Raw genomic sequence first — 57,671 nt, 5'->3', positions numbered from 1 at the left:
TCGAAGATTCCCGTCCATCGTCAAGTCGCCGGGCTCAGAAACCGAACGCCGAGCGCACGAGACCGAACACCTTCGTATTGTCGATCGTGCCCTTGAACGCCTTCGCATCCGCGCCGTCGGCGAACAGCATCACGTCGCCGCCGCCGTGCGTCTCCGAGCCCGCGCTGCCCATCCGCACGCCGACTTCCTGCAGATACGCGTCGTTCGTCGCCGTGGCCGAATCGACCGACGCGCGCACGTTCGGCCGGTTCGCGCCGTTGCCGAACACCAGCGTCGTGTAGGTATTGCCGTCGGCGTCCTTGCTCGGCTGGCCGTCGCGGTAATTGCGGCTGATGTCGAGAATCGGGTTGCCGCGCTTCGAATAGCCGTTGATCGTCATCGTGTGGTCGTGGTCGGCCGTCACGACGATCAGCGTGTTCGACAGGTCGACCTTCGACAACGCGACGCGGATCGCTTCATCGAACGCCGCCGTGTCTTCGAGCGCGCGCTTCGCGTTGGTGCCGTGCAGCGCGTGGTCGATCCGGCCGCCTTCGACCATCAGGAAGTAGCCGTTCGAATGCTTCGACAGCACGTCGATCGCCTTCGACGTCATCTCGGCAAGGCTCGGCTGCGACGGCCCTTCACCCTTGCCCGCCACGCGGTCCAGCTCGTACTCGAGATGGCTCGTCGAACTGAACAGGCCGACCAGCTTCCCGTTGCCGGCCTGCGCGAGCTGATCCTTCGACGCCACGACCGTGTAGCCCTTCGCCTTCATCTCGTCGAGCAGGTTGCGCCCGTCCGCGCGGCCGCGCTTGTTGGCTACCGGATCGAACGGTGTCCAGTGGTTGCGGCCGCCGCCCATCAGCACGTCGACGCCGTCGCCGAGCGCCGCGTTGTAGCCTGCACCGCCCGGCGCCGCCTGCGCGGCGATGTCGTACTGCGCATCGCGATGGCAGATGTGCGAATAGGTCGCGGCCGGCGTCGCGTGCGTGAGCTCGGTCGTCGTGATCGCGCCGACCGCCTTGCCGCGCGCCTTCGCGAGCTCCAGCAGCGTCGCGACCGGCTGGCCGTTGCCCGGCGTGCAGTTGTTGACGGTCTTGTTGCCGTTCGCATCGTTGCCCGGCGCGACCGCGCGCGTGTCGGACGACATCGACAGCACTTCGTTGTTCATCTTCACGCCGGTCATGTACGCGGCCATCGACGGCGCGCTGTCGGTCGTCTGCGCGTCGTTCGAGAAGGTCTTGACGCGCGCGGTGCGGGCCAGCTTCTCCATCGTCAGTTGTCCCGACTCGCCGACCTTGTAGATCCGGCTCGCCGTCACGGTCGTCGGCCCCATGCCGTCGCCGAGAAAGAAGATCACGTTCTTCGCCTGGCCGGCAGCGTGCGCCGCGCCGCATGCGAAACCCGCGACGGCCAGCGCCGCCGCGATGCACTTGATGGTCGACATCCTGTATTCCCCTGTACCCGTATGGTCGGCGCTCACAGCTGCACCGCGTTGCGCACCAGCTCGAAGACCTTGTTGTTCTCGATCACGCCGTGGAACGCATCCGCGCCGCGGCCGATCGCACCGAGGAACACATCGGTGCCGCCGTGCGTCTCGCTGCCCTTGTCCATGCGCACGACCGCCTCCTGGCGGTAGTCGTCGGCGCCCGTTACCGCGTCGGTGAGCGCGGTGCCCGCGCGGCTGCCCTGCACGCGGTTCTCGCCGTTGCCGAAGCCGATGATCGTGTACGGCGCGCCGTCCGCGTCCTTCGCAACCGCACCCGTCTGGTAGCTGCGCAGCACGCCCAGCACGCCGGGCTTGCCCGCCTCCGTCTTGCCGGTGCGCGCCGCATAGCCGTTCAGCACCAGCGTGTGATCGTGATCGGCCGTGACGACGATCAGCGTGTTCTTCAGGTCGGGATCGGTCTTGCGCACCTTGTCGATCGTCGCCTTGATCGCGTTGTCGAACGCAACCGTGTCCTGCAGTGCGCGCTTCGCATTGGTGTCGTGCAGCGCGTGGTCGATCCGGCCGCCTTCGACCATCAGGAAATAGCCGTTCGGGTTCTTCTGCAGCACGTCGAGCGCGCGCGTCGCCATGTCGGTGAGGCTCGGCTCCTTCGTCGCGCCGCGATCGAGGTCGTAGCTCATGTGGCTCGACGAGAACAGGCCGACCAGCTTGCCGCCCTTCGTCGCGTCGGCTGCCAGCAGGTCGTCGCGGTTCTGCGCGAACGCATAGCCCTTCGCCTTCAGCTCGTTGACGAGGTTGCGCCCGTCGGTGCGCTTGCCGCCGCCGTCCTTCGGCACGAAGAATTGCGTGCCGCCGCCGAGCACGACGTCGACGCCGTCGCCCAGCGCGCCGTTATAGCCCGCGCCGCCCGGCACGAGCTGCGCCGCGATGTCGTTCTCGGCGTCGCGATGGCACACGTGCGCATACGTCGCAGCGGGCGTGGCGTGCGTGACGCGCGTGGTCGTCACGACACCGGTAGCCAGCCCCTGCGCCTTCGCGATCTCGAGCAGTGTCGTCGCCGACTTGCCGTTGTTCGCGCCGCAGTTGCCGGTGAGGCCGGCGGTCGGCTCGATCGCCTTCGTGTCGGGCGACATCGAGATCACTTCGTTGTTGGTCTTGACGCCGGTCATGTACGCCGACATCGACGGCGCACTGTCCGTCACCTGCGCATCGTTGGAATAGGTCTTCACGAACGCGGATTCGGGCAGCGTGTCGATCGTCAGCGCGCCGTCTTCACCGACCGCAAAGATGCGCGCGGCCGTGAGCGTCGTCATCCCCATGCCGTCGCCGAGGAAAAAGATCACGTTGCGCGCGGCCAGCGGCTTCACGGGGCCGGGCGCCGTGCTGGTCGGGCCGTCGTCGCTGCCGCATCCGGCCAGTGCAAAGGCGCCGGCACCCAGCAGCGCCGCCAGTTTGATTCGATTCATGTCGCCGGTTCCCCCCGCCATTGATGCTTTCGAAATGAAAGGCGATGGTAGGAACCTGATGTGACGGCAATGTGAATGGAAATTGGAAGGATTGGAAGGGCTTATGAAAGGAAATGGCGAGGCGCCACCGCCGGGCGCCCCGCATGCGGCGGTGTCATTCCGCGTGTTCGGCGGTGATGCTGCGCACGGTCACGATGCGCGCAGGCGGAATATTTGCCCAGACGATCCGGCTGCCGCAGGCAACAAATGCCGAGTCGCCCAGCGGATGACGGCCGGGCGGCCGCAGGTCGTACGTGAACTGGATCATCACGCCGTCGGCCGACAGCACGCGATGGCACTGGTCGACGATCGCCGTCACGTCCTGCCGCGGCAGCGTGCGCAGCGGCAGGCACGACACGATCGCGTCGACGCGCGCATCGGGCGGCAGCAGCCGCTCCAGCTGCCGCGCGTCGCCCGACACGATCGAGATGCCCGGAAAGCGTCGCCGCAGATGCTGGACGAACGCCGGCGAACGCTCGACCACGACGAGCCGCTGCGGTGCGACGCCGCGTTCGAGCAATGCCGCGGTGATCGCGCCGGTGCCGCCGCCGAGCTCGACGACCAGCCCGCCGCCGTCCGGCACCGCGTCGGCCATCTCGCGCGCCAGTTGCCGCGAACTCGGGCACAACGCGCCCACCGCGGCCGGACGGCCGACCCACTCGCGCACGAACAGTGCCGAGACACGCCACGCGTTCGGCCACATCATGGGCAGCCCTTGAGCAGTTGCGCCGTCAGCGGCGACGTGCCGGCGCGTTCGTGGAACAGGGCTACGGCGACACGGGGCTTCGGCATGCGCATCCTCCTGGACGAATCGGTCCGCCGCAGGAAGAGCGACGATCAAATCGATTCTAGGAAACGCAATCTTAAGGCGACGTGAAGATTGTCCCTGATTCTCCTGATCAATTCGTGCCTGATCGGCTGCCGAAGCCCGATCGGCGGTCGATGCGCAGCTGGAAGTGCGCGGGATAGCGCTCGCCGACGATCCTGATCTGCTGCAGCGCCGCAGGCACGGCCACCGGCTCTCATGCAGCACCGGTGCATCCGCTACCGGTTCGAAAGCGGCGCGCTCTATCGATGGGACCTGATCCGCAAGGGCAAGCGCGTCAGCGTGGATGTCGACGGGCCGATGACGCTCGGCAACCCGGGGCTGATGATCGATGCCGCGCTGGCCGGCAGCGGCATCGCGTGCGTGACGGAATCGCGCGTGGCCGATCTCGTCGCCACCAGGCGGCTCGTGCGCGCATTGCCGGCATGGAGCCAGGATTTCGGTGCGCCGTGCCTCTACTATCCGCCTGCTGCGCTGCGGCTGTTCGTCGAAGCCGTGCGCGAGGGGTTGGCGGCCGGCCGCGACGCGGCGCCGGCCTGAGCGCAAGCACAAGCGCTCCGCAACATCATCGCGACTGATGCCGAGCCGCGCGGCACACGGGTCCTGCCTGCGCTCCGGCTCAGCGCGTGGCGCGCATCAGGATGTTCGCGAACGGCAAGCCCTCGTCGTCCTCGTCGCGCCGCGAAATTTCCTCGAAGCCGAGCCGCGCGTAGAACGCGCAGGCATCGCGATTGTCGGCGTACACCTCGAGATCGAGCACGCCCTTGAGCGCAAGCGCATGCTCGACCAGCGCGCGGCCGATCCCGCGGCCCTGCATCGCCGGCGCGACGAACAATCCGCCGATCGACGCGTCGAGCAGGCCGATGAAGCCGACCGGCTCGCCTGCCCGATACGCGACCCAGGTTTCCGCGTCGGGCAGATAAACCGTTTCGATCAGCGTGCGCTGCTCGCGCAGCCGCGCCTCGCCAAGAAACGGATGCGCGAGCAGCGACGCGTCGAACCAGATGGCCGACAGCGTGTGCAGGTCGGATGCCTCGTAGGCGCGAATCTCGATTGCCATGTTTTCGTGTTGTTCAATTCGCGCTGCGGCGACGAACGCGCCCCGGCGCGTTCGTCGCCGCGGTATGCCGCGCGCTGCCCGAAGCCTCACGCGCGGCGCCGTCTCACCGCAGGTTGGTTCTCGCCAGCTCGACGATCTCGTCGCCGCGCCCGCTGAGGATCGCGCGCAGCATGAACAGGCTGAAGCCCTTCGCATGCGCGAGTTCGATCTTCGGCGGCATCGCGAGTTCGTACTTCGACGTGACGACGTCGACCACGGCCGGCCCGTCATGCGCGAACGCCATGCGCAGCGCTTCTTCGACGTTCTCCGAATGCTCGACGCGCACGCTGAAGATGCCCGCGCCCTTCGCGATCGCCGCGAAGTCGGTCGGGCTCAGGTCGACGTTCGTGTCGAGATAGCCGGCCGCCTTCAGCTCCATCGACACGAAGCCGAGCAGGCTGTTGTTGTACACGACGATCTTGACCGGCAGCTTGAGCTGGCGCGCGGTGAGCAGGTCGCCGAGCAGCATCGACAGCCCGCCGTCGCCGGACAGCGACACCACCTGCCGCCCCGGATGCGCCCCCTGCGCGCCGAGCGCCTGCGGCATCGCATTCGCCATCGACCCGTGATTGAACGAGCCGTGCAGTTGCCGCTTGCCGTTCATCGTCAGGTAGCGCGCGGCCCACAGCGTCGGCGTGCCGACGTCGGCCGTGAAGATCGCGTCTTCCGCCGCGACTTCGTCGACGATCTTCGTCAGGTATTGCGGATGGATCGCGCGGCCCGGCGGCTCGGCCACCGCGAGATCGTCGAGCCCCTTGCGCGCGGCCGCGTAGTGCTTCAGCGCGTTCTCGAGGAAGCGCCGCTGGGTCTTGCGCGTCAAGCGCGGCAGCAGCGCCGCGATCGTTTCCTTCACGGTGCCGACGAGCCCGAGCGCGAGCGGCGCGCGATGGCCGAGCTGCGAGCCCTTCCAGTCGATCTGCACGACCTTCGCGTTCGACGGATAGAACGGCCGGTACGGGAAGTCCGTGCCGAGCATCAGCAGCGTGTCGCACGATTCCATCGCGTGATAGCCCGAACTGAAGCCGATCAGCCCTGTCATCCCGACGTCGAACGGGTTGTCCCATTCGACGAACTGCTTGCCGCGCAGCGCGTGCACGACCGGTGCGCCAAGCGTGTCGGCCAGTGCAACCACCTCGTCGTGCGCGCCCTGCGTGCCGCTGCCGCACAGCAGCGTGACCGCGTCGGACGCGTTGAGCAGCGCCGCGAGCCGGTCGAGATCGGCATCGGCCGGCAGGATCGACGGCGGGGCCGATTCGCTCCACGCCGGCGGCTCTTCCGGGCCGTCGCCGAGCGCGATGTCGCCCGGCAGCACGATCACCGCGACGCCGCGTTCCTCGATCGCCGTGCGCATCGCCCGCGCGAGCACGCGCGGGAACTGCGACGCGTTGGTCACGAGCTCCGCGAAGTGGCTGCATTCGCGGAACAGCTCCTGCGGATGGGTTTCCTGGAAGTAGCCGAGACCGATCTCGGTCGACGGAATGTGCGCGGCGATCGCGAGCACCGGCTGGTGATTGCGGTGGCAGTCGTACAAGCCGTTGATCAGGTGCAGGTTGCCGGGGCCGCAACTGCCCGCGCACACCGCGAGCCGCCCGGTCGACGCGGCGTCCGCGCCGGCCGCGAACGCGGCGCTTTCCTCGTGCCGCGTATGCATCCAGCGGATCGAGCCGATCTGGCTCAGGCTGAACGACAGGCCGTTCAGGCTGTCGCCCGTCACGCCCCAGATGCGCTCGACGCCCGCTGCCGCCAGCGTCTTCGCCAGGTATTCCGCCATCGTCTGTCTTGCCATGGTGCCCTCGCTCGTTGATGGGTCGTCACACGAATGAACCGACTCCGGTGGCCTCCCGTGCCACGGAACGGACGAGCATACGCGATCGTTTCGCGAGGCGTCGTGAACGTGCAACGCACTTGCGCACGTTTCGTTCGATCCCTTTCGGCGGCGTCGGGCGACTGTCGCCGTTTCGTCGGCAAACCGGCGGTTTCGCCCGCCGACGCACGTTCAGCTCCAGTCGGACGCCGACTCGTCCGGATCGACCAGCGTCAGCCCCGCCGCCGGCAGCGGCAGCGCGGTCTTGTAGCGCACCTGCTTCAGCGCGAAGCTCGACCGGATGTTCGACACGCCGGGAATCGTCGTCAGCCGCTCGATGATGAAGCGCTCGAGCGTGCGCATGTCGGGCATCACGACACGCAGCAGGTAATCGGCGTCGCCCGACATCAGGTAGCACTCCATCACCTCGGGCCGCTGCGAGATCGCTTCCTCGAAGCGCTGCAGCGCATCCTCGACCTGCTTCTCGAGGCTGACCTGGATGAACACGTTGATCCGCAGCCCGAGCGGCTCCGGGTCGAGCAGCGTGACCTGCTGCCGGAACAGCCCGAGCTTCTCCAGCGCGCGCACGCGGTTGAAGCAGGGCGTGGCCGACAGGTTCACCGCGCGCGCGAGTTCCGCGTTCGTGATCCGCGCGTTCTGCTGAAGCTGGTTCAGGATGCCGATGTCGATGCGGTCGAGCCGCCGCGGGTTTGCGCTCATGGTCGAAATATTCCGGAAGAGTGGCCATAACCGGAATATTTACACTATCCGCACGAGAAATCCCAATGAAATCAGACGCATATTTTGCGGATCGGCGGGTAGCATGATCCGACCGATTGCCACTGATTGCGCGCCGCTTCGAACCGGTGCGCGGGAGACCTGCGATGACGGACCTGTCGAACGGACTCGATGCCACGCGGCGCGCGAACCTCGCGCACGCCGACGCCGACCCGGAAGAAACCGCCGAATGGCTCGAAGCGCTCGACGCGGTTCTCGCGCACGTCGGCAAGGACCGCGCGCAGTTCCTGCTCGACCGGCTCGCCGCCCATGCGCACGCAAGCGGCCTGGCGGCGGCGCGCGGGCCCGTCACGCCGTACCTGAACACGATCGCCGCACACGACCAGCCGCCCTACCCGGGCGATGCCGAGCTCGAAGAGCGGCTGTCCGCCGCGCTGCGCTGGAATGCGCTCGCGATGGTCGTGCGTGCGAACCGCGCGTACGGCGAGCTCGGCGGCCACATCGCGAGCTACGCGTCGGCATCCGACCTGTTCGAAGTCGGCTTCAACCATTTCTTCCGCGCGGCAGCGGCCGACGGCAGCAGCGAACAGGGTGAACACGGTGAACGCGGCACGGGCGGCGACCTCGTCTACTTCCAGCCGCATTCGTCGCCGGGCGTCTATGCGCGCGCGTATCTCGAAGGCTTCCTCGACGACGCGCACCTGAAGCACTACCGCCGCGAGATCGCCGGGCCCGGCCTGTGCTCGTATCCGCACCCGTGGCTGATGCCCGACTTCTGGCAGTTCCCGACCGGCTCGATGGGCATCGGCCCGATCAACGCGATCTACCAGGCGCGCTTCATGCGCTACCTGCAGCATCGCGGCCTCGCGAACACGGCCGCGCGCACGGTGTGGGGCTTCTTCGGCGACGGCGAGATGGACGAGCCCGAATCGCTCGGCGCGCTGTCGCTCGCCGCGCGCGAGGGGCTCGACAACCTCGTGTTCGTGATCAACTGCAACCTGCAGCGGCTCGACGGCCCGGTGCGCGGCAACGGCCGCGTGATCGACGAGCTCGAGGCGCTGTTCGCCGGTGCCGGCTGGAACGTGATCAAGGTGTTGTGGGGGTCCGACTGGGATCCGCTGTTCGCGCGCGACCATGCGGGCGCGCTCGCCCGCGCGTTCGCCGACACCGTCGACGGCCAGTTCCAGACCTTCTCCGCGAACGACGGCGCGTACAACCGCGCGCGCTTCTTCAGCCGCGACCCGGCGCTCGACGCCCTCGCCGCGCAGCTCACCGACGCGGAAATCGACCGCCTGCGCCGCGGCGGCCACGATGCACGCAAGCTGCACGCCGCGTATGCACGCGCGCTCGCGCATCGCGGCCAGCCGACCGTGATCCTCGCGAAGACGATGAAGGGCTACGGAATGGGCACGGCCGGCCAGGGCCGGATGACGACCCACCAGCAGAAGAAGCTCGACGTCGACGACCTGAAGGCGTTCCGCGACCGCTTCCGGCTGCCGCTGTCGGATCTCGACGTCGAGCAGCTCACGTTCTACAAACCAGCCGAAGACAGCCCCGAGATGCGCTACCTGCACGCTCGCCGGGCTGCCCTGGGCGGCTATCTGCCCAGAAGGCGGATGGTGGCGTCGGAGGGGCTCACCGTCCCGCCGACGCCGGCCTGGGGTGCGTTCGCGCTGGACGCGGCGGGCCGCGAGATGTCGACGACGATGGCGCTCGTGCGCATGCTGGCCGCGCTGCTGAAGGATCCGGCGCTTGGCCCGCGCGTCGTGCCGATCGTCGCGGACGAAGCGCGCACGTTCGGCATGGCGAACCTGTTCCGGCAGGTCGGCATCTACTCGCCGCTCGGGCAGCGCTACGAACCGGAGGATCTCGGCTCGATGCTCTACTACCGCGAGGACACGCGCGGGCAGATCCTCGAGGAAGGCATCTCGGAGGCCGGCGCGGTGTCGTCGTGGATCGCCGCGGCGACCGCGTACAGCGTGCACGACCTGCCGATGCTGCCGTTCTACGTCTACTACTCGATGTTCGGGTTCCAGCGCATCGGCGACCTGATCTGGGCCGCCGCCGACCAGCGCTCGCGCGGCTTCCTCGTCGGCGCGACATCGGGCCGCACGACGCTCGGCGGCGAGGGGCTGCAGCATCAGGACGGCAGCAGCCATCTCGCGGCGTCCACGATCCCGAACTGCCGCGCGTACGATCCGGCGTTCGCGTACGAAGTCGCGACGATCGTCGATGCCGGCATGCGCGAGATGGTCGAGCAACAGCGCGACGTGTTCTATTACGTGACGGTGATGAACGAGAACTACGCGCAGCCGTCGATGCCCGACGACGATCCGGCCACGCGACGCGCAGGCATCCTGAAGGGCATGCACCGGCTGCCGTCCGGTTCGAACGCAACGGCGCGCGTGCAGTTGCTCGGCGCGGGCGCGATCCTCGGCGAAGTGCTCGCCGCGCAGCGGATGCTGAAAGACGACTGGGGTATCGATGCCGCCGTGTGGAGCGTCACGAGTTTCAGCGAACTGCAACGCGACGGGATGGAAGCCGAACGGCTGTCGCGACTCGGCGACACGGCGGCCGAGCCTTATGTCACGCAGCAGCTTGCCGCGACGCAAGGCCCCGTGATTGCGGCGACCGACTACGTGCGCGCGGTGCCCGAACTGATCCGTGCATACGTGCCGCGCCGCTACGTGACGCTCGGCACCGACGGGTTCGGCCGCAGCGACACGCGCGAGGCGTTGCGCGCGTTCTTCGAAGTCGATCGAGCGAGCATCGTGCTCGCCGCGTTGAAGGCGCTGGCGGATGACGGTGAACTCGATGAGGCGATGCTGCACACGGCGCGCGAACGGCTCGGAAAAACGGTGCGGCAGCCTGGCGGAGCGCCGTGGCAACGCTGAGCGCACACGCAATGTTGTCGAGCGCTTTTTCAACCGTATCAAGAATTTTCGTCGAGTCTCCACTCGACATATTTCCCGCGAGATAGTCGCGGAACACGAGCACACAATTTGAGATGGCGAGCGAAGACGAATAGGTAGAATAAGTCGATTCGTCAGGAGAATGGCCCGTGGCAACACCGAGATGTTTGAGCTTTTCGGAAGTGTTTCAAGCCAACATGACCGCGCTGCATATGCCCGTTCCCACAACGCTATTCGCGACCCTGGAAACAGCGGTGGCGAGTGTCAGCACGATGATGGGCGCGCTAAAGACGCCAGGTCCGGATGCGACGGTCGCGGAATTGCTTGGTGCGACCACAAAACTCGAAGTGGCAACCGTCATGGGGCGATCCTCGGCAGCGTCTATCTCGGCGCGGTCATCGGTAGCCTGATGGTCGCGACAGATGCTGCGTCGGCATGCGGCATCGGCAAACACGGAAGCAATCTGTCCCTGGCGGTCGCGCAATGGGGCGCACGCTACCGCCTTGCGATACATCCGTTGATCATGGCGCACATCCTGCGGCATCCCGAAGTTCTCGCGCCCGGCCCGCATAGCTATCTCGGGTTGAAGGCAAACACTGCAATCCGGGGTGCGCGATGAAGTGGATCGTGGATCGCTTGCTTCTCATCGTCACGGCGTTGATTTGCGCCGCCGTGGGATGGACCATCATCGCCGCGACCGGCGAATGGTTTCCCACCCTGATGATGTTGATCGCGTTCGCTACGCTATGGGGCGATAACGCACGACTGCGAAAGCTGCTGGAACAAAACGGCATCGACCCGAGACGGCGCAAGCGGTAGCGAGTCGACTTGTCACGGCGACGAGCGAGGCTATGCCTTTACGACCGTGTTCGAACGCGTGGAGGTTGGCCGTGGCCGTGCGGCGCAACAGGTGTGACTCGGTGTGCCGATCGTGCTCACTTCGTTTTGCCCGCATGCCGCCAACACAGCATGCGCGGTCAGCCGCATCACGATGCGCTACACCGGCAGCGCATGCGTCGAAAGAATCTCCTTGAGCACCATGAACGAGCGCACCTGCCGCACGCCCGGCAGGTACAGCAGTTGTTCGGCGTGCAGCCGGTTGAAGCTGTCGTTGTCGCGCGTGCGCACCAGCATGAAGTAGTCGAATTCGCCGGTCACGACGTGGCACTCGACGCATCCCGACACTTTCTGCGCGGCCTTCTCGAACGCGGCGAACGCTTCGGGCGTCGAGCGATCCAGCACGAAGCCGATCACGACCAGCATCCCGGCACCGAGCGGCTTCGGATCGAGCAACGCGACGATGCCGCGGATCAGCCCCATTTCCTTCAGCCGCTCGACGCGCCGCAGGCACGCCGGCGCGCTCAGCTTCACCTTCGCCGCGAGGCTCACGTTGGAGATCGACGCGTCCTGCTGCAGTTGCCGCAGGATCGCGCGGTCGATGCGATCGAGCGCCGGTGCGGCGTCGGCCAGCGATGCGCTGCCTCGATCTAATTTCATTGCGTCATCCTCCTTCTCAACGAATCAAAATTGTTTATCGCATGCTCTTGTCGTCGATAACGTAGGCCGCCGCAATTTATTTCGCAAGCTCATTTCTCGCGCTTCTGCCTATCATTTTTCTCGTCGAGACACGGCCTGCCGGCCGCGCCCGAACGATTCCGTTTCCCGCCCACCGCTTTCCGGAGCCCGTCGATGAACCTGCAACGTTTTCCCCGTTATCCGCTCACGTTCGGCCCGACGCCGATCCAGCCGCTCAAACGCCTCAGCGAGCACCTCGGCGGCAAGGTCGAGCTGTATGCGAAGCGCGAGGACTGCAACAGCGGCCTCGCGTTCGGCGGCAACAAGACGCGCAAGCTCGAATACCTCGTCCCCGACGCGCTCGCGCAGGGCGCGGATACGCTCGTATCGATCGGCGGCGTGCAGTCGAACCAGACGCGCCAGGTCGCGGCCGTCGCCGCGCATCTCGGGATGAAGTGCGTACTCGTGCAGGAGCACTGGGTCAACTATGAAGATCCGGTATACGACCGCGTCGGCAACATCCAGCTGTCGCGCATGATGGGCGCGGACGTGCGGCTCGTGTCCGACGGCTTCGACATCGGCATTCGCCGCAGCTGGGAAGAAGCGATGGAGAGCGTGCGGCAGGCGGGCGGCAAGCCTTACCCGATTCCGGCCGGCTGCTCCGAGCATCCGCTCGGCGGGCTCGGTTTCGTCGGGTTCGCCGAGGAAGTGCGTGCGCAGGAGGCACAACTCGGCTTCAAGTTCGACTACATCGTCGTGTGTTCGGTCACGGGCAGCACGCAGGCGGGGATGGTCGTCGGCTTCGCGGCCGACGGGCGCGCCGACCGCGTGATCGGGATCGACGCGTCGGCCACGCCCGAACGCACGCACGAGCAGATCACGCGCATCGCGCGCCACACCGCCGAGCTCGTGGACCTGGGCCGGCCGATCACCGCGGCGGACGTGGTGCTCGACACGCGCTACGCCGGCCCCGAATACGGGCTGCCGAACGACGGCACGCTCGAAGCGATTCGCCTGTGCGCGCGTCTCGAGGGCATGCTGACCGATCCCGTCTACGAAGGGAAATCGATGCACGGGATGATCGACAAGGTCCGGCTCGGCGAATTCGAGCCGGGGTCGAAGGTGCTGTATGCGCATCTCGGCGGCGTGCCTGCGTTGAGCGCGTATAGCGAGATTTTCCGGAACGGGTGACCGGATTGACATGAAACGCCGGCGTGCCACGAGTCGCGCGCCGGCGCGTTGATCGCGGCAATCGCCCGGATCACCGTTGCTGCGGCTCCCTCCACGCGCCCGCCGTCCCGCACGCCATTTCTTCGGCTGCCACAATCCCGCCCTTCTTCGCCCGCCGCGCTCCGCTTGTTGCGATCCGTCCACCTCGACGACCCGGCATCGCACGTCTTTCTAAAGTCAAGTCCGACTCCGTCATTCGTTCATTCGGACAGAAATTCTACTGATTCGTACTCGTACTAATCCATTCCCCTGGAATTTAGTAGGCGTTCTATATAAATCAGGCCCCTGCTTCCTGAAAATTGACCCCATCGAGTCGGCCGCAACGTTTCGCAAGCATTCGCCCTTCATGGCGCCAAGCTCGAAAAGATCCGTCGCAACGCGTCAGGCCGACCGGCACCACCGCAGCAGCGTCTCCTTCCCCGATGCATCTCCCATGCAGTGGAAACAGCGGTCGCGCTCCGCTCCGGCCGAGCCTGCGATATCGCGTCGCAATCGGGACAACGGGCGTCCATCTCAATCAGAACGGCAGCAGGAGGGTATATGGATACTTCATTCGAACCACGGCACGCACATGCAGCGCGTGCCGCAGGCGGCCTGATCGCGCGCATTGCCGACGTCGCACTGATTTCGTTCGGCGCGCTGGCCGCCGCGCTCGTGTTGCCTGGCACGGACGTCGACCGTTCGTCCGAACTGGCCGCCGTCGCCTGCGCGGCGACCTTCGCGCTGATGCTGTTTCCCGCACTCCGCCTCTACCACGCACCGGCCCGCCCCGCCAGGCACCGCACCGCACTGCTCATCGCGTTCGCGTGGCTGATCGCGCAGGCCGGCGCGGCGCTCGTGATGCGGGTGCTCGCGCCGACCCTCGCCATTCCGCTGCCCTGGTACCTGCTCTGGACCGCAACGAGCGGCATCGCGCTCGTCGCGTCGCGCGTCGTCGCCGGCACGACGCTCGAACGGATCGGCCGCCCGCAGGAAAGCGATCGCCTCGTCGCGATCGTCGGCTCCGGCGCCCATCGCGACGCCGTGCTCGACCGCATCGCCAGTGTGCCGTCGGCCGGATTCCGCGCGGCGGCGATGTTCGATATCGCCCGCGCCGATACGACGAGCCCGGGCGGCATGCCGCGCTTCCGTGATCTCGATACGTTCGCACAGCATGTCCGCACGCACGCGATTCCCGAAGTCTGGCTCGCGCTGCCGATCGGCGAGGCGCGCATCGTGATGGCCGTGCTCGATGCATTCCGCGACGATCTCGTCAACATCCGCTTCATGCCGGACGTCAGCAAGCTCGCGATGTTCGACGGCGAAATGATCGACCTCGTCGGTGCACCGGCGATCAACCTGGTCGCGTCGCCGCTGTCGTCGCGCGCGCTGCTGCACAAGGCGATCTTCGATCGCGTGTTCGCGGCCATCGTCCTCGTCGGCATGGCGCCGCTGCTGCTCGCGATCGCGGCAGCAGTCCGGCTGTCGTCGCACGGCCCCGTACTGTTCCGCCAGCAACGCAAGGGCGCGGACGGCCAGGCGTTCACGATCTTCAAGTTCCGCACGATGCGGCTGCACGACACGGGCAGTGAAGTGCACCAGGCGACGCGCGACGATCCGCGCATCACACGGGTCGGCGCGTTCCTGCGCCGCACGAGCCTCGACGAGCTGCCGCAGTTCCTCAACGTGCTGCGCGGCGAGATGTCGGTCGTCGGCCCGCGCCCGCACGCGCTCGAGCACGACGACCTCTACCGGAAGATCGTCGACGGCTATATCCACCGCTACCGCGTCAAGCCGGGCATCACCGGGTGGGCGCAGATCAACGGCCTGCGCGGCGAGACCGATCGCGTGGAAAAGATGCAGCGCCGCGTCGAAGCCGATCTCCACTACCTGCGCAACTGGTCGTTCGCCCTCGACATGCGCATCGTCCTGGCCACCGCCCTGCGCGGCTGGTCCAACCGCAACGCGTACTGATACGCACGCGGCACCGCCACCGCGCGTCGCCGCATCACGATAAGGATGACTGATGACTTCCGCCACGATCGAGCGGGCCGGATCCGCACGTCCCTACCGCATGCGCACGCTGCTGGCCGCAGCGGTCAGCGTCGCGCTCTCGGCCTGTGCATTCGCACCCGGCATGCAGATGAGCGCACCGCCCCCCGCCGCCGACGGCCAGCCTGCCGGACACGCGAACACCGGCGGGAGCGTTCCGTTCCGGATCACGACGATCGACGCCAGCCTGATTCGCCAACTCGACGCACAGGCCGCGCAGCAACAGCACCTGCCATCCGACCGGCTGGCGGCCGCGCCCGGCGCTTATCGCCTCGGCCCCGGCGACGTGCTGCAGATCACCGTCTGGGATCACCCCGAACTCGCCGCCGCGCAAGGCGCCGCGCAGCAGAACGCGCCGCGCGCGGCCGACCCGGTCGCGGGCTTCGTCGTCGATTCGCACGGCAACCTGGCGTTCCCGTTCGCCGGCAGCGTGCCGGTCGCGGGTCTCACGGCCGACGCCGCGCAGGCACGCATCGCCGCCGCGCTGTCGCGCGTCTATCGCAATCCGCAAGTCACGCTGCGCGTTGCGTCGTTCCGCTCGCAGCAGGTCTACATCGACGGCGAAGTCCGCACGCCGGGTGCGCAGCCCGTCAACGACGTGCCGATGACGCTCTACGAAGCGCTCGGCCGCGCGGGCGGGCTCGGCACGGCCGCCGACCAGAGCCGCATGACGCTCGTGCGCGACGGCGTGTCCTATCCGCTCGACCTGACGCGCATGCTGCGTGACGGCCGCAATCCCGCCGACGTCGTGCTGGCCGCCGGCGACCTGCTGCACGTGCCGGCACGCAGCGACTACGGCGTGTACGTGATGGGCGAAGTGAACAAGCCGTCGCTCGCAGTGCCGCTGCGCGACGGCCGGCTGACGCTGTCCGACGCGCTGTCGCAGGCCGGCAGCGTGAACGCCAATACCGCCGACGCCGCGCAGATGTTCGTGATCCGCGGCTCGCAGACGAGCGATCCGCAGGTGTTCCACCTCGACGCGCGCTCCCCCGTATCGATGGTGCTCGCCAACGAGTTCGCGCTGCAGCCGAAGGACATCGTCTACGTCGACGGCAACGGCCTGGTGCGCTTCAGCCGCGTGCTGAGCCTGCTGCTGCCCGGCGTCAGCACCAGCGCCGCCGCGGCGCTCGCCGTCAAATGAGCGCTATCGCCACGCTGCTCGTCGTGTGCGTCGGCAACGTCTGCCGCAGCCCGATGGCGCAGGCGCTGCTCGGCGCGTGCCTGCCCGGCGTCGACGTGCAGTCGGCCGGCATCGGCGCGCTCGACGGCCAGCCGGCCGACCCGCACGCCATCGACCTGATGCGCGCGCGCGGCCTCGACCTCGCCACGCACCGCGCGCGCCAGGTGTCGTCACGGCACACCGCACGCGCCGACCTGATCCTGACGATGGACCTCGAGCAGAAGCGCTGGCTCGAGCGCCGCCACCCGTTCCTGTGCGGCCGCGTGTTCCGCCTCGGCGGCACCGGTCAGGGCTTCGACGTGCCCGACCCGTATCTCGGCCCGCGCGCGTCGTTCGAACACAGCCTGCGGCTCATCGAGCGCGGTGTCGACGCGTGGTGCGCGCGCATCGCGCCGGCCGCCTCCCCCTCCACCCCGCTTTCCGGACCGAATCGATGACCTCTCCTGTTTCCCGCGAGCGATCGCACGATCGCGGCGCCGAGCTCGACCTCGCCGGCGTCGTCGACGTGCTCGTGTCCCAACGCTGGCTGATCGCACTGGCAACCGCCGCCTGCGTCGGCGCCGGCACGCTGTACGCGTTTCTCGCCCCGCCGCAATACCAGGCCGACATCCTGCTCCAGGTCGAAGACAGCGGCGACCCAGCCGCCGCGAACAGCATGCTCGGCGACGTGTCGTCGCTGTTCGACATCAAGTCGAGCGCCGCGGCCGAAGCGCAGATTCTCGCGTCGCGGCTCGTCGTCACGCGTGCCGTCGACGAGCTGCGCAGCTACATCGTCGTGCAGCCGAAGCGCTTTCCGCTGGTTGGCGATTTCGTGTCGCGTTTCAACACCGGCCTCGCGCACCCCGGCCTCCTCGGGTTCGGCGGTTATGCGTGGGGCGAGGAAGCGATCGCGGTCGCGCGCTTCGACGTGCCCCGGCCGCTCGAAGGCGAGCGCTTCGAGCTGACGCTGCTCGACGGCCAGCGCTACCGGCTGACCGGGCCCGCGCTGCCGTCGGCCGTCACCGGCCGCATCGGGCACGTGGAAACCTTCCCGACCGCGAGCGGCCCGATCGCGATCGACGTCGCGCGCGTCGATGCGAACCCGGCCACCCGCTTCACGCTCGTGCGCGAATCGCGCGCCGAGACGATCGACACGCTGCGGCGCGGCCTCGACGTCCAGGAAAAGATCAAGCAGTCGGGCGTGATCGTCGCGACGCTGCGCGGCCCCGATCCGCAACGGATCCAGGCGCAGCTTCAGGCAGTCGCGAACCACTACGTGCGCCAGCACATCGAGCGCAAGTCCGCCGACGCGGCGCAATCGCTCGCGTTCCTCAACGCGCAGCTGCCGGTGCTCAAGCGCCAGTTGCAGGACGCCGAGCAGCGCTACACCGACATGCGCAACGCGAACGGCACGATCGACCTGACCGAGGAAGCGAAGCTGATCCTGCAGCAGACGGCCGACGCGACCACGCGCCGCCTCGAGCTGCAGCAAAAGCGCGACGAGATGGCCGCACGCTTCGCGCCGGGCCACCCCGACATGGTCGCGCTCGATGCGCAGATCGCCACGCTCGGCCGCGAGCAGCGCGGCTTCGAGCATCAGGTGCGACGGCTGCCCGACCTGCAGCAGAACGCCGTGCGGCTGATGCTCGACGTGAAGGTCGACACCGATCTCTATACGGCGCTGCTCGCGAACACGCAGCAGCTCGAGCTGGTCAAGGCCGGCAAGACCGGCAGCGTGCGGCTCGTCGATACGGCGATCGTGCCCGAGGATCCCGTACGCCCGAAGCGGCCCGTCGTGATCGCGGCGGCCGCGCTGATCGGGCTCGCACTCGGCATCGCGCTCGCCTTTGCGCGCGATTTCCTGTTCGGCGGCGTCCGTCACGCGGACGAGATCGAGCGTCATCTCGACATCGACGTCTACGCGACGATTCCCGATTCGGCGGCCCAGCGGCAGATGGCGCGGCGCATCGCGCAGCACGCGCCGGGGCCGAACCTGCTGAGCGCGCGGCACCCGCACGATCCGGCCGTGGAAAGCCTGCGGAGCCTGCGCACCGCGCTGCGCTTCGCGATGCAGGGCGCACGCAACAATGTACTGCTGCTGACCGGCCCGGCGCCGGGTGCGGGCAAGTCGTTCGTCGCGGCGAATTTCGCGGCGCTGCTCGCGGCCAACGGCGAGCGCGTGCTGCTCGTCGACGGCGACCTGCGCAAGGGTCATCTGCACGAATCGCTCGGTGTCCCGCGCGAGCGCGGCTTCGCCGATCTGCTGTCGGGCACGGCCGCGCCGGCCGACGTGACCTGCCGCGACGTGGTGCCGCGCCTCGATTTCATCCCGACCGGCGCGGTGCCCGAGTATCCGTCCGAGCTGCTTTCCGGCGAACGCGTCGCCGCGCTGCTCGACGTGCTGTCGGCCTGCTACGACGTCGTCGTGATCGATGCGGCGCCGATTCTCGCGGTGACCGACGCGGTCACGCTCGGCCGCCATGCCGGCACCGTGCTGCTCACGGCGCGTGCCGCCACGACACGCGTCGCCGAACTGGACGAAGCCATGCGGCGCCTCGCGCACAACGGTATCGCCGCGAGCGGCGTGCTGCTCAACGGCGTCGATCCGCACGTCGGCCGGTACGGCTCGCGCTACGGCGCCTATCGCTATACGCAGTACCGTTACGCACCGCCGCGTTGCGGCCTGGCATCGTCGATCGGCCGCACGCTGCGCGCGCTCGTGTCCCGCCGCCGGGGAGAGCCGCGATGAGCGATACCCGTCACCTCGAACGCGTCGCGATACGCGATGCCGCGCCGGCGGACGCTTCCGCCACGACCGAATTGGGCTCCCGGCAAGCCCCGGCCCGCGCGGCGCGCCTGCGGATCGCGCTCGTCGTCGAAGCCGCGGGCGGCGGCGTGGCCGTCCATCTCGCCGACCTGATCGACGGACTCGCCGCAATCGACGGCATCGAACTGCACCTGATCGTGCCGCACGGCCCGCGTTTCGACACAACGATCCTCGATGCGCGCGTGCTGTCACGCTGTGCAAGCGTGCATGCGGTGCCGATGCAGCGCGCGGTCGGCTGGCGCGACGCGCTCGCGGTCGCCCACGTCTATCGCCACCTGCTGCGCATCCGTCCCGACATCGTGCACAGCCACAGCTCGAAAGCCGGCGCGATCGCACGCCTGTGCCCGGGGCCGTGGCGGCAGGTGTACACGCCGCACGCGGTCTATACGCTGAACCCGACGCTGGGTACCCGCCAGCGCCGTTTCTACGGCACCATCGAGCGGCTGCTCGGCCGCCTGTGCACGCACCGGATCGTCGCCGTCTCGCGCGACGAGGCGCAACACCTGAATGAAGCGCTCGGCATTCCGGCCGCGCGCATCGACACGATCGTCAACGGCGTCCAACCGCCCGCCCTGATGCCGCGCGAGGCGGCACGACACGCACTCGGCATCGCGCGCGACGTACACGTCGTCGGTTTCGTCGGGCGCTTCGATCATCAGAAAGGCATCGACCGTCTCGTGCGGATCGCGCGCGGCGTGTATCGCCAATGCGGCCGCACCGTGCAGATCGTCGCGATCGGGTCCGGCGACTTCGTCACGGCGGCCGGCAACGAGGCCGACGATCTTCCGCCGAATCTTCACGTCGTCGGCCGCGTGAACCACGCGAGCCGCTATTTCTCCGCGTTCGACCTGTTCGCGTTGCCGAGCCGCTACGAAGGCTTTCCCTACGTGTGTCTCGAAGCGATGGCCGCGTATGTGCCGATCGTCGCCACGCGGGTATCCGGCGCGACCGAGCTGATCGACACGCATGGCATCGGCGTCGTGGTGCCGAACGAAGACGACACGACGCGCTTCGCCCGCGCGATCGTCGCGCTTGCCAACGATCCGGCCGCACGCGACGCGATGCGAGCGAACTGCGCGGCGGCCCTCGGTCAATTCTCGGCCGAGACGATGGTCGCGCACACGCTCGACCTCTATCACACCCTTTCCAGACGAGGCCCGGCATGACGCCCCCCATTCACGTCGCGCTGCTGCACGCGTACAGCGCCCGCAATTCCGGTGACGGCCTGCTGGTCGACCTGTCCGTCGGCCTGCTCAGGGAGGCCTTCGGCGATGCCGTCCGCGTGTCGATCGTCGCGGCCGATCCGGCTTCGTTTCCGGCGTACGACGACGTATGCGCGGCGCCCGTGCTCGCGGAGCGCGGCACGAACCGGCTGATCGGCGCCGCCACCGCCGCGCTGCCCGTTCGAATCAACGGCAGGTTGAAAGCACTGCGCAGCCTGCTCGACGAAGTCGACCTGATCGTCGGCGTCGGTGGCGGCTATCTGCGCGCGCGCACGGCCATCGAAGCGCTCAAGCTCGAAGCCGGCCACCTGCTGCAAATGCGGGTTGCGCTTGCCTCCGGCAAGCCCGCCGTCTATCTGCCGCAGAGCATCGGCCCGGTGCTGTCCTCACGCGCCGTCGGCATGCATCTGCAGTCGCTGCTCGGCGCGTTCGATTCGGTATTCGTGCGCGACGACCGCTCCGCCGCCTTCCTCGCCGCGAATCCGAATACGCGGCGCGTGCCGGATCTCGCGGTGCTCGACTTCGGGTATCGCAGCGAGACCATCCTTCGGCAAACCCCGCCGAGCAGCGACACCGCGCGCCATGTTGCATTCGTGCTGCGCCGCGCACCCGCGTGGAGCGCGAAACGACGCGCGCACTATGACGCATCGATCGCGCGGCTGATCGAGCAGGTGCGCGCGACGTGCCGGGTCAGCTTTGCCGTGCAAAGCACGGGGCGCGGCAACGACGATCCCGCGTACTACCGCAGCCTCGGCATCCGGGAACCGCTGACGCCGCTCAAGACGCTCCTCGAAACCGACCGGCCGGACGTCACGGTATCGGTTCGCCTGCACGGCGCGCTGGAATCGATCCTGCACGGCGTACCCGCCTTCCACGTCAGCTACGAGCGCAAGGGCTTCGGTGCGTATGCGGACATGAAGCTCGACGACTGGGTCGTCAACGGCGCGGATTTCGATCCGGCACGCGTCTGCCGGACGATCCTCGCACCTGGCGCGGCTGCGGCGTTCCGGAACGCCGCGCAGGGCGGCTTTGCGAGCATCCGTGCCGCACGCGCACGCGTGATCGACGCACTGCGTGCGGCCCGTCGTGCGGATTCCGACATCGAAACAAAAGTCGAAGCCGACGAGGCCATGCCATGCTGACGCGCCTGCTCCTGCGCAGCCTGGCGCTCGGCCTGAAATTCACGCTCGCGATCATCGTCGCGCGTACGCTCGGCTTCGACGCGGTCGCCGCGTACGGGCTCGCGGTCGCCGCCGCCGTGATCGCATCGAAACTGCTCGGCCTCGGCTTCAGTCCCGAACTCAACCGGCGGCTCAGCGAACCCGATCCGCTGCCCGCGTTCGGCGCGATGCGCACCCTCTGCGTCGCGTACGGCAGCCTCTACTTGACGCTCGTCGCGACGCTCGCCGTGGCGACCGCCAACGGCGACGCGGCCCTGCTCGCCCGCTTCGGCCTGTCGACGCGGCTCGCGTGGTGCGTGCTGCTCGTCGCGCTCTCCGAGCATGCGGCATTCGAGGCGAACGGCTGGCTGTTCTCGCTGCATCGACCTCGCGCCGGCTCGCTGCTACTGTTCGTCCGCACCGGCACATGGGCCGGCGTCGCGGGAGCGGGGTTGCTCGTCGGCGCCCTGCATTCGATCGAATCGGTTTTCGCGCTGTGGTTCGCGGCCAATACGTGCGTCGTCGTGCTTTCGTGGCGGCGTATCGGTGCGGTTGCACGCCAGGCGCACGACCGCCCGCAGGCGGCGCGCGCACCGGCCGTGCGCGAGCGCGGTGTCCTGTCGATCTGGCGGCACGGGTTGCCGTTCTACGTGGCCGGCATCGTCCTCGCGTCGTTGCAATACGCGGAGCGGTTCATCGGCGGCGGCCACCTGAGCGCCGATGCGCTCGGCCAGTACGTATTCGCGTGGTCGATCGCCAACGCGATCCAGGCGCTCGCCTTCTCGACCGTCGTCGTGACGGCCGGCCCGCGCTTCGTGCGCGTGCTGTCCGACGCACCGGGCACGTTCCCCCGGCTCGCCGTGCGCGCGACGGTGGCCAGCGTGGCCGTCACCTCGATCGCGGGGGCCGCGGTCCTTGCGCTGCATCGCGACCTGTTCGCGTTTGCGCACGAGCCCGCGGGCACCGGGCAGGTCGCATTGCTCGCCACACTGCTCGTGTCGTTCGTGCTGCGCGGCGCGGCGGACGTGCTGTGGACGGCCGCGATCGCGCTGCGTGCCGGCTGCGCCGCGATGTTGTCGATGATCGCGCTCGCGCTGACGTACCTGCCGCTCGCATGGAGCCTGATCGTTCACGCTGGTGCGATGGGGGCGGCCATCGCCCATCTGGCGGCAAGCGCCGGCATCGTCGCCACGCTGGCGCTGATCGTCGCGCGCACCGGCCGGTCCCGTGCGGCCGCACGCACGGAGGCCGCCCCGCATGCTGCGTAACCTGATTGCCGGTGGCCCGGCACTGAGCCGCGGTGTGACACGCGCCATCGGCGCGATGATCGTATTCGTCTACTGGATCGTCTACGCAAAGGCCGGCACGTTCCTGCCCGAGTTCGTGTTCCGCGACGCGGAGAAGATCCAGAGCCAGATCGGCGGCGGCAGCACCTACGAGGGCACGTCGTTCGATGCGGTCGCGAAGTTCTATGCGCTGCTCGGCCCGGCCGGCACGTCGCTGTTCGTTGCCGCGATCGGCACGGCGTTCATCTGGCGGATCGTCGGCGAAGGCCGCCGCGTCGGGTCGCTGGCCGCGACCGTCGTGCTGCTGGCGCCGTGTGTGTTCTTCAACCTGTTCGTCGCAAGCAAGGACACGCTCGTCGTGCTGATCGCGCTCGTGCTCGCCAGCATCGCGCGGCGTCGCCCGGCCGCCTGGACCTTCGTGGCCGTCGTTGCGCTCTACGCCGGCTACGCGGCCGTCGTGCGCAGCTACTTCGCGCTGATTCTCGTGGTCGCGCTGGCCGCGTTCCTGTTCCGGCACCTGTCATGGCGCGGCAAGACCTTGCTGCTCGGCACGGCCGCGATCGCGCTGTTCCTGCTGCCGCCGGACGTGTACTACCTGCTCCAGCATCCCCGCGACATGGCAGCCGACTATCTCGCCTACGGTTCGCCGTTCGGCGCGCGCACGAGTTTCTACAACCCGGTCGCGCCCGATTCGTTCGTCGCCTTTTGCGCGAACTATGCGTACGCGGTGCTGCGGTTGAATCTGCCGCTGCTGTTCGACGTGGGCCCCAAGGAAATCGCGATGCAGCTGTTCGTGTGGATCGCGCTGGCCGCCGTGTGGCGTCGTGCACGGCATCGCACGCATCCGGCCCGCGACCTGCTCGCCTGCGTCGTCATCGGTCACGTCGCCGTATCGATGCTGTTCGAACCCGATCTCGGCAGCTATACACGCCACCTGTCCAGCGTCGCCTTGCTGTGTGCGCTTCAGTTCGCGGGATTCGAACCGCGTGCCGGTCGACGCCGGCCAAAGCGCGATGCCGCGACGAACGGCACGCCGACTCCCGCCCGCCTGCCGCACAAGGACATCACCCGCTAAACCCGACATGCAAACCTTCCCCGTCCAGACCGGCATCTTCCGGAACCTCCAGTGTGCACGCGCCTTCGCGGCGCTCGCCGTCGTCGGCTATCACATGGGCACGCTTCCGTTCGGGCAAGCCGGCGTCGATATCTTCTTCGTCATCAGCGGGTTCATCATGTCCGTCGTCGCGCCGCGCGAGGGGCACGCCTTCCTGCGCAGGCGCCTGATCCGGATCGTGCCGCTCTACTGGCTGACCACGCTGGGCGTGTTCGCGATCGCCGTCGTGAAGCCCCAATGGCTGAATTCGACGACGGCCGGCCTCGACTATCTCGTCAAGTCGCTGCTTTTCGTGCCATACGTGAAGGAGAACGGCCATTGGGGGCCGCTGAACCTCAACGGCTGGACGCTCGAATACGAGATGCTGTTCTATCTCGTCATCGCCGGATCGATGTGGTTCGTCCGCGCCCGCCATGCAACGACGTTCGCGGCGCTCGCGCTTGCGCTGTTCTGCGCGTACGTGGCCGCCGGCGGCCCGGCAGGCGAAGTCGCCGCCCATCTCGGCCAGCCGTTCGTGCTCGAATTCGGGCTTGGGGTACTCGCCTGCCGCCTGCTGGAAACCGGCATCGCCGGGCGTGTTCCGCGCTTCGCGTGGCTCGCGGCGGCCACAGCGGCGCTCGCTGCGATACCGCTCTCTGCCGCCCTGTTCGGCACGCCGGCCGGCTTTGAACGTGTCGTCTGGTGGGGCGTGCCGGCCTGCATGCTGATCGTCGCCGCGGTCGCGCTCGACCTGCGGGGCTGGACGATCGGGAACGCGATGCTCGCCCGCCTCGGCGATGCGAGCTATTCGATCTATTTGCTGCATCCGTATGTGATCGGTGCAGCGAACAAGATCGTCGGGGTGCGCCTCGACACCGGCACGTGGTCGGGCACAGCGGCCGCGCTCGCGACGCTGGCCGCTGTCTGCGCATGCGGCTGTGCCTGTCATGCGTGGATCGAGCGGCCGATGCTTGCTGTCTTGAAGCACCGGTTGTCGCCGAAGCGCCGTGCAGCGGCGTCTTGAGCACGGATGCGATTGAATCGAAGAATCTGACAAGAATGAATGATGGAAACAAGTCGCTCGTACTTGTTCCATATTCATCCACGGAACCATTTCGTACCATCGTCGGCAATCCAAACGGCCGGAGCGGAAGACCACGCTTCGGCCCAAAGGCGCAACCGTTCGAGGTCGAAAATCCATTTCATCCGTTCTCTCGACGCCGTGCCCGGGACGCCCCCGATGCCGGCGCAAGTACCCGCTCTTCCTCCCGCCACGCCAGCGGCCATGCCCGGTGCCTGGCCGTCCTGCCGCCCCGATCCTACCGTCCGAAAGCGCTCCCGCCCGTTCCGCATCGCGTGCCTGACCGGTCTCGCGCTGTCGCTTCACGGTCTCGCGCATGCACAAGTCCAAGTCCCCAATGCGGGACAGTCGCTACGCGACGTCGAGACGCTCCGCCCGGCGCTGCCCGCTCCGGCCGCGCCCGATCTCGCGATGCCTGCGCCAAGCGAAGCGCCCTCGCCTGCTGCGGCTGGCGGCCCACGCATTCCGGTCAGCGCATTCGCCGTTGAAGGCAATGCGGCCATTCCCGCCGCACAGCTCGACCCGCTGCTCGCCGATTTCGTCGGCCGCGACCTGAGCTTCGGCGATCTGCAGCAGGCCGCCAACCGGATCACGACGTACTACCGCGAACACGGCTACGTCCTCGCCCGCGCGTATCTTCCCCGCCAGGACATCGAACACGGTGTCGTGCGCATCGCTGTCGTCGAAGGCCGCTACGGACAGATCGAATTGCACAACCGCACACGCGTGCTCGACCGCGCGCTGCGGCAGCCGCTTGCGTCGCTTCAGCCCGGTGAGATTGCGCACGGCAACCGCCTCGAGCGCAGCCTCATGCTGCTGAACGAGATGCCTGGCGTCGATGCGAAGGGCACGCTGCGGCCCGGCGCCGAACCCGGCACGACCGATCTGGTGATCGATGCCGAACCCGGCCGCTTCGCCACCGGCTCGATCGAACTCGACAACTTCGGCGATCCGCTGACCGGCCGCTACCGCGCGACCGGCAGCGTCGACGTCAATGCGCCGCTGCGCGTCGGCGATCGCTTCTCGCTGCGTGGACTGACGAGCAATACGAATCAGCGCTATTACCGCACGTCGTATCAACTGCCCGTCGGCCCCGCATCGACGCGCGTCGGCGTCGCGTATTCCGACATGAACTACCGGATCGGCGGCAGCCTCAAGGACCTCCGCTACCACGGCGGCGCCGACGTTCGCTCCGCGTTCGTCACGCAGCCGCTGCTGCGCAGCAGGCGCACGAGCCTCGACGCGCAGGTCATCTACGAAAACAAGCATTTGCGCGACGTGTACGGCGCGTTCGACGTGGTCAACGACAAGACCGTCGACCTGTGGTCGTTCGGCGTAAGCGGCAACCATCAGGACACCCTCGGCGGCGGCGGCCGGACCGGCTTCTCCGCCACGCTCGGCATCGGCCACCTGAGCGGCAACGATCCGCTCGACATGGACTACTACGTCCATACCCAAGGCCAGTTCGCGAAGCTGAATGTCAGCGCGCTGCGGCTGCAGGCGCTCGGCGCGCGATTCCAGCTCTACACCCAATTCAGCGCGCAGCTGTCGTCGCGCAATCTCGACGCATCGGAAAAATTCAGCCTCGGCGGCCCGTACGGCGTGCGTGCATTCGCACTCGGCGCCGGCAGCGGCGATCAGGGCTGGCAGGCCACGGCCGAACTGCGCTATCTCGTCGCGCCCGGCTGGCAACTGAGCGCGTTCGCCGACACGGGCCGCATCCAGCTCAGCAAGCAGCGATGGTCCCGCGAGCGCAACACCGTGCCGCTGTCGTCGCTCGGCATCGGCGCGAGCTGGTTCGGCGCGCGCCATCAAATCAATCTCACCGCCGCGCTGCCGGTCGGTTACGCCGATCCGGTCGCGTCGGCTACACGGTCACCGAGTGTCTGGTTGCAAGCCGCCCAGTATTTCTGAGCGGTACACGACGAGCGGCCCGCCAGGCAGGAGCGAGCCGCAAGTAGCACGGGCGGCCCGTCGCCCGCATCGTCGAAAGCATGCGTCCCGCATGCCTTCGGCCTTTCCCGTTTCGTTAGGTATACGTATCGATACGAAGCGAACACCCTGTACCTTTCCATAGGAACAACAATCTCATGAACAAGACCTACGCACTGGTCTGGAACCAGACCCAGGGATGCTGGAGCGCCGTCGGGGAAACCGCGCGCCGCCGCGCCAAGCCCGGCAGCGCCAAGCGCGCCGCCGCCGTCCTCTCCCTGCTTGGCTTCACTGCCCTGCCCGCCTTCGCACTGCCCACCGGCGAGAACATCACCGCCGGCAAGGCCGACATCATTCGCGAAAACGACGGCAAGTCGATGTCCATCAACCAGCACACCGACAAGCTCATCACCAACTGGAACGACTTCAGCATCGCCGGCAACGAGCGCGTCGCGTTCCATCAACCCGGCAAGCAGTCGATCGCGCTGAACCGCGTGGTCGGCAACAACGGCAGCCAGATTCAGGGCCAGCTCGATGCCAACGGCAAGGTCTTCCTCGTCAACCCCAACGGCGTGCTGTTCGGCTCCGGCGCGCAGATCAACGTCGGCGGCCTCGTCGCGTCCACCCAGAACATCGCCGACGCCGATTTCCTCGCCGGCAACTATCGCTTCTCCGGTCACTCCACCGCGTCGATCGTCAACGACGGCCACATCACTGCCGCCGACGGCGGCAGCGTCGCGCTGCTCGGCGCGCGCGTGTCCAACAACGGCGTGATCCAGGCGAAGATGGGCCGCGTCGCGCTCGGCGCCGGCGACGCGTTCAAGGTCAACTTCGACGGCAACGACCTGCTCAGCCTGCAGGTCGAAGGCGGTGCGGTCGACGCGCAGGCCACCAACGGCGGTTTGCTGAAAGCCGACGGCGGCGAAGTGCTGATGACCGCGCACGCGGCCGGCAACCTGCTGAACGCCGTGGTCAACAACACCGGTACGATCGAAGCGAAGGGCCTCGCCAACCGCGCCGGCAAGATCACGCTCGACGGCGGCACGGTCAAGGTCGCTGGCAAGCTCGATACGAGCGCGGCCGAAGCCGGCGCACCGGTGGGCTCCGTCATCACGCGCGGCGAGCGCGTCGACGTCGCCGCCGATACCCGCATCGACACGCGCGCGGGCAACGCCGCCGGCACCTGGACCATCGAGGCCGCCAACGCCGGCGTAAACGGCGATCGTTCGATCGGCGCCGACACCCTCTCGCGCAATCTCGACACCACCAACGTCGCGCTGACCAACACGCAAGGCGACCTGACGGTCGGCGGCCCGGTCGCGTGGAACAGCGACCGCTCGCTCACGCTGACCTCGCGGAAGGGCAACGTCGATCTGCAGCAGGCGCTGTCCGCCACTGGCGCCAACGCCAGCCTGAACGTCAATGCCGCCGACAAGATCCGTATCAACGAAGCAGTCAAGCTCACCGGCCGCAATGCGCATCTCGAACTCAACGCGAAGAACGGCCATACGCTGAACAACAAGGCGGCCGTGACGCTGTCCGGCGACAATGCGTCGTTCCGCTCGAACGGCGAGGACTATAAGGTGCTGCATACGGTCGCCGACCTGCGCAGCATCGATGCGAACCCGGGCGGCCGCTACGTGATCGGTAACACGATCGACGGCGCGAACGCGAGCTTCCGCAGCATCGCGGCCGACAGCGCGTTCCACGGCGTGTTCGACGGCCTCGGCAATACGGTCAGTCGCCTGAACATTTCCAACCCCGGCAAAATCACCGTCGGCCTGTTCTCGCACAACGCCGGCCGCATCGCCAACCTCAGCCTGCGCGACATCGTGACGGTCGCATCGGGTCTGCCGTATGGCTCGCCGATTTCGGTCGGCACGCTCGCCGGCAGCAACTCGGGCACGATCTCGAACGTGACGGCCGAAAACGTCACGGTCTCGACGACCGGGCCCGCATTCGTCGGCGGTCTCGTCGGCTCGAACTATGGCGGCACGATCGAGCGCGCCAGCGTGTCCGGCCGCATCGACACCGATCGCTACGCGAATACGGTTGGCGGCCTCGTGGGCGAGAACCTGACGCTGCTGAACAAGCCGCCGGTCTCGGCGCTGATTCGCGACAGCCAGGCCGACGTGCGCATCAACGCCGCGCACGACGGCGCCACGGGCGGCCTGGTCGGGTACAACACAGGCATGATCGAGCGCTCGTCGAGTGCCGGCACCATCAACGCGACAGGCGCCAACGCGCAGGTCGGCGGGCTCGTCGGCATCAACGACGGCAACGGCATCGTCAAGCAGTCCTCGTCGTCTGCCAGCGTGACCGCACGCAACAATGCCGTGGCGGGCGGGCTCGTCGGCATCAACATGGCCACCATCACGGCATCGCGCGCCAGCGGCAAGGTCAGCGTCGGCGAACGCAGCGTCGCGGGCGGTCTCGCAGGGGTGAACCTGGGCGACATCGATTCCTCCACGGCCGACGGCGACGTGTTCGCGGCGGCGGCCAGCACGGTCGGCGGCCTCGTCGGCTCGAACAGCGGCCGAATCCGGACGTCACAAGCCAACGGCAACGTGACGGCGGGCAACAAGGCCGTGGCCGCGGGCGGCTTCGCCGGCTACAACGACGGCGACATCGACGCGTCGACCGCGACGGGCAACGTCGTCGCCGGTGCCGACAGCCTCGCCGGCGGCTTCGTCGGGCGCAACGGCAAGGCGGGCCGTATCCATGCATCCGTCGCGCAAGGTCACCTCCGCGCCGCGGGCCAATCGACGCTCGGCGGCTTCGTCGGCGAAAACCTCGGCTTCATCGAGACCTCGCAGGCGACCGGCAACGTGGACGGCGACCACAACAGCACGGTCGGCGGCTTCGTCGGCACGAACGGCGGCCGCATCGAGGCATCCGACGCATCCGGCGAAGTGGTCGCGGGCTACAACAGCACGGCGGGCGGCTTTGCCGGGATCAACGCCGGCACGCTCGATTCCTCCAACGCGTCGGGCAACGTCACCGTGCTGAACAACAGCTCGGCAGGCGGCCTCGTGGGGGTCAACACCGGCATCATCCGCACGTCGAGCGCCAACGGCAAGGTAGTGGCCGGGCAATCGAGCAAGGCGGGCGGCCTCGCAGGCCGTAACCTCGGGACGATCGCCGATTCCCGTGCCACCGGCGCGGTGAAGGCCGGCGACTTCTCGTCGGCCGGCGGCCTCGTCGGCGCCAACGAAAGCGGCGACATCGCACGATCGACCGCATCGGGCGACGTCGAAGCCGGCCGGCAGAGCCAGGTCGGCGGCCTCGTCGGCAGTCTGCTCGGGAAGATCGACCAGTCGCGCGCGACGGGATCCGTCAAGGGCGGCGACGCCAGCTACGTCGGCGGCCTCGTCGGCAGCAATGCCGGTGTCATCACCGCCTCGTCGTCGAGCGGCACGGTTTCCGGCGGCCGGTACGCGCGGTTGGGCGGGCTCGTCGGCGGTAACTTCGGCTTCGTCTACGGCTCGTCGAGCACCAGCCGCGTCGACGTGAAGGCTGGCTACGACCAGTCCTACGGCGCGCTGGTCGGCGTGAACTATGGCCAGGTGAAGCCCTGAGCCTGAACCCGGACGGTTCCGGCTCCGCCGCCTGAACGGCATGCCGGACGCCGTCGCCTGTTGCGAGCGGCCTGTCCGCTCGTAGCCGGCGGCCGCGAGGCCGCCGGTTGCCCCCTCCGGCCGACCGGCCTTCACGGTCGGCCGGGTTCATGAAACTCAATCTGGATAACGAAACGATGAACAAGACCTACGCATTGGTCTGGAACCAGACCCAGGGATGCTGGAGCGCCGTCGGGGAAACCGCGCGCCGCCGCGCCAAGCCCGGCAGCGCCAAGCGCGCCGCCGCCGCCCTCTCGCTGCTCGGCTTCACCGCGATGCCCGCCTTCGCACTGCCCACCGGCGAGAACATCACCGCCGGCAAGGCCGACATCATTCGCGAAAACGACGGCAAGTCGATGTCCATCAACCAGCACACCGACAAGCTCATCACCAACTGGAACGACTTCAGCATCGCCGGCAACGAGCGCGTCGCGTTCCATCAACCCGGCAAGCAGTCGATCGCGCTGAACCGCGTGGTCGGCAACAACGGCAGCCAGATTCAGGGCCAGCTCGATGCCAACGGCAAGGTCTTCCTCGTCAACCCCAACGGCGTGCTGTTCGGCTCCGGCGCGCAGATCAACGTCGGCGGCCTCGTCGCGTCCACCCAGAACATCGCCGACGCCGATTTCCTCGCCGGCAACTATCGCTTCTCCGGTCACTCCACCGCGTCGATCGTCAACGACGGCCACATCACTGCCGCCGACGGCGGCAGCGTCGCGCTGCTCGGCGCGCGCGTGTCCAACAACGGCGTGATCCAGGCGAAGATGGGCCGCGTCGCGCTCGGCGCCGGCGACGCGTTCAAGGTCAACTTCGACGGCAACGACCTGCTCAGCCTGCAGGTCGAAGGCGGTGCGGTCGACGCGCAGGCCACCAACGGCGGTTTGCTGAAAGCCGACGGCGGCGAAGTGCTGATGACCGCGCGCGCGGCCGGCAACCTGCTGAACGCCGTGGTCAACAACACCGGCACCATCGAAGCGAAGGGCCTCGCCAACCGCGCCGGCAAGATCACGCTCGACGGCGGCACCGTCAAGGTCGCTGGCAAGCTCGATACGAGCGCGGCCGAAGTCGGCGCACCGGCCGGCTCCGTCGTCACGCGCGGCGAACAGGTTCGCGTCGCACGCGGCACCACAGTCGACACGCGCGCCGGCGACACCGCCGGCACCTGGACCGTCGAAGCCGCCAACGCGGGCGTCGCACGCAACCAGGCCGACAGCCTCTATCCGGACGGCGCGTCGATCGACGCCGACACGCTGTCGCTCAACCTCGGCACCACCAACGTCGCACTGACCAACACGCAAGGCAACCTGACGGTTAGCGGCCCGGTCGCCTGGAACAGCGATCGCTCGCTCACGCTGACCTCGCAGAAGGGCAACGTCGATCTGCAGCAGGCGCTGTCCGCCACTGGCGCCAACGCCAGCCTGAACGTCAATGCCGCCGACAAGATCCGTATCAACGAAGCAGTCAAGCTCACCGGCCGCAACGCGCACCTCGAGCTCAACGCGAAGAACGGTCATACGCTGAACGACAAAGCCGTCGTGACGCTGTCCGGCGACAACGCGTCGTTCCGCGCGAACGGCGAGGACTACAAGGTATTGCATACCGTTGCCGACCTGCGCAGCATCGATGCGAACCTGGGCGGCCGCTACGTGATCGGCAACACGATCGACGGCGCGAACGCGAGCTTCCGCAGCATCGGCGGCGACCGCGAGTTCCACGGCGTGTTCGACGGCCTCGGCAACACGATCAGCCGGCTGTCGATCACCAACACCGGCCCGAACATCGGCCTGTTCGGGCAAAGCAGCGGCACGCTCGCGAACCTGACGCTCGATTCGCTCGTCGTCGACGGCACCTCGGCCGCCCGCGCTGCGTTCGTCGGTGGCCTCGTCGGCGACAATCTGGGCGGACACATCACCAACGTCACCGCGAAAAACATGAGCGTGTCGTACAACGGCAGGGACACGGTCCAGATGGGCGGCCTCGTCGGCCGGAACGTCGGGACCATCGATCGCGCGCGCTTCGCCGGGCGCGTATCCGGCAGCAACAACGCGTTCATCGTGGGTGGGCTGGTCGGCTCCAACGTCGGCACGATCGCCGACAGCGAAGCCTTCGCCGACGTCACGCTCGCCGGCCGCCCCGGCATCCCGCTCGACCAGGAGTTCAACCCTGACGTGCAGAGTGCCGGCGGGCTCGTCGGGATGAACGGCGGCCGCATCGTTCGCTCGTCGAGCGGCGGGCGCGTGTCCGGTCGCGACAACACGAGCACCGGCGGCTTCGTCGGCGTCAACTACGGCACGATTCGCGACGCGTCGACCTCCGCCACGGTCACGGCAGGCAAAGGCGGGTATGTCGGCGGCTTCGTCGGCAAGAACCGCGACGGCGGCACGATCGCGAACGCGTCCGCCTCCGGCTCGGTCACGGCCGCCGGTGCGAAGGCGATCGGCGGCTTCATCGGCGAAAACGCGCGCGGCACGCTGGACGACGTGCGCTCGACCGGTGACGTGACCGACCTCGCGAGCGGCCATGTCGGCGGCCTGGCCGGCGCGAACCGCGGCACGATCCGCAACGCGCACGCCACGGCCACGGTGAAGGCCGGCCGCAACAGCCACGTGGGCGGGCTCGTCGGTACCAACGACGGCACCGTGTCGAACGCGCGCGCCGAAGGCAAGGCAAGCGCAGGAGATGGGAGCGACGTTGGCGGGCTCGTGGGCCTGAACACGGGGCTGCTGGACACCGTGCAGGCCGCCGTCGACGTGACGGCCGGCAACGGTAGCCGTGCCGGCGGACTGGTGGGCGCGAACCGCGGCAACAAGGCGATCGTGCGTCATGCGTCGGCGTCGGGCAATGCTGCGGCGGACGACTCGAACGTCGGCGGCCTGGCGGGCCTGAACGACAAGGACGCCCTCATCGAGGATGCATCGTCCACCGGCACGATTGCGGGCACCCGTTCGAACCTGGGCGGCCTGGTCGGTGAAAACGCCGGCACGATCCGGGCCTCGACGTCGAGCAGCCGTCTGAACCTGGTGTCGCCGGTCTACGGCCCGTTTTACTGGGGCCGACTGGTGGGGTTCAATACGGAGAGCGGCCACATCGAAACCAGCTCGGCCAGCGGCCCGGGCCAGCCCTATTCGACGGTCGGCATGAGTTTCGGCAAGATCGACGGGCGGTGGCAGTACGGTCCCGTCGACTGATAATGGTGCGTTGAAACCGTAGGGTTTGGCGTGACGGCCCCCGCTCGTTTCAGAAGTGGGGGGCGGAAAAATCAATGGCCGGCGGCTTCGACAAAACTGCCGGCCATCTCGTTTCCGGTCCGAGCCATTCGAAACCGGCCCGCCACCTTACTGGTAGCTCATCGTAAAGGTCGCCACGGCATTTGCAGTGCCGACCGTCATATTCTGCTGCGTCTGGACGTAGCGGGCCACCAGCGGAATACTCACGCCCTGGTTCCCGTATTGGCCGACGAACCACTGCCCCGGATTACCCAGGCTGGACGAATCAGGGCCGTAGGACACCAGGGAACCGCTTGACTGACGCACGATTTGATACCCGACGCCGGTAGCGGTCGAGCCCTTGCTGAGCGATAACGTCGTGGATCGATTGCCGGGATTGGCAACGTCCGTCATCGTCATGAACATGCGGGTCGTCGCACCGGATGTGCCATTCGAGCAGTTCAGCTTGATGTCGAACGGCTTGTCCGCGCTCGTCGAGCCCACTCCGGTAAAACTCTTGACGTTCGTGGCGTTCATCGAGACGTTGATCGATTTCGTCTGGACACTGCAGGTCGGTACCCGTGGCTTGATCTTGATGCTCCCCGAAACGAAGAGCTGAGCCAGAACCAGCGAACGGCTCTCTGCAACATGTTGCGCGATCAAGCCGGTGATCTCGCCTTGAGCGGTAATCGGCCCTGTCTTGACGAGCTCGATTGTCGTATTTTGAATACCGTAAAGCGGAACACGTTGATAGGTTTCGTTATATCTATATGGATAAGAAACTTCCGACCACCCCCCTGAAGGCCCGTTCCAACGGAGCGTATTAACGAGTCTCACGCCAACACCAGAGACTCCTGTTGGATAGGTATTATATTGACCAACCGGCCCTATGCCGGTATATACCACATTCCCCAAGCTGGATTTGCACTCTACGCTACCTACACCGTTTTGATAGACGAGCGACCCAAAACTGGTCTTGAAGAGTATCGCCCCGTTCGGGACAGTTGGATCGAACTCGCCAACATCCCATGACGAGTATGCAACGGCATGGGTATCGTTAGGCCCGCCGCCATAGAAAGTACAATCTCCCACGGTCCCTCCCGCCACCGCGGAGCCGGCAATGGACATTGACAAGATGCCGCAAGAGACCAAAGCAGCAGTAGTAATCGATTTATCGTTTTTCACGATATACCCCACAGTTAATCGACGATCTTTCAAACTAAAGTACGAACAGGCTCTTTCCGACTCCGACTCGGGCATTCATCGACCCGGTTCGTCATGGCGTCCGCCCATCCCGATTCAGGTATTCACGCGTGCCTCATTGGATGAAGAACCGGGGGTGACGCGTGCGTCAGGCCCTACGCTCTCGACGCTTTGCCACGCGAAGCACGCGTTCTCGGCCGGGATCACCGCCCCGCCATCCTGCAACTCATCGCCACACGCTCGTACGCGACGGCCCTCTTCCGCGCCGGCAACGCATAGCCGCCTTCGCACGAACCCTCGCTCCAGCGAATCGACAACTGCCCCTGATCCCTGACGCCGAACACGAGCACGCGCGACGCATCGTCGACCATGCCGAGCACCTTGCCGCGCTCGTCGTAGGCGGTCGCACCGAACGGCACCTTGCCGCCGTTCGACGTCTTGACGTCGAACTGCACCCGGCGCCCCGTCTCGGCGGCGAACTTCGCCTTCACGATCGCACCGCGCGTGGGCACCACCGATTTCGCGTTGTCGGTCAGATCGGTATCGAAGCCGAGGCTCTCGGTATCGATGTTGAGCCAGTTGTAGCGATACGGCTGCGCATACGGCAGGATCGCGTAGCCGCTGCGATCCGTGCTGATGCTCGTCGACGACGAGAAGCGCGCGCCGCGCACGCCCGGCACTTCGACAATCGCAAACGTCTCGCCGACCGACTGACCCAGCGTAATCCCGCCGTGGTGCGCGACGATGGACCCGGCGGCCCCGACGTCCACGTGCTTGCCATGGCCCGACTGGTTGTAGTTCGTCGTCAGCTTGGCGAGCGGCGTGTCCCAGCCGAGGCCCACGCCGCCCGACCCGCCCGCGTGCTTGCGATAGTCGCCCTGCACCGAATAATTGACCGTATTCGATTCGTTCAGGAACCCGTTCACGCCCACTTGCGAGCTCACGTCGCCGCTCGTCGACGCAACCGTGTTCGCGAACAGGCGATGCGAACGCGTACCGCCGCCGAGCGGGATGCTGATCGACGCGGTGAACTGCGTGTCAGACCGGCCGAACGGCCCCGAATCCCGTGTGTGCGCCACCGCGACGCTGTAGCTGAGATTCTTCAGCGCGCCGCTGTAGCCGAGCTGGATGTTGCGGCTCGACCCGCCCTGGCTCCAGTAGCTCGTATCGCCGACGCTCGCGTACAGCGATCCGCTCGTGCCCAGCGACTGGTTGATGTTCAGGTCGACCCGACTCTTCTGGCGGCGAGAGCCGCTCCCCCACTGGCGATCGAGATCGTCGACGTGCTGGCTGAACGTGCGATAGCCGTCCGTCGAATAGCGATAGCCGACCATCGTGAAGGTCGTCTCCGTCGCAGTCAGTGTCTTCGAGTACAGGAACCGGAAGCTTTGCCCGCTCGCCTTGCGGCCCGTTGCATTCGACTGGCTGTGCGTGATGTCGAACGACACACCGCCAAGCCGCGAGTTGTAGCCGACCCCGAGTGCGACGGCCGCGTACCGCTCCGCGCCAATGAGGCCGCCGTAGCCGGTCAGATTGTCCGACACGCCGTAGATCAGCGTGCCCTGTGCGAATTTGGGCCGCGACTGGCTATAACCGCGGTACTGGCCGGCCGAAAACGCATAGCGCATCGTGCCGCGACGGATCATCACGGGCAGATACGAATACGACTGCCGATACGTTCGCACGCTGCCGTCGGATTCGATGATCCGGATCTCCAGGTCGCCGTTCGAGCCGCTGGGGTAAATATCCCTGAATTCGAACGCACCGGGCGTCACGGACGTCGAGTAGATCACATAGCCGTTCTGACGAACCTCGACGACCGCATTGCTTTGCGCGATGCCGCGCACGACCGGCGCATAGCCGATCTCGTTGTCCGGCAGCATCCCCGTATCGGAACTGATCTGTGCGCCGAGAAATCGCACGCTGTCGAAAATCTCGCCGGACGAATACACCTCGCCTGCCGACAGCCGCCCCTTGATGCGCTGCAGGTCGCGCTCTACGTAGCTGCGGTTCGCGGAGAGATCGGACGGGCTGCCGCGTCGCCATGACAGCGCCGATTCGTTGCGCAGCCGCCAGGGACCGATATTGATGCCGTTGCGCAGCCCGAGATACGCATAGTCGCTGCGGTACCCGGAATCCGTGTCGTGGCTGAAATTCGCCTGATAGTTCGAATAGGCGGCCGTAATCCCTTCATCCCACATCGAAGGATCGACATAGCCGCGTGCTTGCGTCGGCGCATAAACTTGCGGCACGCTGACATCGAGCGCCAGCGTGCCGACGTCGAAACTCGCCGACGCGCCATCGGCCAGAGAACCCAACTCGACCGGTGCATCGTCCGCCAGCCCCGCCTCCAGTTTGTGCTCGCGCTCGAGACGTTTCACGTCGACACCAAGCGCCTTCAGCAAGCCGTACGTCATCACCGGGCGAACCTCGCCCGACGCGTCGGACTTGAACAGGATCGACTCGCGCTTCGCCCGCCCCTGGTTCAACGACACGTCGACATCGTAGACGCCAGGCGCCACCGAGCTGCCTTTTTCGAAATACGAAAGCTCGACAGGACCGTCCCCCTTCTTGAGGAACATCTCGTTGAATTCGGCAGCTTGTGTGGCGTCCGGCGTAATGACCACGCCGAGCGCCATCAGACAGGATGCGCGCCGGCAAGCCTCTACGATTTTCTTGACAGTTGTGTTCATGCCTCGATTGCGCGCTCCCCGCATGTTTATTAATAAGTACAACGTATTTATTTGAATCGATCGGCCCGATCGAAACCGCACACTGGCGGGTTACTTCGTCACGTCGGCCTGCGTATCGACGGTTGCGCCAAAATCGTTGATCGACGTGAATTCGACCCTGGCGCCTCCGGGTATCGTCTCGCCGGAGAATGCCTTGATCGCCAGGCGCGCCGCGGATTTGGGCGCGATCATTTCAGTGACGACCGGATACGTGTTCGCTCCAACCTTGAGGCTCGCGTGGCCGAGCGATACGAAATACGGGGTGTCGTTGACGACTTCCAGCGCCGGCTTGCCGCCACTGTCGCGCCAGCGCCACTTCAGCTCCCCCGGCGCCGCTTCGGGTTTGCCCGTCAGATCGGCGGGCCGATAAAACAGCTTGATCCGCTGCCGCACTGCGATCTGCAGCGAGTTATCGTCCTTCGCCTTTTGCGGAATCTCCTGCACGCTGAGCCAGAACACCGATTCGCGATCCGTTGCCAGCCCTTCGCCCGCGTAAAAGATGCGCAGGATCTGTTGCTTGTCGCCACCGAGGCGGCTCAACGACGGGGTGATCGCGAATGGCAGGTCGCCGTTCGCGCCGTCCGGCAATTCGATCCAGGACTGAATCATCACGTCGTCCTTCGCCTGGTTCTTGACGACGACCGACGCCTCCTTGCTTTTTGCCGGATAAATGACGCGCGTGCCGGACAGCGAAATGCCGGCATGCGACGGAATGGACAGGAACAACATCGAGCCGGCCGCGACCAGCCCGGCAATGAGCGATTTCTTCATGGCGGATTTGAATCTGGAGGCGGCGACGGAACGGCGCGTGTGCCGTTCCGTCGCTCGATTGAAGAGGCTTACTCGTACGACAGCGTAAACGGCAGCGTGCCGTTGGCCGTACCGGCTGCGACCGTGTCGCCGTTTGCGACGTAACCTGCACGCATGTTCAGCGCGGCGGTGTAGGTCGGCGTCTCGGTCGTGCCACCCTTGACCAGCGGCCCATTGATCGTCTCGTTCGCCGCCAGGTTCAGCAGGTTGTTGTTGTCGTCATATAGACCGATACCGACACCTTTCGCCGTGCCCGACACCTTCAGCAACTTGTTGTTCTTGCCATCGATGCCCGAGCCGGCCAACGGGTCGAACTTCATCTTCACGAGCGTCAGGTCGGTTGCGGTGCTGCCGCAATCGAGGTTCAGGTTGATCGACGTACCGCCCGCGATGCCGTGACCGGCCGTGCCGCCGATCGAATCCGCACTGACCGTGCCGAGGTTGACCGCGATGTCCTGCTTGCCCTTCTGGCCGGTCACGTTCGTCCCTGCGCCGCCCGTGATCGAGCACGACGCCGCGGTGATGTTGCCCGTGAAGTTGATCGTACCGTCGGCGGCCATGGCCGAACCGGCTGCGAACACACCTGCGACTGCTGCGAATGCGAGAATCCTCTTGTTGAGAGCCACGATTTTCTCCAAATGAAACGTGATTGAATAACTCCTTATAGAGCGAAACGGATGATGCCAGTTCGCCTCGATTTAGTACCTAGTTTGCGAACGATATTAATTAAAATAAAACCAATACAAGTACGAAAAATGATTCCTCACTCACACGACACTTCCCCCGGAAAAATCCTTGAAATTTCCGAAAAAAGACAAACGAATAATAATTGTCTTATATTATTTTGATATGCATTAGTACGATTCCCATCTATAAGACCCCCATCCGTCGCTATCACTCAGACGATCCAAGCACTTGGCTTTTGTCCGCATCAAAATGACGCCGCACGTGCATTGAAACCGACATCGACATTCGGCGCGCGTTGATTTGGCGGTTGGATCGGGCAGCGCACTGTGCGAAATCGTCTCGCCGAAGCGCGTCAGTCTCATCACGACTGAATGCCGAATCCGGTGCGCCAACCCGACAAGTCAACATCTGAAAACGACAAGGTCATACTCCATGCAGTTCGCTATTCAATTTCGCAAGCCGAATCGTTCGGCATCGATCGTAAAAAGCTTCGCGATATTGCTGCTCGCCTTGGCGTGGCACGCCCATGCACAGGCGAAATGCATGATTTCACAGCAGTTCGTCGGCGAGGTGACAACTGCGGTCTACAGGGTGAGTTTCGGTACGTTGCCAAGCTTCGATCCCACAGTGCCTGACGGCACGGTGCTGGGCAGAGTGCAAGGCAGTATGGGAGACATATCCACCTCCATTAATGGCTGCAAGAACCCCGATACCGTCGGCCCGGCGGACTATACGGGCATTGGCGCGCTGAACAGCCGCTTCAATACGTATCCGACGAGCATCGCTGGCATAGGGATTCGGGTTGGCAACACGTACAAGAACACCAACGTCCAGTGGTGGGCCAACTACCGCGTCGATTACACCGGCTTTGCCGGCATCTTCTTCCTGCCCGACTATGCGTTCGTGCTGGAACTGGTGAAGACGGGCCCCCTCACGGCTGCCGGCGCCTTGAGCGGCGATATCGGCAAGATGATGCTCGCCACTCACGGTCAGGTCGCGATCCTCGTGCGCTTGGGCGGATCCGTCGCCGTCAAGCCGCTGGTTCCGAGTTGCACGGTCAGTACCCGAAAGATCAGCGTGCCGATGGGCAGCGTCGCGGTTGCGACCCTGAACCGGGATGGCGTCGGGCCGGGGCAGAACTTCGCGATCAATCTGCCGCGCACGGGCGGCACCCGGGGCGCGACGACCCGGATGTTCACCACGCTGACCGACGCGAGCCATTCCGGCAACCGGAGCGACGTGCTCGGCCTGACACCCGGCTCCACGGCAAAAGGCGTCGGCGTACGGATCATGAATCAGTCGACGCCCGTCTCCTACGGCCCGGACTCGAGCGCAGCCGGCAACCCGAATCAATGGTTCGTCACGGAAACCGGCAACCAAGGCGTCGACATTCCGCTCACCGCGCACTACGTCCGGACCGGCAACGTGACGGCGGGTACCGCTGATGCCGTCGCCACTTTCACGATGAGTTATCAGTAGTGCGGCCACGCGCGGGCTTCGGCCAGACCTGGCCTGAGCGCCGAACGGCTGCGCCCCGGAGTCAACGCTCGAGATGCCGTTCGATCTCGCTGCGGAACGCAACCCAGTGAGCCCGGAGCGCCTCGGCTCCGCCCTCGTTCACGATACGCTCCATGGCTGCGCAGGCGTCGCGCGCTTCGGTATTGTCGGCAAGCGCGAAGCCGCCCCGCATCGAGTGCAGCTCGATCCTGACAGGAGCGGCGTCGCCGCGCGGCAGCGCCTCGTCGATCGCCGCGAGCGAGCGCAGCGTCGCAGCCCGCAATTTCTCGCGGATTTCGTCGGTCATCACCGGCGGCGTTCGACCGCTGAAATCGGCCGGACGAGCGCCGGTCTCCGCCGCACCACGCCCCCCGTGCCGACGCAACACCGCCTCGAGCGCATCGATCGACAACGGCTTGAGCACGACTTCCACCGCCCCCACCTGCACGCAGCGGCGCCGGTCCTCGTCGGTCGCATGCGCGGTCATCGCGATCACCGGCACGGTCGCACCCTGCTCGCGCAGGAAATTCGCGAGCGCGAAGCCGTCGAGTTCGGGCATGCCGAGATCGGTCAGCACCACGTCGAACGGCTGCTGGAAGTACGCACGCATCGCCTCGACGCCATTCGCGACGAGCGTGGCGTCGCAATGCAGCGCATCCAGCTGATCGCGCAGCAGCGTGCGGCTCGCAGGATGATCCTCCGCCACGAGCACGCGCAGCGGGGTCTCGTCGTCCGCAAGGATCGGCAGCGGCGGCGCCCCGGGTTCCGGTTCGTCGAACGCGGCCCGCCACCCGTGCGGCGCGTCGGACAGCGGCAGCGACGCCGTGAACGTCGTGCCCGAGCCTGGCCGGCTCGCGACGGTCAGATCGCCCTGCATCAGCCGCACGAGACGCCGGCAAAGCGGCAGCCCGAGCCCCGTGCCGCCGAAGCGCCGGTAGATCGACGGATCGGTCTGAACGTACACATCGAACAACGTCGGCAGGCCTTCCGGAGGAATGCCGATCCCGGTATCGCGCACCGCGATCTCGACGCCGCGCCGGTCGCCCGATGCGCCGGCCAAGCGCGCATCGATCGTCACGCTGCCGTGCTCGGTAAACTTGATCGCGTTGCTGACGAGATTCGACACGATCTGACGCAGGCGGCTCGGGTCGCCGACGTAGCCGTCGGCCAGTTCCGGCGCGATCCGGCATTCGAGCGCGAGATGCTTCGCGTCCGCGAGCGGACGGAAGATCGCCGCGACGTCGTGCAGAACGGCACGCACATCGAACGGAACCGCTTCCAGCGCCATCTGGTTGGATTCGACCTTCGACAGATCGAGCACGTCGTTGATCACGCGCAGCAGCGCATCCGACGACGACATGACCGTCTGCAGCCGGCGCTGCTCCATCGACGGCAGCGTGGCGCGCGCCATCAGCTCGAGGTTGCCGACGATCGCGTTCAGCGGCGTGCGAATCTCGTGGCTCATCGTCGCGAGGAACGTCGATTTCGCCTTGTTCGCATCATCCGCCGCCATGCGCGCTTCCTTCAGTTTGTCTTCCGTCAGCTTGCGGGCGGTGACGTCGGTCAAGGTGCACAGCAACACATCGACGCCACGGAACCGGGTTCGCACGACCTGTGCCGCCAGATAGACCGTGTCGTGATCCGGGTGCTCGATCGCCAGTTCGTGCTGCATGACGCCGCGCCGGGCGCTGCTGCCTGCGTGGCGCTCGCGGTAGGCCTGCCAGATGCGCTTGCCGAGCGACAGCCCGGGCACGCCGCGGTCGTATGCGAGCACCGCATCGTTGCGCAGCATCGTCTCGCCGTCCGCCACCGACAGCAGCAACAGCCCGGCCGGCGCGTGGCGGATCAGCGTCCGGTTGAATGCCTCGCTCTCGATCAGGCGGATCGCGCGCCGGTTCGCCGGACGCAGCGCGCGGCGATCGAACAGCACGATCGTCGACCAGAGCAGCACGATGCCGAACAGCGCGGCGCCGAGCGTGACGCTCAAGCTGACGAGGGTTGCCGTCAATACGCTGCGCCACGAGAAAGTCGTCATCACGACGAGGCTGGCCCCGGGCAAGCGATCGTAGACGATGAAGCGCGCGCCGCGCCGTCGCACGGCCACGTTTTCGCCTAACGGTTCGCGCGCGTCGCGCAGCGCGCGCTCGATCATCGCCGGGTCGCGCTCGCGCCCGAAGACGATGTTCCCGCGCGCGTCGACGACCGCGACGTCCTCATCGTCGGAACGCGGCACCATCGCATCGTCGACCCGGTACGCCCCGTTGACGACGAGCCATCCGAACGGCCGTCCGGCCGCGTCGTCGAGCCGACGCGCGAACCGCACGACGTCCCGTCCGGACAACGGGTCGAAACGGCGATCGAGCATGACCAGCCGGCTCTGAATGAACGCCTTCTGTTTCGCGGCCCCGGTCGGCATCGTCCGGGCAATCAGCGCCGTCAGATCGATGCCCGGCCCGAGCGAACGGGCGCGTGCGACGAGCCCCGGCCCCACGACGGCGAGAAACCGGCCATCGAGCCCGATCAGGTAGCCACCGAACGGTTCGGTGTCGGATGTAAGCGCAGAGGGTTGCGTCGGGACCAACCGGTCGTCCTTCCGGAACAGGCCGAGCAACGCACCGAGATAGCCAGCATACGACGCGGCGGGGCGATCCGGCGTGATTTCCGCCAAGGCGAGCAGCGTCTCGCCACCCGCGCCGTTGCTTGCGCCCAGCACACCGCCCGCCGCCGAGAATTGTGTCAGCGCGTCGGGCGACGGCCGTGCGCCCTGATTCCAGAGCTGCTCGATCCGGCTCCCGTAGGTCGCCAGCACCATGTCGGCCGCCTGCATGCTCCCAAAGAACTGCGCTTCCCGGTACAGGAAAGTCGAGCGCGCCTGCGCGCGATAGTCCTGCACGTCGAGCCGCACGACAAGCGCGGCGCAAATCAGAATGAACAGCGTGACCGCGATCCCGCCGCCATACAGCAGGAACTGCTGCTGACGGCGCACCCGGCCGGGATCGAACGGCTTGCGGCCGGCATGGGCGACCTGGCTGGCGAATCGCTTCAGTTTGGCGGGCATCGACTATCGCGTGCCGAAACGTGTGCCGGCAGCCGTTGCTCGCCGCCGGAACCGACACCGGATCGCGCATCGCATGCCGCTATTCGCCGTGCACCGGCGCGTCGGCGCCGGGCATGTCCGGGAGCTTGCCTTCACTGGCGTAGCGGATCAGGTCGGCATCGCGCACGATGCCGAGCTTCTTCATCGCGCTCGACTTCTGCGAACTGATCGTCTGCTTGCTGCGGTGAAGCTGAACGGCGATCTCACCCACCGTCAGGCCGGCCCCGTAAAGTCGCACGACTTCGATCTCGCGGGCCGTCAGCACCCGTGTGCCCGACGACGACTCGGTGCCCTCCAGCAATTGCTTGACGAACGGAGACAGATAATTCGCGCCGACGTAAGCGGCGTGTACCGCGCCGACCAGATGCGAAATCGCGTCGGATTTGCTGAGGATGCATCCGACACCCTGCCGCTGAATCGCATGCAGCACGCTCGGGTTGTCGATCATCGTGATCGTCACGAGATGAAGCGCGGGATAGCGGCGCTGCAAAAACGACAGCAACGCGAGACCGTCGCCATACTTGCCGCCGGGCATCACGTAGTCGACGACGAGCACGTCGCTCTGCTGCTCGTCGAGCATCGCCACCAGGTCGGTCGAATTCGAGACAGTACCGAGCAGCCTGATCGTGCTGCTGCCCGCGAGTGCCTGCGACATCCCGAGTGCGGACGATGGATGATCGTCTGCCACCATCACTCGCACAAAAAATTCATCCATCTCTATTCTTCTCCCGATACACGCGGCCCGACGTGCCATGTTGTGCGACGCGCCGGGATTCGAATCCATCTCGCAACACGATCGCGTTGCGGTGTTCAGCGAACCGGGCGGTGCGCAGCGTAATTTTAAGATAATAGGCGGGTTCTGCGTTGCCTCAATGCGACGGAGTGCGACCGGGAGCACCGGCGTGCGGCCACGCACAGCGGCCGGGGCTCGACGCAATAGTCGCCTCGCCATCCGCCGTGACCGGGCAGGGCCTTGCTGCGGCAGGCCCTTTCGGCGATCCGCCGCCCATGCACGCCCAATCGACGGCGCCCCAACGCCGTCGATCCGTTCTGCCCTGCGGGGTGGCCCGAGCCGCAGCCTGTCTATCGTTTGTCCACTGACTTGCCCGGTTCATCCGCTCCATCGCCCGCGGCGTGCTGCCACTCGGTGATGGCCCGCCGCTTCTGCGACGGCGACATCATCATGAATTCGTTCAGCTTCGTGAGGAAATCCCGTCTGGATTTCTCCGGCAACGTCGCGAATCCAAGCAGCAGCCCGAACACCTTTCCCATATAGCGCACGGCCTTACCCTTCCTTCTTCAGTCGAAATCACGCGGCACCGGCACGATGCCGCGTGTCTGCCTTCCCTGTTTGACGCCGGCGGTCTGCGCTGCCTTCGCGTGTCGTTTTCTTATCGTCCCGGCCAATCCACCGCGGCCGTCATCACGCTCGATGTCGGCCGCCCATCCGCCAATCCGGCGGGCACGCCAGCCCGGCGCCGCCGCGCGATGCGCGCCAGACTGCGGCGCAGGTCCGCCAGCGTCACGGGCTTGGTCAACACGCATTCGACGTTCGATACCGCATAACGCCTTGCGTCGTCCGGCCCCAGGTGCGATACCACGGCGATCATGTCGCACGGCAGCGCGCGCGCATGGACGACCTCCGCCAGCTCACGGGCCGGCATGTCGGGCAGGTCGGCGCCGAGCAGCAGCACCTCCCATGCACCGTTCGCCAGCGTATCGAGCGCCGCCGCGCCGGACGACACGCAGCGGACCGTATAGCCGAGCACGTCGAGCTGTTCGCGGAAGATCGAGCCGTTGACCGACGTATCGTCGGCAACCAGCACCCTCAGCCCGCGCGCATCGGATGCCGGCACCGCCGGCACCGCCCGCCGGCCGGCATCCGCAGCGCCACGCGTCCCGCGCCGCGATTCCGCCGTCGCGACCCGCGCCTGCCCGATCGCCGTGCGCAGCCCGCTCAGCGAATAGCTCGACACGCGAATCGTGCGGCCCGCAACGTCCGGCTGCAGCGGGCCGTCCGGGGTGGCCAGCACGATCGGCGTGCCCCCCCCGAGGCTGTCGAGCTCGTCGCGCCGCCATCGATCGGAATCGCCGAAGAGCACGATCGCGTGAGCACGCGCGAGGCACCCGGCGGCCATTCCGATCGGACTCGGATGCATCGCGACATCGAAACCCCATGCGCGCAGATGGGGAAACGCGAACGTGCGCCACGCATCCTCCGGCGACACGACGATCAGCGTCTGCCCGGCGCCCGCGCCGACCGGACATTTCGGCGCAATGGCCATGCGCAACGGCAGGCGAACGGTAAACAGGCTGCCGACGCGCGGTGCGCTGTCGACCGAAATCGTCCCGCCCATCGCCGCGACCAGCCGATCGCACAGCGCGAGCCCGAGCCCCGTGCCGCCGTAGCGCCGCGTGATCGACGCGTCGACCTGCGAAAACAGCTTGAACAGCCTCGCCTGCTGCGCGGGATCGATCCCGATGCCCGTATCCTCGATGCCGATCGCGAGCTCGGGCGCGCCGCGCGCGTTGCGCCCCACCGCCACGCGCGCGACGACGCGCCCTTCGCTCGTAAACTTGATCGCGTTGCTCAACAGGTTGCCGACCACCTGCGCGAGCCGCGTCGGATCGCCGCGCATGCGCTGCGCGTCGCTCGCATCGATATCGGCAAACAGCGGTAACCCTTTCGCCTTCGCCACGGACGCGAACGCGGCCAGTTGGCGCTCCATCACGGCGATCACGTCGAACTCGATCGACTCGACCGACATCGCACCAGCCTCGATCTTCGAGAAATCGAGGATATCGCTGACGATCGCGAGCAGGCCCTCGGCCGATGCGCGCAGCGTCCGCACGCGGCTCTGCTGTGATGCGTCGAGCGCGGTACGTTCGAGCAGTTCGAGGTTGCCGAGGATCACGTTCAGCGGCGTGCGGATTTCATGGCTCGTCGCCGCGAGAAACGACGACTTCGCCGCATTCGCCGAATCGGCCGCGCGTACCGCTTCCTCGAGCTGATGCACGAGGCGGCGCTGCGCGGTGGTATCGGCGAAGACCGCGATCAGCACGTCCTCACCCTCGTAACGCGCGCCGTGCGCGATGATCTCCAGATGCAGCGGCGCGGCACCGTTTGCATCGAGCACGAGTTCGGTCATCATCGCCCGGCCGGCCCCGCCATTCGCGACGAACGCATCGTATTGCTCCAGCACCTGTGCGGTCAGCGCATGGTAATCGCCGCCGTGCGGCACACGCATCTGCGTCAGCGCATCGCTCGCCAGCATCACGCGGCGGTCGGACAGCGACACGAGGCCGATGCCGACCGGCGCCATCGCGATCACGCTGCGGCACAGCGCCTCGCTGTCGAACACGCGTGCCGAGCGTGCATAGACCGGCACAAGCACGCGCCGGTGGAAGCGCACGAGCAGCAGCCACATCACGGCGATCGCGACCAGCGTCGATGCCGCCAGTGCGGCGGCCTGCACACCGATGCCGGCCGCGACGTCGGCCCACGACAGCACATAGGCGATCGTCCAGCCGGTTGCGGCGAGCTTGCTGCCGAACACGATCGCGCCGTCGCGAAAGCGCGGCTCACCGGACACCGGGCCACCTTGCGCGACGTCGAGGTTCAACAAGCGCTCGGTGAGTGCGTTCGTGCGCTCGACGCCGGGCTCGATCGCGATCAGCCGGTTGTCCGCCGACGTGATGAAGAATGTGCCAGCCGGCGCACGCCCGGGCAGCCATGACAGCAGGTATTCCGGTGCGTACTCGGTGACCAGCACCGCGAACGGCAGGCCGCCTGCGCGCGCTTCGGCGGCGATCCGGATGCGCGCCTGCCCCGTGACGGGATTGACGTAGGGCGGCAGCCAGCGAACCTGCGGCCGGCCGTCGCTCGGTGCCGCGCCGCCAAAATCGACCCGCAGCGCCGCGAGTACCTGCGCGCGCGCGTCGGCCGACGCGAGCGCGGGATTGTCGCGCGACAGGTGCGGCACAAAACCGAACAGCCCCGTGCGCGTGCTGTAGTGGTAGCCCTCCAGCGTGCGCCCGCGATTGAGCGAGCTCGCCGCACAGATGCGCGACAGCATGAACGACAACGCGAGGTAGCGTGCCACCTCGGTTCGCTGCGCCGTCTGGCCCGGCACACCGACCACGAGCGACGGGTAAGGCTTGATCGCAAGCTGCTGGCCATTGGCGAAGAATTCGTGCACGACACCTGCCGGCGCCGCGCCGAGCTCGTGCCAGATCAGCTGGGTATTCGCGACGCCGTTGCGGAACGACGTCTCGGCTACCTGCACCTCGTCGACGGCTTCCTCGACGCCGTTCAGGAAATTGCGCCGCTCGCCGTCCAGATAGCCGTAGACGATCGACGTGATCCCGAGCCCGCAGGCGATCAGGATCAGGATCGTGACGACGATGCCGCCCCCGAACATCGAAATGCTCTGGTAGCGACGAATGGACTGAAGCGTGCTGTATGGCATGACTCGGCGTGACGGCGCCCGAGAGGCGGACAGGTGGAAAATTCCCTGCCGGGTCGGGCGTCACGATGGATACATTCGTGATAGCGACATCCCGATCATGCCAAACGACACTGCGAAAATCAGTCGTGCATTATCCTTTTAGTACACGTCTGATTTGTTTTTATTATTGTTTTGAACTTGAACGAATCATCGTCGTGAAATCGCATCCGGGGATCGATCCGATTGGACACGTCGCGCCGTCGCTTCGGCGCGGGCACGCACGTCAACGAGATACCGCCGGCAAGCCGGCGGCAAAAGATGCGTCCGCGGATGGCGTGTCGCACCTGAGGCACTCGATTCGACGCGCGCGGTTCATTCACGAATGAACGACCCGCGCGATGCAACTGCGTCGGACGCGTCTGCTCAGTTCTGCGTGAGCGGATTCAGCGTCGTGCACAGGAAGCCCGTGCAGTTCTTCGGCGTGAAATAGAACGACGCCATCACCGGCGTGGGGACGCCGAGCGCGATATCGCCGAGATAGGCCGAGCCCTGCGCGCCGAACGTGTTCGACTGCTGGACGAAGCTCGCGCCGGTCGACTGGATGGTGGCCGACTGATACGTGAAGGTCGGCGACTGCGTCTGGTCCTTCACGTAGATCCATGCAACATTGGCGGGGCCGAACGACATCGCGCCCTTCGCGCGATAGCCCTTCGCGCCCTCGCTGTTGGCCTGCGCGATGAGATCGTCGACGGTCGATGGCGGTACCAGTGCATCGTACGAATAGGTCGAACCCGACGCATTGTTCTTCATGTACACGTTCGCTTGCACCGATCCCACCATCATCGGGCCGACGAACCAGTAACCCGACTGGCCCTGACCGTTCGCCTGGGTGACAAACGCGTCCTGGCTGGCCGGCAACGTCGCCGTCGCGTATGTGTATGTCGCCGATGAGCCGCCATCCTTGCGATAGAGATAGCCGTAGGTAAGCGGGCCTTCGAAGCGGTAGCCGCTCGTGCCTTGCGAGTTGGCCTGGTTGACGAAGCCCGTCATGTCGGCCGGCGTCGTCTGTAGCTGGTACGTGTAGGTCTGCGCCGCGCCGTCGTTCACGAAGATCGACTGCGACCCGCCATGGGACGCATCGTAGTAGTAGTCGCCCAGATACCGATAGCCCTTCGCGCCTTCATTGTTGACCAGCGTCAGGAAGCTCGTCTGATCCGCCGCGACAGGTTGCGCGTCGTAGCGCCACGTCAGCGTGCTGCCGCCCGAGCCGCCAGAACCGCCGTTGCCGCCAGTCCCCGTCCCTCCGGAACCCGTCCCCCCGGTGCCGCCGTTGTTGGTCGTGCCCGATCCACCGCCGGACGCCGCGGGCGAGGAATCGTCGCCGCCGCAAGCGGTCAGCGCCAGACAGGTCAGTGCGATCAATGCAACGGCTTTCATCGGGATCACCTCAATGCAAAAAGGACGAACGAAGCCGGTACGCGCGGATCACGCCGCGCGCACGGACAGTCACGAATCAGGATCCGGCCGGCGGCGCACCGCCGGCCCGGGAGCGTCAGTTGACCTGGAGCTGGCCACCGCGGCCAAGGCCGCCCTTGACGTCCTGCGCCTTGTAGCTGCGCAGTGCGACGACCATCTTGTTGTACGCGTCGATGAACGCGACGACCGTCGCCTTGCCTTCCGGCGTCGCCGAGAAGCCGGCGAGCGCGCCGCCCACGCCGCCGCCGAAGCCGCCCAGCGCCGCGCCGTAGTTGGTCGCCGTCGAGCTGCCTTCCGACGCCGCGATCTGCACGGCCGAACGCACGTCGAACAGCGTCAGCGTGACGACCGACGCCTTCGTCTGCAGGTGGCCGGCCACCGCCGCAACCGCGCTGTTGCCGATCAGCCCGCCGATCATGCTGCCGATGCCGCCGATCGGCGAATCGTTGATGACGATCTGCGGTTCCATGTAATAGTCGGCCGCGACGCGCTGGCCCTTCTGCTGCTTCGAGCCCGCGCGGTACTCACCCGAGTTGCGCTGCAGCTGCGTGATGCGCGACAGGCGCGCGTCGCTCTTCTGGTTGCCGATCGACGTGATCACGAAGCAGTTCGACTGCTGGACGGCCAGGCGCAGCAGCGGGTCGATCGTGGTCATCTTGGTCGCGCTGCCGAACGGGCCCCACCAGTCGGCATTGCGGCCGTCGTCGACGGCGATCGTGCCGAGCGGCGACGCGCAGCGCTGCAGCCCCGTATCGGCGCCGGCGCTCGCGCCGCCCGCGGCGGCACCGGTCACGCCCGCGTTCTGGCCGCCGGGCGTCACCACGCCGCCGCAGCCCGCGACGGACGCACAAAGCGCTGCGACCAGCGCACCTTGAGTGAGACGTTGGGAAAGGATGGTCTTCATGTCGTTGTCGATCGATTAGAGTCGTTGTTCGGCTTATGTGTTCGTGCGAACTTCGATAAGCCCCCCGGCGTGGCGCGCGATGGTGGTCTCCCCGCTGCTGCCCCCGTTGCTTTATGCCCGGTCAGTAGTACCAGTACGTCTGCTGCCAGACGCCGTAGTACGGATAGCCCGAGTACCAGTAGCCGTAATAGACGTCACGCCATTGCGTGCGCCATTTCCAGTCTTCTTCGTCTTCCTTCTTGGCCTTGCGCGCAAGGTCGAGCAGCTTCTTCGACTCCTTGTCGCCGCGGCCGGCCGCGATCGACAGCCATTTCTCCGCTTCACGCGCGTCGGAGCCCATTTCCTCGAGGCCGAACAGGTAGAAACTGCCGAGCGCCTTCTGCGCCTGCAGGTCGCCGCGCTCGGCGGCCTCGCGCATCCACTTGAGTGCCTGGTAGCTGTCCTGGCGCACGCCGTCGCCGCGGAAATAACGCAGGCCGAGGTCGTAGGCGGCCTTCGGCTGGGTCTTCGCGGTCTGCTTCAGCGCAGCGATGCGCGGATCTTCCCGGTCTTCCGAATCGCCCCTTTTTTGATAGGACACCTGATCTTTAGGACGGTCGGAACACCCTGTGTCGTCGCAGATCCGCACCGTGTGGCTGGTGATGGATGGATCCTGTGCGCACGCGACCAATAGCCACAGCAGCCCCGGTGCGAGTAGACGGCGGAACATGGGTACTTTCCTCAAGTTTTATTGGCGCCGCAATTCTTCGAGCTATCCCACCCCCGCGAGCTTGCACCCGGCGGCGCGCGGCGCAGCAGATACAATCCGCTAACGCCGACACGCACTCCAAGGCTCTCTCAGGCTCTCTCTTCGAATCGTTCGGTCACTGATTCAGTGTTGTCGCTTTTCGATGTGCCGACAGGGGTCGTCATCGATCTCCAAACATGACGCGACAAACAATAGTGACGTGGTGAGCAATAATAATGGAGAAAAAAGGCATGTCAAGGCCATTCGCGTTTTCAAAGTTTGCATGACGCGTCAGTTTTGATATGCTCTCCCTCGCCAAAACCCCTGGAGACCCCATCGAGATGCCCAACAGCGAGCAGGCCAACGTCGATCTCATCACCGCCAACAAGGTGCGCGACCTACTGAACCGGAACGGTATTCCACCGCGAAGTCACAACACGACGATCGCGAATGTGCTCGGCCTGAGCTTCTCGGTCGTCACGCGCAAGATGAAAGGCCTGATCCCGTGGAACCTGTCGCAGTTGCAGGACATCGCGACGCACTTCGGCGTGCCGCCCGCGATCCTGCTCGACGACAAGGGCACGCAGCCGGCCGCCGCCGAGATGATCGACGCGACGCTCGTGATCGAGTCGCGGCGCTTCCGCTGCCGCGCCGCGATCTCGACCAAGGCCAGCAGCCAGATCGAGACGGACTTCGTCGCGCTGCAGTGGCAAGGCGAATGGCTCATCACCGAGCGTCAGCTCGCACGCGAGGGCCGCACCTATCCGGTCGACGTCATCGAGCTGCGCTCGACGCAGCCGAACGTGTATGCGGCGCGAATCGCCGTGGTCGACGACTCGCAGGACGTCGCCGAGACGGTATGTGAATATTTCATCGAAAAAGGCGTGAACGCGATCCCGTACTTCGACGGCGCGACGTTCCGCAAGGCCCTGGAGGTCGAGGATTTCGACGGCTACATCCTCGACTGGATGCTCGGCGACCAGACGGCCGCCGAACTCGTACGCGGCATCCGCTCGAGCGAGAACAGCGGCGCGCCGATCTTCCTGCTGACCGGCAAGATCTCGACCGGCGAAGCCAGCGAGGACGAAATCGCGCACATCGTGTCGCACTACAACGCGCGCTGCGAGGAAAAGCCGGTGCGCCTGCCGATCCTGTTCGCCGAAGTGGCGCGCGAACTGAAGATCACGCTGCCGGCCGTGACCGCCGCGAACTGAGACCACAGCGACAAACCACCACCGCACGACCGAGGGCACGACATGCGAATTTCGACCATCTGGACCAAGGGCCTGCTGACGGCCTGCCTGCTCGGCATGGCCGCCGCGACCTGGGCCGCTTCGTCGTTTACGTTCACCGTCGACGGCAAGATCGACAAGAGCAACCAGCAGGGCAAGAAGGCGTACGTGTTTTCCGAGCAGGCGCTGATGGCGCTGCCGCAGCACACGATCGTCACGTCGACGAGCTGGACGCCGAAGGCGGCCTTCACCGGCCCGCGCCTGTCCGACATCCTGAAGATCGTCGGCGCACACGGCACGCAGATCGAGTTCCGCTGCATCGACGAGTACACGTTCACGATTCCCGTGTCCGACGCCGATCGTTACGGCGTGATCCTCGCGCGGACGATGAACGGCAAGGTGCTCGGCAACGACAACTACGGCCCGCTGTGGATCATGTACCCGCGCGACCAGTATCCCGACGAACTGAAGACGCCGCTCGGCGAAGCCAAGTTCGCGTGGCAGATCATCGGCCTGACGGTGAAATGAAACGCCGTCGATGGAAAAATAGAAAAATCATCCTGATCCTCGGCTCGCTGTGGATCATGGGGTTCGCCGCGTGGGCGTTCCTGCTGTGGGACCTCCTCGCCACCTCGGTCAACGAGGGCGTGCTCGAGGGGCCGCGCGAAGGTGTGTTCTGGACCGCCGCGCAATACCGGAACGCCTATACGCGGTTCGACCGGCAGCTGATCCTCTACGCGACGCATCAGGACGACGATTTCTATCACGTGCAGATGCAGCTCGACAGCCTGTCGGTGTCGTTCGGCTTTCTGCAGCGGCCGTCGGAAGTATCCCAATACTGGCTGCGCATCCCGCGCGCGCGCAACGAGATCGACGCGCTCGGCGAATTCATGGCGCGCCTGAAGCGCGAAGTGCCGTTGCTGCGCGACTCGCCGAAAAATGCGCAGCAGGTGATCGACGAAGTCAATGCGTACTGGCCGAAGGTCAACGGCCTCGCGAACTATTTCCGCGCGATCGAGATGGCGCAGCGCGACTTCACGTTCCATCAGCTGAAGGAAAAGCAGCGCGCGATCCTGATGCTCGGCATCGTGCTCGGCGTGATCCTGTGCGCGCTGTTCCTGCTGCTGTTCTATACGATGCGCACGCGTGACGACCTGCTCGAACGGCAGGACGCGGCGCTCGACGCCGAACGCAAGGCGTCCGACCGCGCGTTCGAAATGATCGAGGCGAAAAACGCGTTCCTCGGGATGGTCAGCCACGAGTTGCGCACGCCGCTGCAGGCGATCTGCGGGTCGGTCGAGATCCTGCTCGCGCGCCCGCAGTCGGACGCGAACCTGAAGACGATCCGGCGGCTGCAGAACTCTGCGTTGTCGCTCGAAGCGCTCGTCAAGGACCTGACCGACTACATCAAGCTGCGCTCGACGAAGCGCCTCGCCGAACGGGAAACCGTCGGCATGGCGTCGCTGCTCGCCGAAGTGCTCGACCCGCTGCGCGAGAAGATCGCGGCCAAGCGGATCGCGGTCGCGCAGCGGGTCGAGCCGTACGGCCTCGAGATCCGCTCCGATCGCAAGCTGCTGCGCCAGGTGCTGTCGAACCTGATCGAGAACTCGGTCAAGTACACGCTCGGCGGATCGATCGACGTATTCATCACGCTCGCCGACGCGCCGGCCGGCCAGCAATTGAAGATCGCCGTGCGCGACACGGGCGCCGGCATCGCGAAGCCGCACCTGTCGAAGATCTTCGAGCCGTTCTACCGCGCGAACGACGCGGTCGGGCTGCACGTGGACGGGATCGGCATGGGGCTCGCCGTCGTGCGCGAAATCGTGACGACGCTGCGCGGGCATGTGGACGTGCGCAGCACGGTGGGCGAGGGCAGCGAGTTCGTCGTGACGCTGCCGGCCGAAGTGCCCGGCATCGACACCGCCGGCAACGCGGCCGGCGACGCGCCCGCGCTGCCGCACGCGGCCGCGCACCGCGACCGGCGCGCGCTGGTGGTCGACGACGACGACAACGCACGCGAAACACTCGGTGCGATGCTGTCGGCGCTCGGCATCGACGTCGATCTGTGCCGCACCGGGCAGGAAGGCGTCGCACGCTTCGGTGCGAGCCGCTACGACTTCGTCGTGCTCGATCTCGAGCTGCCGGACTTGAGCGGCTTCGACGTCGCGCGGCGCATGCGCGCGGTCGCGGTACCCGACGACGACGGCCGGCATCCGGCGATCCTCGGCGTCAGCGCGTATGAATCGACCGCGCTGCGCGAGAACCAGCAAGTATTCGACGAGTTCCTGCCGAAGCCCGTCCACCTGCGCGAACTCGGCGCGCTCGTCGAGAAGCTGCTCGCCTGAGCCGGCGCGGCGGCGATGCGCCGCTCGTTGCCGCGCGCGCCCGCTTACTCGCCGATCAGGTGCAGCACGATATCGCGGCGATGCGCCGCGCGGCGATGCTCGAACAGGTAGATCCCCTGCCACGTGCCGAGCACCATGTGCCCGTGCTCGACCGGGATCGACAGTTGCACCTGGGTGAGCGCCGTGCGCAGGTGCGCCGGCATGTCGTCGGTCCCTTCGGTGTCGTGCTCGTAGCGCGTGGCGTCCTCGGGTGCGAGCGTCGCGAAGTAGCGTTCGAGGTCGCGCTGCACGGAAGGATCCGCGTTCTCCTGGATCAGCAGCGACGCCGACGTATGGCGACAGAACACGGTGAGCAGGCCGGTGCCGATCGCCTGCTGGTCGACGAACGCACGCACCTGCGGCGTGAATTCCACGAGGCCGCTGCCGCGCGTGTCGATGCCGATGTGCGTGATCGCCTGTTGCATCGTCGTGACCTCAGGCCAGCGCGGCGAAGCCGTCGGCTTCGATCTGCTTCGCGTCGGCGGGGCGCACGACGCGCGCGACTTCGACGCCGTCGCGCAGGAACACCAGCGTCGGCCACAGCTTCACGCCGAACGAACGGCCGAGCGGGCGGCCCGGGCCATCCTCGATCTTCAGGTGCCGCACGGCGGGATGCGCAGAGAACGACGCCACGATCGCCGGCTGCGCGCCCGCGCAGATCCCGCACCAGTTCGCGCCGAATTCGATGACGGTTGCACCGCCCAGTGCGTCGACTTCCGCGCGCGTCGGCGCGTTGGCGGTGTAGCGTTGCTCGGTATCCATCAGGCCCTCGTGTGCGTTGGCGGAGCGTGGCCGCGCGGTGCGAATGCACGGCCAGCCAATGACTACTCTAGCCGAAAATGCCACGGGCGCCGAGCTGATGCACGGGCGCTGCTCGTCGCCGCTGATCGGATAAGATACGGCGCGCGGTGCCTTTTACCGAACCGACGGAGTGTTTTCAGTGATTCAACCGACCCCAGTATTCAAGGACAACCTCGCGCAACTGCCGGCCATCGACGGCGTCGCGCGCATCGATCTCGTCGGCGCGAACGGCGACGTGGCCGCGACCATCGAGAACCAGCCGGGCAAGCAAGGCTCGCTCGCGGTGTACAACTACCTGAAGCAGGCATTCGGCACGCTCGACGCGAAAGCCGCCGAGCACGGCCTCGCGGTGTTCGCCGAACATACGGCCGACGCACGCAACCGCCCGGGCGCGCATCCGAACGTCGATCGCCTGCTGGCGATCGTCGCAGGCGGCGAAGCGCTGCGGATCGACGTCGTCGCGAAGGGCTGATTCACCGGCGGCACGCAGGCGTGCTGCCGGCCGGTGCGCGACCGTGACGCGCGGGCGAAAACCCGCGATCATCGCGCCCGCCCCCTTTTCCCGGAGACTGCCTGCGTGTCCCGTTTCGTTGCCTTGCCGCTTGCCCACCGCCTTGCTTCGATCGTTTCGATCGCAGCCGTTGCGTGTGCCGCGCTCGGTGGCACGGCATCGGCCGATCCGCTGCGGACGGCCTCCGATATCGCCGGCGCGTCGCTGGTGCCGCTCGGCGTGCTGCCGCACTCGCCGGAGAATGGTTCGCTCGATCCGTTCTGCACGCGATATCGCGCGAAGACGACCACCGCGGCCGGCCGCGAAGTCGCGAAGCGCGACTGGATCGTGACGTCCGAGGCGCCGCTCGGCCGCTACACGGTCGTGACGTTCGCGAGCGGATTCAGCGCCGGCACGAGCGCGATCTGTTTCGCGCGCAACGGCAACGTCGGCGTGTTCGACGGCACGACACTCGTCGCGCTCGGCTACACGGCGCACAACGCAGGCTGGCAGCTCGGCGCGGCCGACCGGCTGGAGAGCGGCGCGCTGCTGATCTGGGGCGGCGACGGCCCGGCGCCGCCCGTCGGCGAACTGCACGAAGAGAACGGCGGCCTGCGCCTGACCCGGGTAGCGGCTGAAAGCACCGACTGCCAGGGCCGCGCAGTCGTGCCCAACGTGTACGGCAAGCCGCTCGACGTCGCGCGCCGGATCCTGATCGCGAAAGGCTGGCAACCACTGCGCCCGCGCGAGAAACCGGATGCGACGGACGGCGCGGCGACGCTCGCGAAGCACGGCATCATCGAAGCCGAAGCGTGTTCGGGCACCGGCATGGGATATTGCGCGCTGCGCTACCGGAGTGCGGCCGGCGTGCTCGGCGTGACGACGGCCGGCGGCGAGCCGGACAAGCCGTCGGCGAACACCGTGATCGATTATCAGGTGGCCTGCCGCAAGCCTTGAGCAGTGCGGCGATCGCGCGCGCAAGGCGCTGCATCGGCGTGTGCCGTTGAAGCGGTGTCGGGCATTATCGGCGTGTCGCAAGCAGCGCACGTGCGTTGACGATCGGCCTCGACGGCCCACCGGGCCATCGTCCGTTCGCTCGATTGACCGGCCTCGTGCGCCCTCCTAAACTGACCTCCCTTTTACGCCGTTCCGACGAAAGGGAGTCCCATGATCGACCTCTCCACGCTCGCGCTGTTCTCCGGCGCGTGTCTCGCACTGACCGCCACGCCGGGCCCCGACATGCTGCTGATCGCGTCCCGCAGCGTGAGCCAGGGCCGGCGCGCTGGCTTCGCGACACTCGCGGGCATCCAGGCCGGCACCTACTGCCACGCGCTGGCGGCCGCGCTCGGGCTGTCGCAGCTCTTCGTCGCGGTGCCGCTCGCCTACGACGCCGTGCGCTTCGCGGGCGCCGCCTATCTGCTGTATCTCGCGTGGAAGACGTTCCGTTCGGATGCGACCGCGCTGTCGCCCGTCGCGTCGCAGCGTCGCCACTCGACCGCGACGATCTTCC

General features: G+C 66.7%; 44 protein-coding genes and 1 pseudogene (2 of these 45 only partly in view). 24 read left to right on the top strand and 21 right to left on the bottom strand.

All coding sequences use genetic code 11. The features are described 5' to 3' along the window. The 4 genes from G3N64_RS01295 to G3N64_RS01280 form a co-directional block, all read right to left on the bottom strand. Nucleotide 1, bottom strand: a 1-nt sliver of a protein-coding gene (locus G3N64_RS01295; RefSeq protein ID WP_205781968.1) for a hypothetical protein. Its footprint begins 752 nt before the window's first position; just 1 of its 753 coding nucleotides falls inside the window; only part of the start codon is in view: it crosses the left edge, with 1 base visible at nt 1; its stop codon lies beyond the left edge, outside the window. Nucleotides 2-34: 33 nt separating this feature from the next. After that, entirely contained in the window at nt 35-1,426 is a 1,392-nt protein-coding gene (locus G3N64_RS01290; protein ID WP_205781967.1) for an alkaline phosphatase, read from the bottom strand. A gap of 32 nt (nt 1,427-1,458) precedes the next feature. Beyond that, nucleotides 1,459-2,895, bottom strand: coding sequence for an alkaline phosphatase (locus G3N64_RS01285; RefSeq protein WP_205781966.1), 1,437 nt, complete (start codon nt 2,893-2,895; stop codon nt 1,459-1,461). A gap of 154 nt (nt 2,896-3,049) precedes the next feature. Next, nucleotides 3,050-3,640 (bottom strand): methyltransferase domain-containing protein, encoded by a 591-nt coding sequence (locus G3N64_RS01280; protein WP_205781965.1) that lies wholly within the window; start codon nt 3,638-3,640, stop codon nt 3,050-3,052. A 294-nt stretch (nt 3,641-3,934) separates the two neighbouring features. Between G3N64_RS01280 and G3N64_RS01275 the strand changes: the two are divergent. Next, nucleotides 3,935-4,300, top strand: a pseudogene (locus G3N64_RS01275) (LysR substrate-binding domain-containing protein); the annotation flags it as partial. Nucleotides 4,301-4,379: 79 nt separating this feature from the next. On the opposite strand, the gene G3N64_RS01270 reads toward G3N64_RS01275, so the two are convergent. From G3N64_RS01270 to G3N64_RS01260, 3 genes are all read right to left on the bottom strand, one after another. Then, nucleotides 4,380-4,820, bottom strand: a complete 441-nt coding sequence (locus G3N64_RS01270; RefSeq protein ID WP_205781963.1) for a GNAT family N-acetyltransferase — start codon at nt 4,818-4,820, stop codon at nt 4,380-4,382. Between the two features lie 103 nt (nt 4,821-4,923). After that, nucleotides 4,924-6,645: a ubiquinone-dependent pyruvate dehydrogenase gene (gene poxB / locus G3N64_RS01265; RefSeq protein WP_205781962.1), complete on the bottom strand. Its 1,722-nt coding sequence runs from the start codon at nt 6,643-6,645 to the stop codon at nt 4,924-4,926. Nucleotides 6,646-6,855: 210 nt separating this feature from the next. Then, complete coding sequence (locus G3N64_RS01260; RefSeq protein WP_050017644.1) at nt 6,856-7,383, bottom strand: Lrp/AsnC family transcriptional regulator; 528 nt, start codon at nt 7,381-7,383, stop codon at nt 6,856-6,858. Between the two features lie 164 nt (nt 7,384-7,547). Between G3N64_RS01260 and mdeB the strand changes: the two genes are divergently transcribed. The 3 genes from mdeB (at nt 7,548) to G3N64_RS01245 (ending at nt 11,132) form a co-directional block, all read left to right on the top strand. Further along, on the top strand, nt 7,548-10,295 hold the full coding sequence (gene mdeB / locus G3N64_RS01255) for an alpha-ketoglutarate dehydrogenase (protein WP_205781961.1): 2,748 nt from the start codon (nt 7,548-7,550) through the stop codon (nt 10,293-10,295). 160 nt (nt 10,296-10,455) lie between these two features. Beyond that, nucleotides 10,456-10,932 (top strand): hypothetical protein, encoded by a 477-nt coding sequence (locus G3N64_RS01250; protein WP_241020707.1) that lies wholly within the window; start codon nt 10,456-10,458, stop codon nt 10,930-10,932. Beyond that, nucleotides 10,929-11,132 carry a hypothetical protein gene (locus G3N64_RS01245; protein ID WP_124615197.1) on the top strand — a complete coding sequence of 68 codons (204 nt, stop codon included), beginning with the start codon at nt 10,929-10,931 and terminating at the stop codon, nt 11,130-11,132. The genes G3N64_RS01250 and G3N64_RS01245 overlap by 4 nt, the downstream gene beginning before the upstream one ends. Before the next feature lie 177 nt (nt 11,133-11,309). On the opposite strand, the gene G3N64_RS01240 is transcribed toward G3N64_RS01245, so the two are convergent. Further along, on the bottom strand, nt 11,310-11,810 hold the full coding sequence (locus G3N64_RS01240) for an Lrp/AsnC family transcriptional regulator (protein WP_205781960.1): 501 nt from the start codon (nt 11,808-11,810) through the stop codon (nt 11,310-11,312). 192 nt (nt 11,811-12,002) lie between these two features. Here G3N64_RS01240 and G3N64_RS01235 point away from each other — a divergent pair, with 192 nt between their 5' ends. The 13 genes from G3N64_RS01235 to G3N64_RS01175 all read left to right on the top strand — a co-directional run bounded on the left by G3N64_RS01235 (nt 12,003) and on the right by G3N64_RS01175 (nt 33,655). Further along, complete coding sequence (locus G3N64_RS01235; RefSeq protein WP_174914229.1) at nt 12,003-13,019, top strand: 1-aminocyclopropane-1-carboxylate deaminase; 1,017 nt, start codon at nt 12,003-12,005, stop codon at nt 13,017-13,019. A 579-nt stretch (nt 13,020-13,598) separates the two neighbouring features. Further along, the gene (locus tag G3N64_RS01230) at nt 13,599-15,011 is read left to right on the top strand and encodes an undecaprenyl-phosphate glucose phosphotransferase (RefSeq protein ID WP_241020706.1); all 1,413 of its coding nucleotides are present in this window, start codon (nt 13,599-13,601) and stop codon (nt 15,009-15,011) included. Nucleotides 15,012-15,063: 52 nt separating this feature from the next. Continuing rightward, complete coding sequence (locus G3N64_RS01225; protein WP_205781959.1) at nt 15,064-16,230, top strand: polysaccharide biosynthesis/export family protein; 1,167 nt, start codon at nt 15,064-15,066, stop codon at nt 16,228-16,230. Continuing rightward, on the top strand, nt 16,227-16,706 hold the full coding sequence (locus G3N64_RS01220) for a low molecular weight protein-tyrosine-phosphatase (RefSeq protein ID WP_205781958.1): 480 nt from the start codon (nt 16,227-16,229) through the stop codon (nt 16,704-16,706). Before G3N64_RS01225 ends, G3N64_RS01220 begins: the two co-directional genes overlap by 4 nt. Beyond that, on the top strand, nt 16,703-18,997 hold the full coding sequence (locus G3N64_RS01215) for a polysaccharide biosynthesis tyrosine autokinase (RefSeq protein ID WP_205781957.1): 2,295 nt from the start codon (nt 16,703-16,705) through the stop codon (nt 18,995-18,997). The genes G3N64_RS01220 and G3N64_RS01215 overlap by 4 nt, the downstream gene beginning before the upstream one ends. Beyond that, a complete protein-coding gene (locus G3N64_RS01210) occupies nt 18,994-20,241 on the top strand; it encodes a glycosyltransferase family 4 protein (protein WP_205781956.1) in 1,248 nt (415 codons plus the stop codon). The genes G3N64_RS01215 and G3N64_RS01210 overlap by 4 nt, the downstream gene beginning before the upstream one ends. Further along, on the top strand, nt 20,238-21,440 hold the full coding sequence (locus G3N64_RS01205) for a polysaccharide pyruvyl transferase family protein (protein ID WP_205781955.1): 1,203 nt from the start codon (nt 20,238-20,240) through the stop codon (nt 21,438-21,440). The genes G3N64_RS01210 and G3N64_RS01205 overlap by 4 nt, the downstream gene beginning before the upstream one ends. Continuing rightward, on the top strand, nt 21,434-22,726 hold the full coding sequence (locus G3N64_RS01200; protein WP_205781954.1) for a polysaccharide biosynthesis protein: 1,293 nt from the start codon (nt 21,434-21,436) through the stop codon (nt 22,724-22,726). Before G3N64_RS01205 ends, G3N64_RS01200 begins: the two co-directional genes overlap by 7 nt. Next, nucleotides 22,716-23,819 (top strand): hypothetical protein, encoded by a 1,104-nt coding sequence (locus G3N64_RS01195; RefSeq protein WP_205781953.1) that lies wholly within the window; start codon nt 22,716-22,718, stop codon nt 23,817-23,819. The genes G3N64_RS01200 and G3N64_RS01195 overlap by 11 nt, the downstream gene beginning before the upstream one ends. A gap of 7 nt (nt 23,820-23,826) precedes the next feature. Then, entirely contained in the window at nt 23,827-24,861 is a 1,035-nt protein-coding gene (locus G3N64_RS01190) for an acyltransferase (protein WP_205781952.1), read from the top strand. 261 nt (nt 24,862-25,122) lie between these two features. Then, nucleotides 25,123-26,832: a ShlB/FhaC/HecB family hemolysin secretion/activation protein gene (locus G3N64_RS01185; RefSeq protein ID WP_241020705.1), complete on the top strand. Its 1,710-nt coding sequence runs from the start codon at nt 25,123-25,125 to the stop codon at nt 26,830-26,832. 176 nt (nt 26,833-27,008) lie between these two features. Further along, nucleotides 27,009-30,428: a GLUG motif-containing protein gene (locus tag G3N64_RS01180; RefSeq protein WP_205781950.1), complete on the top strand. Its 3,420-nt coding sequence runs from the start codon at nt 27,009-27,011 to the stop codon at nt 30,426-30,428. Nucleotides 30,429-30,604: 176 nt separating this feature from the next. Then, the gene (locus G3N64_RS01175; protein ID WP_205781949.1) at nt 30,605-33,655 is read left to right on the top strand and encodes a GLUG motif-containing protein; all 3,051 of its coding nucleotides are present in this window, start codon (nt 30,605-30,607) and stop codon (nt 33,653-33,655) included. A 147-nt stretch (nt 33,656-33,802) separates the two neighbouring features. Here the strand turns inward: G3N64_RS01175 and G3N64_RS01170 are convergent, their stop codons facing one another. The 4 genes from G3N64_RS01170 to G3N64_RS01155 all read right to left on the bottom strand — a co-directional run bounded on the left by G3N64_RS01170 (nt 33,803) and on the right by G3N64_RS01155 (nt 39,044). Next, a complete protein-coding gene (locus G3N64_RS01170) occupies nt 33,803-34,858 on the bottom strand; it encodes a fimbrial protein (protein ID WP_260436433.1) in 1,056 nt (351 codons plus the stop codon). A gap of 221 nt (nt 34,859-35,079) precedes the next feature. Then, complete coding sequence (locus G3N64_RS01165; protein ID WP_205781948.1) at nt 35,080-37,569, bottom strand: fimbria/pilus outer membrane usher protein; 2,490 nt, start codon at nt 37,567-37,569, stop codon at nt 35,080-35,082. A 90-nt stretch (nt 37,570-37,659) separates the two neighbouring features. Next, nucleotides 37,660-38,379, bottom strand: coding sequence for a fimbria/pilus periplasmic chaperone (locus G3N64_RS01160; RefSeq protein ID WP_124631996.1), 720 nt, complete (start codon nt 38,377-38,379; stop codon nt 37,660-37,662). Between the two features lie 68 nt (nt 38,380-38,447). Continuing rightward, nucleotides 38,448-39,044: a fimbrial protein gene (locus G3N64_RS01155; RefSeq protein ID WP_260436432.1), complete on the bottom strand. Its 597-nt coding sequence runs from the start codon at nt 39,042-39,044 to the stop codon at nt 38,448-38,450. A 493-nt stretch (nt 39,045-39,537) separates the two neighbouring features. Between G3N64_RS01155 and G3N64_RS01150 the strand changes: the two genes are divergently transcribed. Further along, nucleotides 39,538-40,584 carry a fimbrial protein gene (locus G3N64_RS01150; protein WP_205781947.1) on the top strand — a complete coding sequence of 349 codons (1,047 nt, stop codon included), beginning with the start codon at nt 39,538-39,540 and terminating at the stop codon, nt 40,582-40,584. A gap of 61 nt (nt 40,585-40,645) precedes the next feature. On the opposite strand, the gene G3N64_RS01145 is transcribed toward G3N64_RS01150, so the two are convergent. The 7 genes from G3N64_RS01145 to G3N64_RS01115 all read right to left on the bottom strand — a co-directional run bounded on the left by G3N64_RS01145 (nt 40,646) and on the right by G3N64_RS01115 (nt 51,236). Then, nucleotides 40,646-43,660: a hybrid sensor histidine kinase/response regulator gene (locus G3N64_RS01145; protein WP_205781946.1), complete on the bottom strand. Its 3,015-nt coding sequence runs from the start codon at nt 43,658-43,660 to the stop codon at nt 40,646-40,648. Nucleotides 43,661-43,739: 79 nt separating this feature from the next. Continuing rightward, nucleotides 43,740-44,414, bottom strand: coding sequence for a response regulator (locus G3N64_RS01140; RefSeq protein WP_205781945.1), 675 nt, complete (start codon nt 44,412-44,414; stop codon nt 43,740-43,742). 368 nt (nt 44,415-44,782) lie between these two features. After that, entirely contained in the window at nt 44,783-44,971 is a 189-nt protein-coding gene (locus tag G3N64_RS01135; protein ID WP_205781944.1) for a hypothetical protein, read from the bottom strand. 119 nt (nt 44,972-45,090) lie between these two features. Beyond that, the gene (locus tag G3N64_RS01130; protein ID WP_205781943.1) at nt 45,091-48,168 is read right to left on the bottom strand and encodes an ATP-binding protein; all 3,078 of its coding nucleotides are present in this window, start codon (nt 48,166-48,168) and stop codon (nt 45,091-45,093) included. A gap of 402 nt (nt 48,169-48,570) precedes the next feature. Next, nucleotides 48,571-49,584, bottom strand: a complete 1,014-nt coding sequence (locus G3N64_RS01125; protein WP_205781942.1) for a hypothetical protein — start codon at nt 49,582-49,584, stop codon at nt 48,571-48,573. 115 nt (nt 49,585-49,699) lie between these two features. Then, complete coding sequence (locus G3N64_RS01120; RefSeq protein ID WP_205781941.1) at nt 49,700-50,527, bottom strand: hypothetical protein; 828 nt, start codon at nt 50,525-50,527, stop codon at nt 49,700-49,702. Between the two features lie 121 nt (nt 50,528-50,648). Continuing rightward, a complete protein-coding gene (locus G3N64_RS01115; protein WP_205781940.1) occupies nt 50,649-51,236 on the bottom strand; it encodes a tetratricopeptide repeat protein in 588 nt (195 codons plus the stop codon). A 359-nt stretch (nt 51,237-51,595) separates the two neighbouring features. Here G3N64_RS01115 and G3N64_RS01110 point away from each other — a divergent pair, with 359 nt between their 5' ends. Genes G3N64_RS01110 through atsR form a run of 3 tightly spaced genes read left to right on the top strand, consistent with a single transcriptional unit; the run spans nt 51,596 to nt 54,831 of the window. Further along, complete coding sequence (locus G3N64_RS01110) at nt 51,596-52,468, top strand: helix-turn-helix domain-containing protein (protein WP_205781939.1); 873 nt, start codon at nt 51,596-51,598, stop codon at nt 52,466-52,468. A 42-nt stretch (nt 52,469-52,510) separates the two neighbouring features. Continuing rightward, complete coding sequence (locus G3N64_RS01105; protein WP_205781938.1) at nt 52,511-53,014, top strand: molybdopterin-dependent oxidoreductase; 504 nt, start codon at nt 52,511-52,513, stop codon at nt 53,012-53,014. After that, entirely contained in the window at nt 53,011-54,831 is a 1,821-nt protein-coding gene (gene atsR, locus G3N64_RS01100) for a hybrid sensor histidine kinase/response regulator AtsR (protein ID WP_205781937.1), read from the top strand. Before G3N64_RS01105 ends, atsR begins: the two co-directional genes overlap by 4 nt. A 44-nt stretch (nt 54,832-54,875) precedes the next feature. Here atsR and G3N64_RS01095 read toward each other — a convergent pair whose 3' ends face one another. Beyond that, nucleotides 54,876-55,295 carry a secondary thiamine-phosphate synthase enzyme YjbQ gene (locus G3N64_RS01095; RefSeq protein ID WP_205781936.1) on the bottom strand — a complete coding sequence of 140 codons (420 nt, stop codon included), beginning with the start codon at nt 55,293-55,295 and terminating at the stop codon, nt 54,876-54,878. 10 nt (nt 55,296-55,305) lie between these two features. Further along, nucleotides 55,306-55,632: a thioredoxin family protein gene (locus tag G3N64_RS01090; protein WP_021160574.1), complete on the bottom strand. Its 327-nt coding sequence runs from the start codon at nt 55,630-55,632 to the stop codon at nt 55,306-55,308. 178 nt (nt 55,633-55,810) lie between these two features. Between G3N64_RS01090 and G3N64_RS01085 the strand changes: the two genes are divergently transcribed. The 3 genes from G3N64_RS01085 to G3N64_RS01075 all read left to right on the top strand — a co-directional run. After that, nucleotides 55,811-56,143, top strand: a complete 333-nt coding sequence (locus G3N64_RS01085) for a DUF2322 family protein (RefSeq protein ID WP_205781935.1) — start codon at nt 55,811-55,813, stop codon at nt 56,141-56,143. 105 nt (nt 56,144-56,248) lie between these two features. Next, nucleotides 56,249-57,118 carry a hypothetical protein gene (locus G3N64_RS01080; protein ID WP_205781934.1) on the top strand — a complete coding sequence of 290 codons (870 nt, stop codon included), beginning with the start codon at nt 56,249-56,251 and terminating at the stop codon, nt 57,116-57,118. Nucleotides 57,119-57,328: 210 nt separating this feature from the next. Then, nucleotides 57,329-57,671, top strand: partial view of a LysE family translocator gene (locus tag G3N64_RS01075; protein WP_205781933.1) — the 5' portion only. Its footprint extends 290 nt past the window's final position; only the first 343 of its 633 coding nucleotides appear in the window; the start codon lies at nt 57,329-57,331; its stop codon lies off the right edge, out of view.

This window comes from Burkholderia sp. Ac-20344, assembly GCF_017104975.1.
Lineage (GTDB): Bacteria > Pseudomonadota > Gammaproteobacteria > Burkholderiales > Burkholderiaceae > Burkholderia.
The sequence above is the reverse complement of the archived record's forward strand: the minus strand, read 5'-3'. Positions and strand labels throughout refer to the sequence as shown.

Excerpts from the sequence above, each read along its gene's own strand:
- G3N64_RS01225 (WP_205781959.1), top strand. The coding sequence starts at position 15,064 with ATGACTTCCGCCACGATCGAGCGGGCCGGATCCGCACGTCCCTACCGC.
- G3N64_RS01125 (WP_205781942.1), bottom strand. The coding sequence starts at position 49,584 with ATGAAAGCCGTTGCATTGATCGCACTGACCTGTCTGGCGCTGACCGCT.
- G3N64_RS01280 (WP_205781965.1), bottom strand. The coding sequence starts at position 3,640 with ATGATGTGGCCGAACGCGTGGCGTGTCTCGGCACTGTTCGTGCGCGAG.
- mdeB (WP_205781961.1), top strand. The coding sequence starts at position 7,548 with ATGACGGACCTGTCGAACGGACTCGATGCCACGCGGCGCGCGAACCTC.
- G3N64_RS01090 (WP_021160574.1), bottom strand. The coding sequence starts at position 55,632 with ATGGATACCGAGCAACGCTACACCGCCAACGCGCCGACGCGCGCGGAA.
- G3N64_RS01120 (WP_205781941.1), bottom strand. The coding sequence starts at position 50,527 with ATGAAGACCATCCTTTCCCAACGTCTCACTCAAGGTGCGCTGGTCGCA.
- G3N64_RS01190 (WP_205781952.1), top strand. The coding sequence starts at position 23,827 with ATGCAAACCTTCCCCGTCCAGACCGGCATCTTCCGGAACCTCCAGTGT.
- G3N64_RS01270 (WP_205781963.1), bottom strand. The coding sequence starts at position 4,820 with ATGGCAATCGAGATTCGCGCCTACGAGGCATCCGACCTGCACACGCTG.
- G3N64_RS01180 (WP_205781950.1), top strand. The coding sequence starts at position 27,009 with ATGAACAAGACCTACGCACTGGTCTGGAACCAGACCCAGGGATGCTGG.
- G3N64_RS01250 (WP_241020707.1), top strand. The coding sequence starts at position 10,456 with ATGGCCCGTGGCAACACCGAGATGTTTGAGCTTTTCGGAAGTGTTTCA.
- G3N64_RS01285 (WP_205781966.1), bottom strand. The coding sequence starts at position 2,895 with ATGAATCGAATCAAACTGGCGGCGCTGCTGGGTGCCGGCGCCTTTGCA.
- atsR (WP_205781937.1), top strand. The coding sequence starts at position 53,011 with ATGAAACGCCGTCGATGGAAAAATAGAAAAATCATCCTGATCCTCGGC.
- G3N64_RS01115 (WP_205781940.1), bottom strand. The coding sequence starts at position 51,236 with ATGTTCCGCCGTCTACTCGCACCGGGGCTGCTGTGGCTATTGGTCGCG.
- G3N64_RS01290 (WP_205781967.1), bottom strand. The coding sequence starts at position 1,426 with ATGTCGACCATCAAGTGCATCGCGGCGGCGCTGGCCGTCGCGGGTTTC.
- poxB (WP_205781962.1), bottom strand. The coding sequence starts at position 6,645 with ATGGCAAGACAGACGATGGCGGAATACCTGGCGAAGACGCTGGCGGCA.
- G3N64_RS01145 (WP_205781946.1), bottom strand. The coding sequence starts at position 43,660 with ATGCCCGCCAAACTGAAGCGATTCGCCAGCCAGGTCGCCCATGCCGGC.
- G3N64_RS01185 (WP_241020705.1), top strand. The coding sequence starts at position 25,123 with ATGCCCGGTGCCTGGCCGTCCTGCCGCCCCGATCCTACCGTCCGAAAG.
- G3N64_RS01105 (WP_205781938.1), top strand. The coding sequence starts at position 52,511 with ATGCGAATTTCGACCATCTGGACCAAGGGCCTGCTGACGGCCTGCCTG.
- G3N64_RS01160 (WP_124631996.1), bottom strand. The coding sequence starts at position 38,379 with ATGAAGAAATCGCTCATTGCCGGGCTGGTCGCGGCCGGCTCGATGTTG.
- G3N64_RS01135 (WP_205781944.1), bottom strand. The coding sequence starts at position 44,971 with ATGGGAAAGGTGTTCGGGCTGCTGCTTGGATTCGCGACGTTGCCGGAG.
- G3N64_RS01175 (WP_205781949.1), top strand. The coding sequence starts at position 30,605 with ATGAACAAGACCTACGCATTGGTCTGGAACCAGACCCAGGGATGCTGG.
- G3N64_RS01235 (WP_174914229.1), top strand. The coding sequence starts at position 12,003 with ATGAACCTGCAACGTTTTCCCCGTTATCCGCTCACGTTCGGCCCGACG.
- G3N64_RS01220 (WP_205781958.1), top strand. The coding sequence starts at position 16,227 with ATGAGCGCTATCGCCACGCTGCTCGTCGTGTGCGTCGGCAACGTCTGC.
- G3N64_RS01140 (WP_205781945.1), bottom strand. The coding sequence starts at position 44,414 with ATGGATGAATTTTTTGTGCGAGTGATGGTGGCAGACGATCATCCATCG.
- G3N64_RS01205 (WP_205781955.1), top strand. The coding sequence starts at position 20,238 with ATGACGCCCCCCATTCACGTCGCGCTGCTGCACGCGTACAGCGCCCGC.
- G3N64_RS01150 (WP_205781947.1), top strand. The coding sequence starts at position 39,538 with ATGCAGTTCGCTATTCAATTTCGCAAGCCGAATCGTTCGGCATCGATC.
- G3N64_RS01230 (WP_241020706.1), top strand. The coding sequence starts at position 13,599 with ATGGATACTTCATTCGAACCACGGCACGCACATGCAGCGCGTGCCGCA.
- G3N64_RS01210 (WP_205781956.1), top strand. The coding sequence starts at position 18,994 with ATGAGCGATACCCGTCACCTCGAACGCGTCGCGATACGCGATGCCGCG.
- G3N64_RS01240 (WP_205781960.1), bottom strand. The coding sequence starts at position 11,810 with ATGAAATTAGATCGAGGCAGCGCATCGCTGGCCGACGCCGCACCGGCG.
- G3N64_RS01110 (WP_205781939.1), top strand. The coding sequence starts at position 51,596 with ATGCCCAACAGCGAGCAGGCCAACGTCGATCTCATCACCGCCAACAAG.
- G3N64_RS01095 (WP_205781936.1), bottom strand. The coding sequence starts at position 55,295 with ATGCAACAGGCGATCACGCACATCGGCATCGACACGCGCGGCAGCGGC.
- G3N64_RS01215 (WP_205781957.1), top strand. The coding sequence starts at position 16,703 with ATGACCTCTCCTGTTTCCCGCGAGCGATCGCACGATCGCGGCGCCGAG.
- G3N64_RS01245 (WP_124615197.1), top strand. The coding sequence starts at position 10,929 with ATGAAGTGGATCGTGGATCGCTTGCTTCTCATCGTCACGGCGTTGATT.
- G3N64_RS01165 (WP_205781948.1), bottom strand. The coding sequence starts at position 37,569 with ATGAACACAACTGTCAAGAAAATCGTAGAGGCTTGCCGGCGCGCATCC.
- G3N64_RS01200 (WP_205781954.1), top strand. The coding sequence starts at position 21,434 with ATGCTGACGCGCCTGCTCCTGCGCAGCCTGGCGCTCGGCCTGAAATTC.
- G3N64_RS01260 (WP_050017644.1), bottom strand. The coding sequence starts at position 7,383 with ATGAGCGCAAACCCGCGGCGGCTCGACCGCATCGACATCGGCATCCTG.
- G3N64_RS01195 (WP_205781953.1), top strand. The coding sequence starts at position 22,716 with ATGCTGCGTAACCTGATTGCCGGTGGCCCGGCACTGAGCCGCGGTGTG.
- G3N64_RS01130 (WP_205781943.1), bottom strand. The coding sequence starts at position 48,168 with ATGCCATACAGCACGCTTCAGTCCATTCGTCGCTACCAGAGCATTTCG.